General features: G+C 38.3%; 29 protein-coding genes, 1 pseudogene and 1 riboswitch (2 of these 31 cut by a window edge). Of the genes and pseudogenes, 23 read left to right on the top strand and 7 right to left on the bottom strand.

Going from position 1 to position 57671, the window contains the following annotated elements:
* Positions 1–198, top strand: the end of a protein-coding gene (locus tag K322_RS0114675; protein WP_051290834.1) for an alpha/beta hydrolase. 672 nt of this gene lie to the left of the window's left edge; only the last 198 of its 870 coding nucleotides appear in the window; its start codon lies off the left edge, out of view; its stop codon occupies positions 196–198.
* A gap of 69 nt (positions 199–267) precedes the next feature.
* On the opposite strand, the gene K322_RS0114670 is transcribed toward K322_RS0114675, so the two are convergent.
* Together K322_RS0114670 and K322_RS0114665 are read right to left on the bottom strand one after the other, a co-directional pair.
* Positions 268–2091 carry a RagB/SusD family nutrient uptake outer membrane protein gene (locus K322_RS0114670; RefSeq protein WP_026627554.1) on the bottom strand — a complete coding sequence of 608 codons (1824 nt, stop codon included), beginning with the start codon at positions 2089–2091 and terminating at the stop codon, positions 268–270.
* Positions 2092–2135: 44 nt separating this feature from the next.
* Positions 2136–5258, bottom strand: a complete 3123-nt coding sequence (locus K322_RS0114665; protein ID WP_026627553.1) for a SusC/RagA family TonB-linked outer membrane protein — start codon at positions 5256–5258, stop codon at positions 2136–2138.
* 832 nt (positions 5259–6090) lie between these two features.
* On the opposite strand from K322_RS0114665, the gene K322_RS0114660 reads away from it, so the two are divergent.
* The 10 genes and pseudogenes from K322_RS0114660 to K322_RS0114615 all read left to right on the top strand — a co-directional run bounded on the left by K322_RS0114660 (position 6091) and on the right by K322_RS0114615 (position 27627).
* On the top strand, positions 6091–10152 hold the full coding sequence (locus tag K322_RS0114660) for a hybrid sensor histidine kinase/response regulator transcription factor (RefSeq protein ID WP_026627552.1): 4062 nt from the start codon (positions 6091–6093) through the stop codon (positions 10150–10152).
* A 643-nt stretch (positions 10153–10795) separates the two neighbouring features.
* Positions 10796–13924 carry a SusC/RagA family TonB-linked outer membrane protein gene (locus tag K322_RS0114655; protein WP_035332207.1) on the top strand — a complete coding sequence of 1043 codons (3129 nt, stop codon included), beginning with the start codon at positions 10796–10798 and terminating at the stop codon, positions 13922–13924.
* 99 nt (positions 13925–14023) lie between these two features.
* A complete protein-coding gene (locus K322_RS0114650; RefSeq protein WP_026627550.1) occupies positions 14024–15919 on the top strand; it encodes a RagB/SusD family nutrient uptake outer membrane protein in 1896 nt (631 codons plus the stop codon).
* Between the two features lie 126 nt (positions 15920–16045).
* Entirely contained in the window at positions 16046–18889 is a 2844-nt protein-coding gene (locus K322_RS0114645) for a SusC/RagA family TonB-linked outer membrane protein (protein WP_026627549.1), read from the top strand.
* Between the two features lie 141 nt (positions 18890–19030).
* A complete protein-coding gene (locus K322_RS0114640; protein WP_026627548.1) occupies positions 19031–20800 on the top strand; it encodes a RagB/SusD family nutrient uptake outer membrane protein in 1770 nt (589 codons plus the stop codon).
* A 28-nt stretch (positions 20801–20828) separates the two neighbouring features.
* On the top strand, positions 20829–21878 hold the full coding sequence (locus K322_RS0114635) for a DUF5627 domain-containing protein (protein WP_026627547.1): 1050 nt from the start codon (positions 20829–20831) through the stop codon (positions 21876–21878).
* Positions 21879–21896: 18 nt separating this feature from the next.
* Complete coding sequence (locus tag K322_RS0114630) at positions 21897–24083, top strand: endo-1,4-beta-xylanase (RefSeq protein WP_051290833.1); 2187 nt, start codon at positions 21897–21899, stop codon at positions 24081–24083.
* Between the two features lie 218 nt (positions 24084–24301).
* Positions 24302–24664, top strand: a pseudogene (locus tag K322_RS0114625) (family 43 glycosylhydrolase); the annotation flags it as partial.
* A gap of 123 nt (positions 24665–24787) precedes the next feature.
* Positions 24788–26125 carry a glycoside hydrolase family 43 protein gene (locus tag K322_RS0114620; RefSeq protein WP_035332204.1) on the top strand — a complete coding sequence of 446 codons (1338 nt, stop codon included), beginning with the start codon at positions 24788–24790 and terminating at the stop codon, positions 26123–26125.
* Between the two features lie 140 nt (positions 26126–26265).
* The gene (locus tag K322_RS0114615; RefSeq protein WP_026627543.1) at positions 26266–27627 is read left to right on the top strand and encodes a glycoside hydrolase family 43 protein; all 1362 of its coding nucleotides are present in this window, start codon (positions 26266–26268) and stop codon (positions 27625–27627) included.
* Between the two features lie 174 nt (positions 27628–27801).
* On the opposite strand, the gene K322_RS0114610 is transcribed toward K322_RS0114615, so the two are convergent.
* Positions 27802–28281 carry a GNAT family N-acetyltransferase gene (locus K322_RS0114610; protein WP_026627542.1) on the bottom strand — a complete coding sequence of 160 codons (480 nt, stop codon included), beginning with the start codon at positions 28279–28281 and terminating at the stop codon, positions 27802–27804.
* A gap of 269 nt (positions 28282–28550) precedes the next feature.
* A riboswitch (cobalamin riboswitch) is annotated at positions 28551–28756 on the top strand.
* Positions 28757–28876: 120 nt separating this feature from the next.
* Between K322_RS0114610 and K322_RS0114600 the strand changes: the two genes are divergently transcribed.
* The 6 genes from K322_RS0114600 (at position 28877) to K322_RS19600 (ending at position 36980) form a co-directional block, all read left to right on the top strand.
* Positions 28877–30937, top strand: a complete 2061-nt coding sequence (locus tag K322_RS0114600; RefSeq protein ID WP_035332202.1) for a TonB-dependent receptor — start codon at positions 28877–28879, stop codon at positions 30935–30937.
* Positions 30934–32073 (top strand): YncE family protein, encoded by a 1140-nt coding sequence (locus K322_RS0114595; protein WP_026627540.1) that lies wholly within the window; start codon positions 30934–30936, stop codon positions 32071–32073. Before K322_RS0114600 ends, K322_RS0114595 begins: the two co-directional genes overlap by 4 nt.
* A 178-nt stretch (positions 32074–32251) precedes the next feature.
* Complete coding sequence (locus K322_RS19605; RefSeq protein WP_035332386.1) at positions 32252–33538, top strand: hypothetical protein; 1287 nt, start codon at positions 32252–32254, stop codon at positions 33536–33538.
* 21 nt (positions 33539–33559) lie between these two features.
* Positions 33560–34795 carry a hypothetical protein gene (locus tag K322_RS0114585; RefSeq protein WP_026627539.1) on the top strand — a complete coding sequence of 412 codons (1236 nt, stop codon included), beginning with the start codon at positions 33560–33562 and terminating at the stop codon, positions 34793–34795.
* On the top strand, positions 34792–36009 hold the full coding sequence (locus K322_RS0114580; RefSeq protein ID WP_026627538.1) for a hypothetical protein: 1218 nt from the start codon (positions 34792–34794) through the stop codon (positions 36007–36009). Before K322_RS0114585 ends, K322_RS0114580 begins: the two co-directional genes overlap by 4 nt.
* 41 nt (positions 36010–36050) lie before the next feature.
* Positions 36051–36980 carry a DUF4465 domain-containing protein gene (locus K322_RS19600; protein WP_051290831.1) on the top strand — a complete coding sequence of 310 codons (930 nt, stop codon included), beginning with the start codon at positions 36051–36053 and terminating at the stop codon, positions 36978–36980.
* Between the two features lie 76 nt (positions 36981–37056).
* Here K322_RS19600 and K322_RS0114570 read toward each other — a convergent pair whose 3' ends face one another.
* A complete protein-coding gene (locus K322_RS0114570; protein WP_169714149.1) occupies positions 37057–41046 on the bottom strand; it encodes a hybrid sensor histidine kinase/response regulator transcription factor in 3990 nt (1329 codons plus the stop codon).
* A gap of 589 nt (positions 41047–41635) precedes the next feature.
* Here K322_RS0114570 and K322_RS0114565 point away from each other — a divergent pair.
* The 6 genes from K322_RS0114565 (at position 41636) to K322_RS0114535 (ending at position 54483) form a co-directional block, all read left to right on the top strand.
* Complete coding sequence (locus K322_RS0114565) at positions 41636–43807, top strand: alpha-glucuronidase family glycosyl hydrolase (protein WP_026627536.1); 2172 nt, start codon at positions 41636–41638, stop codon at positions 43805–43807.
* Positions 43808–43812: 5 nt separating this feature from the next.
* Positions 43813–45150 carry a GDSL-type esterase/lipase family protein gene (locus K322_RS20755; RefSeq protein ID WP_166786282.1) on the top strand — a complete coding sequence of 446 codons (1338 nt, stop codon included), beginning with the start codon at positions 43813–43815 and terminating at the stop codon, positions 45148–45150.
* A 14-nt stretch (positions 45151–45164) separates the two neighbouring features.
* Positions 45165–48323: a SusC/RagA family TonB-linked outer membrane protein gene (locus tag K322_RS0114550; RefSeq protein WP_051290828.1), complete on the top strand. Its 3159-nt coding sequence runs from the start codon at positions 45165–45167 to the stop codon at positions 48321–48323.
* A gap of 16 nt (positions 48324–48339) precedes the next feature.
* Positions 48340–50133 (top strand): RagB/SusD family nutrient uptake outer membrane protein, encoded by a 1794-nt coding sequence (locus K322_RS0114545; RefSeq protein ID WP_026627534.1) that lies wholly within the window; start codon positions 48340–48342, stop codon positions 50131–50133.
* A gap of 95 nt (positions 50134–50228) precedes the next feature.
* Positions 50229–52523 (top strand): GH92 family glycosyl hydrolase, encoded by a 2295-nt coding sequence (locus K322_RS0114540; protein WP_035332198.1) that lies wholly within the window; start codon positions 50229–50231, stop codon positions 52521–52523.
* Between the two features lie 13 nt (positions 52524–52536).
* Positions 52537–54483, top strand: a complete 1947-nt coding sequence (locus tag K322_RS0114535; RefSeq protein WP_026627532.1) for a glycoside hydrolase family 97 protein — start codon at positions 52537–52539, stop codon at positions 54481–54483.
* Positions 54484–54567: 84 nt separating this feature from the next.
* On the opposite strand, the gene K322_RS19590 is transcribed toward K322_RS0114535, so the two are convergent.
* From K322_RS19590 to K322_RS0114520, 3 genes are all read right to left on the bottom strand, one after another.
* The gene (locus tag K322_RS19590; protein WP_260204111.1) at positions 54568–55782 is read right to left on the bottom strand and encodes a cysteine desulfurase; all 1215 of its coding nucleotides are present in this window, start codon (positions 55780–55782) and stop codon (positions 54568–54570) included.
* Positions 55783–56162: 380 nt separating this feature from the next.
* The gene (locus K322_RS0114525) at positions 56163–57602 is read right to left on the bottom strand and encodes a family 2B encapsulin nanocompartment shell protein (protein WP_026627531.1); all 1440 of its coding nucleotides are present in this window, start codon (positions 57600–57602) and stop codon (positions 56163–56165) included.
* 8 nt (positions 57603–57610) lie between these two features.
* Positions 57611–57671 carry the final stretch of a sulfurtransferase TusA family protein gene (locus tag K322_RS0114520; RefSeq protein WP_026627530.1) on the bottom strand. Its footprint extends 164 nt past the window's final position, so only the last 61 of its 225 coding nucleotides appear in the window; its start codon lies beyond the right edge, outside the window — the gene reads right to left on this strand; it ends in the stop codon at positions 57611–57613.

Raw genomic sequence — 57671 nt, 5'->3', positions numbered from 1 at the left:
GAGGTATATCGGAAAACAACATTATTGATGATAACCAAAGGTTCGAGAGATGATGTTGTAGGTGATAACCCTGAGAATTACAGTAGTGCATTAAGTAAGAATGGAGTTGATCACATCTACTTCGTTTTGCAGGGAGGTCATTGGTGGGATGTATGGAATCCCTCACTTTATAACTTTGCTAGAAGAATATTTCAGTAGTTTATTAAAATGTAAAAGGGGCTGTAAACCAGCCCCTTTTTTATTTTTGTGAATTGTTATGATTTTTATTTAATTCGCATCATTTCCTTTCATATTAGTATTCGTTGAAAGCTCGGATGATGGAATCGGCACACGTAAATGCTTTTTGTAAGAGAACTGTATTGTTCCTGTCAATCCGGTTTGTTCTACTTGCAGGGCATTCTTGTTAATCAGATTATTCAATATGGATGCAGCATCCGGATCGTTAGGGTTATTATACCATCTCATTATGTTGAAGAAACGCCATCCTTCCCAGTATAATTCTACAGAATACTCGTGTTTGAGCAGGCGGCGCAAAGTATTTATCTTGGTTCCTTCGCTGATAACGGTTCCAGAGCCCGATACTACTCGTCCTAGTATAGGACTTGCCGTCAACAATGCTTCGGCAGTAGGCAGTTTACCTGTTCCAGTAGCATAAAACATGTCTTTGTCTGCATCAGTGGGATTGCTCATTTGTTTATTGGCTCTTTCTCTTACTTTGTTTATATATGTCAGAGCAGTCGCTTCATCTCCTGTTTCGATACAGCATTCGGCGTACATTAGCAGTACATCAGCATATCGAATCAATCTGTCATTGATACCGCTTTTTCCGGCATCGCTTACATACTGATCTTCGCCATACTTTCTCACTCCGAACCATTTACCTTTCCATTCGTCAAAAGTTCCTCCGCTGAATAGAGCATCATAACCGATCCACGAACCTGATTTTCCTTTGTATTTGGCTCCGCTAGGTATCCATAATCCTTGATATGCCCGGGGATCGATAATCTTGCCATCTGTGTCCCGTTCAAATTCGTAATATAAGGCAAGAGAGGGTTGTCCGTTCCACCAACGTCCGGATTCTGATGAATTAGGTGCTGTTAGTTCAATCTGTCTCCAAGTGTTTTGTCCTGATATAGTCCAACTGCCGATATCACCGTTGGCGACAGGGTTATATCCGTCTGTATCTAAGCTTTTTGAAAATTGAACTTCGAAGAGAGACTCTCCGTTGTTCTCATTGTCTTCCGATCCGTTGTCCCTGTAGTTGTTTACAAGGCTGTATTCGCCGGATTGTATAATTTGATAAAGGACATCTTTTGCCAGAGTCCATTCTGCATCACCGGCCTTAGCATTACCGTCAAGTATAGGGCGAGCCATGTAGGCTTTAGCCAGATAGGCAAGTGCCGAGCCTTTTGTTGCCCTTCCCTGATTATCGGAGTTCGCATACACAACAGAACGAACGGGTAGGAGTTGTGCTGCATCCTTAAAGTCGGCTATCATATTCTGATAGATAACTCCCGGATCAGAGGGACCTTTCTTATAGTCGGAACCTCCCGTAGCAGTATAGTCTCTATCGGGAATTTCATCACCCCAGAAGTATACAAGATAAAAACGGCTTAGTCCCCGTAAGAATATAGTTTCACCCATTAGTCTGTCATATAGTGATTTATCTTCCTCTTTAGATAGATCGAAAGCTCCGTCCTGATTTATCTTTAATCTTTCAATGGCAAGATTTGCCGCATATTGAAGAACATACAGATCCTGATAAGTTAGCGACATAAATTCATTATCGGATTGTACTACATACTGAGACATATTAGCTGATGCTGTTTCTCCAGCAGCAGCTCCACTTGTGTATGTATATTCGTCGCTTCGGGCATTAAGCATAAAGGGCATACAGCGTGTCCATCCGCCGCCTCTTTGCAGAATATTATATGCCCCGTTGACAGCATATGTAAGATGTTCTTTGGTATTATAGTAGTTGACATCGCTTTCTGCCATTGGATTGGCATAATCCATATTGGGCTCGCAGCCCGAAAATGCCAGCATGGTTGCACCCAAAAGAGTACCTATATATAATTTCACTTTTTTCATCGTGTATTGATTTTACTGTTTTAAGGTCTCAGACCTATTTGATTTTAGAATGTTAATTGTAATCCCGCGAAAAATTCACGTTGGCTCCAGTAGGTATCCGAAGAGTAATAGACTGTTCCGTCTACACCACGGTTAAGAGTAGACCCGCCATTTGGAACTTGAGGATCAAACATACTGTAATCAGTAATGGTAAACGGATTTTTAACCCCTGTATAGACACGAAGTTTATCAACCGACAATTTCTTTAATAAATTTTTCTGGAATGTGTATCCCAGCGTTATGCGGTTGCATCGGAAGTAAGAACCGTTTTCGATAAAGTAATCCGAGGCATTCTGGTGATTGTTGTTCGGGTCATTCAATACTGCACGTGGAACGGATGTATTGGTATTGGCCGGTAATGTAATTTTTTCTCCCCCTGCGGTTGTAAATGTCACATCGTTAGCACGGAAACGGTTTTTCATGTCTGTCATTTGATTTTTAGCGGCAAAACCTCCTAACAGCGTAGATTTCCAGTTATTATAAATATCATAACCGAAATCTCCCTGAAAGAGCATCGAGAAGTCAAAGCCTTTGTAATCGAAAGAGAGGTTTAAGCCTAATGAATAGTCGGGTGTTGAAGAGCCTATAAATGTTTTATCGGCATCAGATATGGATCCATCTCCGTTAATATCCACGTATTTGAGATCCCCTGCTTTGGCAGCTGCCTGTAGGCGTTCTCCTTTGTCGTTTACATAATTGGCTGCTTCTTCATCCGTTTTGAACAATCCATCTGTTTTATATCCCCAAAATTGAGCGACTGATCTGCCTGTTACTGTTCGGGTAACGTTTGCCCCCGTATTGATATTACCTCCTGCTAACGATTCGTTATCGCCTAAGCTGGTTACTTTGTTGCGGTATAAGGAAAATATAGGAGTGACGCTGAAGTTAAAATCATCACCAATCTTATCACGATAAGTGGTCGTTAGTTCTATCCCCCAGTTTGTCATACTGCCGACATTCATCCATACCGAATTGGGTGTTCCCGCTGATTTTGGAAGCTGTACATTCAAAAGCATATCGGTAACCTTACGGTTATAATAGTCGAAGGTCACAGTTAATTTGTTGCTCAAAGCATCAAGGTCAAAACCAAAACCTGCATCACGGGTTGTTTCCCATGTAAGAGATTTGTCTGCAAATGTTTCCGGTAGAGGAGCTGCTGCATTAGAGTCTGCCGCATTACCTGAGCTTTGATTTGGTCCGAATGTATAATAACGGTTATTGGTTTCGACTACCGATTGATAGTCATAATATCCTACTGCTCCGGCACTACCGATCCAGCCGAGTGTTGCACGTAGTTTTAGATTATCAAGCCATTTAGACGTTGGTTCTTTAAACCAAGGCTCTTCACTGATTCTCCATCCTGCGGAGAATGAAGGGAAATATCCCCATCTTTTGCCTTTTGCAAACTTAGAGGATTCATCTGCACGGAAATTGGCTGTCAGCATATATTTACTGTTATATGAATACATAATTCTGGCTAAATAAGAATAGTATGCCAGATTAGACCAAGAACTGCTAACAGTTACAGCATTGGGAAAATTACTTTCAGGTCCGAAATCCGAATGTTCATTGCTTTGTCCGGTATTTGTTGTCGACCATGCTTCAAAGGTTTCCGAGACAATACCCGCAACCCCGCCCAGAGAATGATTTCCAAATGTTTTATCGAAGGTGAGCAAATGTTCTAATACTTTATGATTGTTTCCTCCTTTGCTGGTTGACTGGTAATTGTAATTCTGACGGGACGCTCCTAAATCATATTGAGGTATCAGTTCTGCATCGTTATTGCGATATGTCGAATAAGTATAAGTAAGTCTGTATTTCAACCAATCAAAAAGCTTTATTTCTCCGAAAATACTACCCAGGGCTTTGGTGTTTGAGTTATGTTGTCTTTGGTTGTGTAAAAACCACGCCTGATTTGACAGGTCATTGCCATCTAACTCGTTTACCCCCGTTTTATAAAAACTGCCATCTTCGTTATACACAGGAAGATTAGACGGAAGCATCAACATATTCATCAAAGATGCACCTCTATATATTTTCGACTTGTAAATGCTTGCCTGAACACGTCCTCCGTATGTTAACCTGCCTTTTGTGCCTTCTACATTGGCATAAATATTCTTTTCATTGTTATTATTTGTTTTAATGTCGTTTTCATCTTTTTTGTATGTCGCTCCAAGCCGGTAGTTTGCGAATTTGCTGGCTCCGCTGATTGATAAATCGTACTTTTGATAAACAGAACTGCTGAAATATTGATTCCTCCACTCTGTATCGGCAAGCGGATTGCTGGGGTTAGAATTGTTGGTCGGAACAATTTTGTTCCATGTTCCGTTTGCAATTGATGCTGCATCAGATGAATTGTAATACAATTCGTTAACATAAATACCATAATCATAGGCATTCATCATATTTATCTTTTTGGCAACGCTTCCTGTACCAACATATGTGTTGAAGTTGATTTGAGGTGTGCCTTCTTTCCCTTTTTTGGTCGTTACTACGATAACCCCATTAGCACCCCGTACACCATAGATGGCACATGATGCTGCGTCTTTCAATACCTGAATGGTTTCGATTTCATCTTCATTAGGAATAGTTCCGTCAATTAAGCCATCGACAACCCATAAAGGATCGGTATTACCAGTGATGGAGCTTGTTCCTCTGATGCGGATTTTGCCTCCTGATACATTTACACCGGCGGTGCTGCCTTGCAGTGCTTCGGTTATACCTCCCGGTGCTTTCAGTACTTCTTCGGGGTTTAAGGTTGCAATTGAAGATGTGAGATCGGCTTTCTTTTGTTTTCCATATCCAACCACCACAACATTATCAAGAACATGTTCAGCATCGGTCATTTGTATCGAAATTTCCGTCTGATTTCTAACAGGAACCTCAAGCGAAGAGTATCCCAGATAAGACACAACTAATATCGCGTCCGGCTTTGCTGTAATTGAGAATTTTCCGTCCAGATCTGAAACTGTTCCGACAGTAGTACCTTTTATGACAATCGATGCTCCGATAATAGGTTCGTTATCAGCTGCCGAAGTCACTTTTCCATAGACACTTCTGTCTTGCCCCCATGCATTGGACAAAGCATAGAGAAAAAGCATTAATAGGGTAAATAATTTAGTCTTCATACAATTGAGATTTAGTGTTTTTGGGGTTCATATTTTAAAATTGCAATTGGTTTGTTGTTCATCATATTATTAGAGGAATGCAGCTTTTTTAGATATTTGTATATGTTGACTCTAAATGTTTTAGTTAAAAGAGATCTACTCTAATTAAAGATAAGTTCTGCATGCGATTGTTTTATATAATCTGGTGGCGTTTAGATTTACTCACATGGTTTTAGGAATCAGAGCTGGTTATGGCAAATGTATTGAAGATAGAGCCTGTATATATCAAAAAATGTTACATTTATTTTGCATTATGTAACATTGTTGATGCAAAGCGTTGCATCATCTATCGAAGATATACCACCTCTGAATTGTGGCTGTTTAAGAGCCTTTATTGAATGGGCTTTATTCGTTTTTTGTCGAAATTAATATAAGTAACCTAAAGTATTTAATAATATATTTTAGGCTTGTAATATATTTTGGTTGTTTTGTCTATCAAACCAATAAATAGGTCATAGACCTTAATTTATCTATATTCAGGTAAGGTTATTTTATTTATAATATTTAATCCCATTGATATCTTGATTATCGAAATTGTAACAAAATAAGAGGAGGTTGTTATATTAGCAATAGATATTGTAACATTATTTCTTGTAATATTTATAGAGCAGTAGTAGCTTTGTTTTAGATGTAATATACTTGATATTCTTAGTTATTAAAAGACATGGCTGTCACTCTGATTTTCTTTTAGACTATGCATTTATTACCTATTTTTGATAAATAAAGATCTATTGAATGATTGTTAATCCTTGGAATCAGGCTATGTATTTAAACCATTATACTATTACACTCAATGTTACCTAAATCTATTCTTTTCTCTCTGTTCTTTTTATTATCTGTATTGTCCCAAGGGCAGTCGGGGAAATTATTTACGACAGACATGGAGCTATCCAGCAGTCTGATAAATGAAGTATATCAGGATCGAAATGGTATTATATGGATTGCGACAGAAGATGGATTGAACAGATACGATGGATCTAAATTTATTACATATAAGCATAATAAAACTGAAAAGAATTCATTACTAAGTAACTATGTTCGTTTGCTTTTCGAAGATAAGCAGGGGCATTTTTTTGTTGGTTCACTAAATGGATTACAAATCTATGATTATGCGAAGGATACTTTTATCGAAGTTCCGTTGCTGCTCGAAGGTGATGTGAAATATTCAGCACATGTATTTTATATGTTGGAGCGAAAAAACGGGGATATTTTGGTTGCAACTTCGGGACAAGGGCTTTTTGTAATAAAAAAAAATGCAAGTGGATTTTACGCCAAGCAGGTAAAAGCAATGGTGCCTAGTTTTATGCTGACTTATCTCTTTGAGGATGATAAGCAAGATTTATGGATATCAACACAAGATAAAGGACTATTGCGAATAACTAATGAGAATAAAGTAAATATATATCCCAACTTCAAAGAATTTGGAGGGAATAATGTTTTCTGTATTTGCCAGGATCGAAATGGCAATTTGTATGTGGGAAGTCTGGGAAAGGGTTTATACATATTTGATCGGGCGAAAAATTCGTTCTCTGCAATTTCATATACCGAGAACCCTAATCTGCCGATAAAGACCCTTGTACCAAGCAATGACGGTAAAATTTACATAGGAACTGATGGGAACGGACTTAAGGTCTTTGACCCTATAACCCGAAAAATCACTGATAAAAAGTTCTCGATAAATTCTTTCGATTCGTCCAGATCAAAAGTACATTCTATAATAGAAGATAAAGCCGGAAACATTTGGATTGGAATTTTTCAGAAAGGAGTCATGTTACTTCCCGGACAGACTAATGACTTTAAGTATTTGGGATATAAATCATCTGTTGGTAATATTATAGGGAATGCTTGTATAATGTCTATTTGTCAGGATCATGAGGGCACATTATGGGTTGGAACGGATAATGACGGCATATATGGTATTACACCTGAAGGAAAGCTCAAAGCTCATTTCCAGCATACTCTCGATCCGAGGTCTGTACCTTCTACTATTATGTGTATATACGAAGATTCGGAACGTAATCTGTGGATAGGTTCATATTTGAATGGTGCCGCTACTTTGAACAGGGAGACCGGAAAATGTGAATATTTATCGGACCTTATCGATGTTAATTCAAATGTTGCTCAGCGGATATATAGCTTTGCCGAAGATAAGGACCATCATCTTTGGATCGGTTCAATGGGATCAGGTATATTCTGCCTAAACTTAAAGACCCATAAAGTGACGAACTACGATATTCTGAAAGATGTTGATAACAGGGGGGATATTAACATGCTGCATAATAGTTGGATAACGAACCTGCTTACCACCAGAAATGACAAATTATATATTGGTACTTATGATGGGTTAAGCTGTTTTGATTTGAAAACCAAAAGCTTTTTATCTACTTATGGTTTCAATAGGTTAATGGCTGGCATTATTATATACACCATATTTGAAGATAGCAGCGGAGTCATTTGGGTTGGAACATCAGAAGGGTTGAAATATATAGATGATAAGACTCACGAAATATCGACTTTAACTATGGACGATGGACTTCCTAGTAATACTATCTGTAGTATAGAGGAAGATCGAAACCGGAATTTATGGATCAGCACAAATTTTGGTATATCGAAAATGAATCTCGATACTCATGATTTTATCAATTATTATGCCGATGACGGTTTGTATGGGAATGAGTTTAGTAAAGGAGCTTCTCTTGTCGATAGAAAAGGACAAATAGTGTTCGGAGGTATAAGTGGTATTACTTCCTTTGTTCCAGAACGGATTATTTCGGAGAAAAGGAGACTGGATATAGTAATAACCGATTTTTATATTCATGACAAGGCCGTAAAAGAAGGAATGAAGTCCGGTGCTTTTGATATAATAAATACTTCGGTAATGAAAGCTACTGAATTTCATTTATCGAATTTAGATAACTCTTTTTCTATAGAGTTTTCCGCCATGGAATTTAATAATCCCGAGCGCATAGTTTATTCTTATTCGATAAATGATGATATCTGGATAAATCTCGCTCCCGGAGCTAACCGGGTTGCATTTGATAATCTGTCTCCCGGAAAGTATCATTTCAAGGTGAAAGCAAAGGATTATAATACTTATTCGCCGGTCAAAGAGATTCTTATCGTTATTTATCCTGCTTGGTATTGGTCATTATGGGCTAAGTTAGTTTATTGTTTGTTAGCTATACTTATTATCCTTATTCTGATAAAACAATTCAGACATCGTTATTATACTCGATTGGAATTGCAAAAACATGAACAGGAGAAACAGATTGATGAGGCTAAGCTACAGTTTTTTATGAATGTATCGCATGAGATAAGAACTCCTATTTCTTTAATAATAAATCCATTGAAAAAGCTGATGACAGCCGATAAAGATCACATACGGCAGAAGTCTTATCTTACTATGTTCCGTAATTCGGAACGTATTTTATCTCTTATAAATCAACTGATGGATATACGTAAGATAGATAAAGGACAGATGACTCTCAAATTTCAGTCAGTAGAGATGGTTGGATTTATCGACGACTTGTGTAGTATTTTTGAAGAGGAGTTTCAATCTAAAAATATCAGTTTTAGTTTTCATCATGACATGAATGATTTATATGCTTGGATTGCTCCAAAGAATTTTGATAAAGTAATACTGAACACCCTATCCAATGCCTTGAAGTTTACACCAGATGATGGCAAAATAGATATATACCTCAACACAGCTATAGATGAGAATCGCAGTGATCAGTTGAGCCAATATATCGAAATTATAGTTTCTGATAATGGTTTTGGTATCAATGAAAGTGAAGTTGAGTCTATCTTTAAACGATTTTATCAGTCGCAGAATAATCCGGATATAATTGGGGAAGGTACAGGTATTGGTCTGCATTTAGCCCGATCAATAGTGCAACTTCATCATGGGGAGATCACTGCCGAAAATAATAAAGAAGAGAGAGGTTGTCGGTTTATTATCCGTATACCACAAGGCAAAGAACATTTGCTACCTGAAGAAATAGACAATACGATATCGGAAAAGCAGTCGTATACCGATAAAGCTCAGGTAATATCTATTATACCGGATGGCGAAGAAGATCCAAAAGTGAGGGCGAAGACCAAATACCGCATATTAATAGTTGATGATGATAAAGATATCCGAAAATATATATCCGAAGAGTTATCCGGAGAATACCATGTGTTAGAAAGTGTTAACGGAAAAGAAGCATTGTCTGTGATATTAGACAAGACTCCGGATATTGTAATCAGCGATGTACTAATGCCCGAAATGGATGGTATAACCCTGTGTCGCAAAATCAGGCAGAATGTAAATATCAATCATTTGCCTGTTATATTATTGACAGCTAAATCGAAGGATGAAGATAATCTGAAGGGGCTTGAAACAGGAGCGGATGCCTATATCGTCAAACCATTTAGTATTGAAATATTAAAAGAATCAGTCAGGAATATACTCAGAAATAGAGAGATATTAAAGAATAACTTTAGTGGAAACCAGCAGCAGAGAGATAAAGTACGCAAAATAACCATGAAGTCTGCAGATGAAAAGCTCTTGGAAAAAGTGATGGACATCATAAATAAGAATATAAGCAATCAGGATTTGAATGTTGAAATGATAGCTACTAAAATAGGTATTAGCCGGGTACATTTACATCGAAAACTCAAAGAATTGACGAACCAATCGACTCGCGATTTTATTCGGAATATTCGTTTACAGCAAGCGGCAGAACTGTTATCAAGTAAAAAACTGACCATAATGGAAGTGGCCCAAGCTGTTGGGTTTTCGAATGCATCGTATTTTTCGAATGCCTTTAAAGAGTTTTATGGAATATCCCCAACAAGCTATGGGGGATAAGAGTTGAGTTGGTTTTATGTTTGTTTCGTAGAGTAATTTGAGTTAGTATCATAGCCGATGATTGTTGTAGGCTATGATATTTTTTTGTTGCATGCTCTGATTAGATAATATTAAGTCTGAAAAGTCGCTTTGGGTTTATGTATTTTATACTTTTCTCGTGATAATACTACATATAGTCTGAATTATTTTCAATAATTTAAATAGGTGGTTAATATTTTGGTATATAGTGTATTATGTTCTGTTTGTGTATTGCTGTCAATAGATAATGTAACATCGTTCAAAAAGATGTTACATAACCGTAAAAAGCTGTAACATCAATCTGTTTTATTTAGTATTTCTCCGAATATTTTTGTCAGGAAAGGAGTAAAGGGCTTGCCCTACTCATCATTAATCTAAAACCTATTTTTTACTATGAAAGATGAAAGTTGACCTCTTAAGAAATTTCCCAATTCAGAGAAAATGTATCCTGTTATATATCGTATTGTACAAATTAACAAAACACTTCTTGACAGCTAGAGCTGGCGAATTATATGTAACAAGGAAATGATTGTAAAAACTAATTTAAATAACACATTAAATACGTTATTCTAATGAGAAAGAGAGAAATAGACCAAAGTATTATTCATACCTTAAATTAATAGCGATGGAAAACAAAAAAATGAGGATTCTAAAGATTCCTTACTTTATTTTATTTCTGCTTTGCAGCTGCTTTACAGTTCATGCACAGGATAAAGTGACAGTAAATGGAATTATTGTTGATGAGACAGGAGAGCCTGTCATAGGTGTCAGTGTCATCTTAAAGGAAGACCGAAAAATAGGGACAGTTACGGATATGGATGGTAACTTTTCACTTACAGTTCCAAACATAAAGGGAACTCTGGTCATTTCATATATCGGTATGAAACCTTTAGAAGTTAAGATTGATGGGCGTAGAACTTCTCCTTTGAGAATTGTACTTGAAGAAAATACCGGACAATTAGATGAAGTCATTATTGTCGGTTATGGCCAACAACGAAAAGCTAGTGTAGTAGGAGCTATAACACAAACTTCAGGTAAGGTGCTGGAACGGACAGGTGGCGTATCCGATATCGGATCGGCTTTAACCGGTAATCTTCCCGGTGTGACAACTACAGCAAGTACCGGTATGCCCGGAGAAGAAGATCCCCAGATCGTAATTCGTGGAGTGAGTTCATGGAACAGCAGTTCGCCATTAGTATTGGTAGATGGTATAGAACGTCCGATGAGCAGCGTGGATATTCATTCGGTAGAATCCATTTCGGTACTGAAAGATGCTTCTGCTACAGCCGTATATGGAGTGAAAGGTGCTAATGGCGTAATTCTCATTACAACCAAACGCGGAGCAGAAGGTAAACCTATTATAACCGGAGGTGCGAGTGTAGCTGTAAAAGTGCCTTCAAAACTACCGGGTAAACTAGATTCTTACGATGCTCTTATGCTGCGTAATAGGGTTATTGAAAGTGAATTAGGTTTAAGTCCTGATTCATGGTACAGTATGACTCCGCAGAGTATTATAAATAAATATCGGTATCCTGCTAATTTAGAAGAAAGCGAACGCTATCCGAATGTCGATTGGGCAGATTGGATGTTTAAAGATTATGCCGTATCTGAAAATGTGAATGTAAATATCAGTGGCGGAACCAAATTCGTTAAATATTTTGCTGCTGTAGATTATCAACATGAAGGAGACTTGTTCAAATCTTACGATAATGGTCGTGGGTATAAAACAACTTATGGATATGACCGTATCAATATGAGGAGTAATCTGGATTTTCAATTAACAAATACAACCACGCTGAAGGCCAATATTGCGGGATCGAGCGGTGTGAAACAAGGACCTCGTACCGACTATGAATTCTATATGTGGGGAAGTGCCTATAGCACACCTCCTAACTCTTTCTTACCCCGATATTCAGACGGAACTTGGGGGTATGATCCTGATGGGAATGCAAGTAACTCTGTTGCAACAATGGCTCTTTCCGGAACGAATACCAGAACTACAACACGTCTTACTACGGATTTTACTCTAGAGCAGGATTTGAAATTTTTGCTGAAAGGGTTAAAGGTTAAAGGCTTAATATCCTGGGATAATACATTTCTGGAAGAAAAGAGAGGTATTGATAATGGTTTTAACGACTCGCAATACAAATACATTGATCCGAATACAGGACAAGTCACTTATAAAAACTCTTACGATGGAAGTATGTTCGATTTTCGGGAGATAATAGGATGGCTTCCTTCTGGTGGAGAAGTGAATAACAATGAAACGCAGCGTAACTTATACTATCAGGGTCAAATAAATTATAATAACACATTTGGAAAGCATACGGTCGGGGGAATGGGAATCTTCAGCCGACAAGAAACCGCTAAAGGAAGTGAAGTGCCCCATTATAGAGAAGACTGGGCATTTAGGGCAACTTATGATTATGCAGGCAGGTACTTTTTTGAATATAACGGAGCATACAACGGTTCTGAAAAATTCAGTCCCAAAAACCGCTTTGCATTTTTCAATTCAGGAGCTATCGGCTGGATGATCAGCGAAGAACGATTTATGAAACCTCTTAAGTTTATAGATATGCTCAAATTGAGAGCATCTTATGGCGAAATCGGAGATGATAATGTTAGTACCCGTTGGCTGTATATGACACAGTGGGAATATGGCGGCGATCCATCTGGTATTATGACAGGACTGTATAATTCGAACAGCCCGTACACTTGGTATCGGGAATCGACTGTTGGTAATGAGGATATTCATTGGGAAACAGTAAGGAAGTTCAATTTCGGTATAGATTATTCGGTGGTAAACGGTTTATTCTCCGGAAGTCTTGAGTTTTTCAGGGATAAACGTAATGATATATTGATCTCGGGGAGCGATCGTTCTACTCCTTCTTACTTCGGAGGTACGACTAAAGCTCCATATGCAAATCTTGGGCGTGTGCGCACTACCGGATATGAGTTGGAATTACGTTTCAACAAAATAATCAATAACGACATCCGTTTATGGGCCAATCTAAATATGACACATTCGAAAGATGTAATTCTGGAAAGAGACGATCCCGCTTTATTGCCCGAATATCAGAAAAAAGCAGGAAAGGCTATCGGACAAACCTATTCTTATGTAGATGCAGGATATTATAATACTATAGATGAACTGTATGGTAGTACTGAGTTTTCAACGAATAATAATCAAAAACTACCCGGAGGATACAATATTCTGGATTATAATGGTGATGGAGTTATCGACACATATGATAATATCCCTTATGGATATTCTTCTAATCCTCAGAATACTTATAGTGCTTCATTTGGGGTCGATTGGAAAGGATGGAACTTCTTTATGCAGTTTTATGGGGTAAATAATGTGACTCGTCAGGTTGTATTCACTACGTTTTCGAAACAACAGCTGATTGCCTACGACGAGGGTTCTTACTGGAGTAGTGATAATACCAATGCTGATGTTCCTCTCCCTCGCTGGGGATCTACTACCAGTGAGTATTACACCGGAACAAGGTATTTCTATGATGGGTCTTATATTCGATTGAAAAACATAGAGTTGGGTTATACATTCCGCAATAATTGGGTTAAAAAGATAGGGCTTGCCGATCTCAAATTTTATATAAACGGCAACAACCTTTGGCTATGGACCCGTATGCCCGATGACCGTGAATCTAATTTTGCAGGAACGGGGTGGGCTTCTCAAGGGGCATATCCAACAGTAAAGCGTATCAATCTGGGAATCAAATTTACTTTATAAGTAAAGGACGTATTTAAGATATACTTTTAGTTTATAACAGGCTTTGGTTATTTTACTTACCAAAGTAATAAATGGGTCAGAGACCTTAATAGAACTAATATGAAAAAATATATAAGAATATTATTTTACTGCAGTATACTTTCGGCTATTGCCACATTTATGGCATGTGAAGATTATTTAGATAAATCGACCGATAGTACAGTTTCGGATGAAGATGCTTTCAAGGATTTTACCAATTTTCAGGGTTTTACAGAAGAATTGTATTATTGTATCCCCGATTTTGCGCATGGATACTGGAATAACTCATTCAATTGGGGTGAAGATGAGATTATTTCTTTTGGAGTCGATTATCATTTCGGATATAAAATTGATCAGGGCGACTTTTGGGGATGGCAATCCGGTAAAGATGGATGGCAGTGCGGATGGATGGACAGAAGTAATACAAAAGCCAATAGTAAAGATCGTTTTCAAAAGTCGTTATGGCCTTTGGCATGGTATGGCATCCGTAAAGCAAATCTCGGGCTAGCCAATCTAGACAAGATGACGACTGCTACCACCGAAGAAAAGAATCTGATAGCAGGTCAACTCTATTTCTTCAGAGCTTGGTTTCATTTCGAACTGATGCAATATTTCGGAGGATTACCTTATCTTACCGAAGTACCATCCTCGTCTGAAAAGTTGACTTACCCAAGGCTCAGTTATCAGGAATGCGCAGATCTGGCCGGTGCGGATTTTCGTAAGGCAGCGGACTTACTCCCGATCGACTGGGATAATACTACTGCCGGAAAAGCAACATATGGAAATAATCAGCAACGGATTAATAAAATCATGGCTCTGGGGTACTTAGGTAAAAACTATCTGTGGGCAGGGAGTCCGTTAATGAACTCTGAATCGACAGGAGATAAGAATTATAATGTCGAGTATTGTAAAAAAGCATCTGCCGCTTTTGCCGAGTTATTGACTAAGGTCGAAAATGGTGAAACTCAATATGCACTGGTTGATTTTAACCATTATACGGATATATTCTATACTTATCAGCAAAGTTTTAAAAATCCTGGATCAACAGAGGCTATCTTCCAGTCTCCTGCTTATGACCCTTGGATGGGTTCGGGGTATTGCTTGGGTGCCCAGTATTTTCCTTCTATAATAACGGGTTCTACCTTATTGTTTTCTCCGACAGCGAATTATGTAAATTACTACGGAATGAAAAATGGATTACCGTTGGATGATTCGGGATCAGGTTTTAATAAAGAATATCCATGGCGTGATCGTGATCCTCGTTTTTATCATGATATCGTATATGATGGAGTAAAAATGGTGAAAAACGGAAGTGCCTTAGAGGGCAAAGACGGAGTTTCTCCTGCCGATCAATATGCGAATATGTATACAAATGGCAGTTACCGCAATATCAGTACAGGTAGCCGTACAGGTTATTCGTTGTGTAAGTTTCTTCCCAAAAGTGTCAATTTATATGATGACGGAGTTCGTAATTATGGTTTTGGATTGCATATTCAGGTAAGTTGGATGCGTTTGGCTGATATTTATCTGATGTATGCCGAAGCTGCGGCAAATGCTTATCAATCGGCGAATAGCAAAGAGTCAGGATATTCAAAAACGGCTGCTGAGGCGGTTAATGTAATACGTCAACGGGCAAATGTAGATCCGGTATCAAGTAAATATTTATCGTCTGTTTCCGAATTTATGAAAGAGGTAAGGCGCGAACGTGCTGTAGAATTGGCTTTCGAAGCCCATCGGTTCAACGATTTACGGCGTTGGCTGCTCCTTACAGAATACCCTTATACTCTAAAAACATCTCAGGAATTTACACGAACAGGTACATTTAATGAAGAAGATCCAACTCAAAACAGAGTCTCAGGATTTAAAGAAGTACAGATATTGAAACGTAATTTCTCCAGTAAGCATTATTGGTTACCCTTGAAGACTGCGGATACAAGTATCTATTTGGAATTTATTCAAAATTCGGGTTGGGATTAATTAAATCTTTACTATACCTATAATAATATAGAGTCTTTAATGAAATATTTCAATGGGTATAACCTCTTCTCATCATTATACTTGGTTAGTCAATAAATAGGTCTGAGACCTTAAATAGAATAGAAAATGAAATATATACGAACAAAAATATTTGTATCAGCAGCTTTTCTTGTTTCGTTCTTGTCTGTAAATGCTCAAGAGCAGGAAGACATGCTGTTTGCAATGAGCACAGATTCGCTTCGGAATTCTGATAATACCAAGATACAGGTTGCTTATCAGAAAGTGAATAAGTCTGATTTATTGGGTGGTGTTTCTTATGTAGATGTGGCAAACCTGATGAATAAAAACTACTTTTCCTATTCATTGGAGAATATGCAGGGGTATGTAGGCGGCTGGAATGGAAGCAGCTTATGGGGAATGGATGGTTATGAGGTTATTATAGACGGAATTCCCCGTGATGCAAACAATGTAATGCCATCGGAGATTGAGCAGATCACTTTTCTGAAAAGTGCTTCTGCTATAGCTCTGTATGGTAGTCGTGGAGCTAAGGGTGTTATATATATAACAACGAAACGAGGAAAAGTAGAGGATCGAAAAATCAGAGTACAAGCCAATACCGGATGGTATGTGCCGAAAAGCTATCCCAAATATATGGGATCGGCTGAGTATATGACCTTGTATAACGAGGCTCGTGTAAATGATGGTTTGGAAGCAACTTACAGTGCCGATGATATATATAACCATGCATCGGGGACAAATCCGTATCGGTATCCCAATGTAAACATGTATTCTTCAGACTATCTCAAAAAGGCATATAATTATACCGAAGGGGTAGTTGAGGTTACGGGCGGTTCTGAAAAAGCTCAGTTCTATACCAATATCAATTTATACAACGAAGGGTCTTTATTGAAATATGGCGATGCAAAAAACGATAATACTACACGCTTTAGTATTAGAGGTAATATCGATGTTGCCCTGAATAATTTTATTAAAAGCTTTGTAAATGCTAATGCCACATTTTATGATAAACATATGGCTATTGGTGATTTTTGGTCAGCGGCAGGCTCGTTGAGACCGAACCGTATTGCGCCATTAATTCCTATAAGTTATATTGATCAGAGTAATGAGAATGTTTGGGCATTGGTAAATAACAGCAATCATTTGATCGATGGTAAATATTTGCTGGGAGGGACACAACTTAACCAGACCAATGCTTTAGCAGACTTGTATGCCGCCGGCGACAGTACATTTACGAGCCGTCAGTATCAGTTTGATGCCGGTATAGATGTTAATCTAGGAAGAGTATTGGAGGGCTTGTCTTTTAAAACCCAATTTGGTATAGATTATTCTACTTCATATAGTAAATCTTACAATAACTCTTATGCGACATATGAGGCTGATTGGGGAAATTTTAATGGTGAAGATGTAATTCTCGGCTTAACCAAATATGGAACGGATAAAAAGAGCGGAGTACAGAATATTGGAGGGAGTTGGAACAGGCAGACAATCTCATTTTCGGGACAATTCGACTATAAAAAAGTCATAGATAATACTCATAATATCTCAGCTATGCTGATAGCCTCAGGTTATCAACGATCGACAAGTGGAGATTATCACAAAACCAGTAACGCCAATTTAGGTTTGCAGGTCGATTATAACTACTTAAGCAAGTATTATTTGAGTCTGAGTAATGCTCTTGTTTATTCTGCCCGTTTACCGGAGGGCAACCGTATGGCTTTTTCTCCCTCGGTATCTTTAGGTTGGAGATTGACCGGCGAAGAGTTTCTTAAAGATCACCCGGTCATAGATGATTTGGTATTGAGTACCTCGGCTTCGGTTCTTCATTCTGATTTGGATATTTCCGATTATTATTTGTATCAGGCCAATTATAATCAGACCGATGGTGCTTGGTGGGGATGGGCTGATGGTAATCAGAACCGAGCGACACAATCGCTTCGGGGACAGAATAACGATTTGTCTTTTATTAAGCGTAAGGAAATAAGTATAGGACTTCGCTCTTCTTTGTGGAAAAGAATGTTAACTGTTGATTTTTCGCTGTTCTCGAACCGTATGGAAGGATTGCTTACACAAGCTTCTTCGCTTTACCCCGGATATTTTGTTTCGGGATGGCCAACCAGCTCATTTTTGCCTTATCTCAACTATAATAACTATGATCGCAAAGGATTTGATTTTGCCGTAAATGTGAATAAGCGTGTAGATGAAGTCGATCTGGGTTTCGGAGTATCAGGAACTTATTATAAATCGAAGAATGCCCGTTTGGATGAAACGTATCAATATTCATATCAAAACAGAACAGGACATCCGACCGATGGAGTATGGGGCTTGGTGAGTGACGGATTCTTTTCTGATGATACTGATATAGCAAATTCTCCGAGCCAGTCATTCGGTGAAGTAAAACCGGGAGATATAAAATATGTAGATCAGAATGGAGATAACGTTATCGACGAAAAGGATGTTGTGTATCTAGGTAAACGCTATGGCTGGCAAGGTGCACCTTTTACGTTGGGTGTTAATTTTACTGCAAAATGGAATAATATTACCTTTTTCGTATTAGGAACCGGAAGTTTTGGTGCATCAGCAATGAAAAACAGTCAATACTATTGGGTGTTTGGAGACCGGAAATATTCAGAAGTTGTACGTGGGCGTTGGACAGAAGAAACCAAAGAAACGGCAACCTATCCCCGCCTGACAACAAAAAGCGGAGATAATAACTTTAGAGATTCAGATTTCTGGTTATACAGCACAGACCAATTTAATATTGCGAGGGTGCAGGTAACATACGATTTTCCGAAATCGGTATTCAATGGAACTTTTGTTAATGACTTATCTATGTATGTGAGTGGATCTAATTTACTGAAGATCGCTAAAGAACGTAAAATACTGGAATTGAATACAGGAGGTTCTCCTCAAACACGATTCTTCAACATAGGTCTTAAAGCGGTTTTTTGATACAATAAAGTAACAGTAAGTATCTAATGAAGCATTTTAAAGTTGCAATTATCTCTTGCAGTTATACTTGGATGTACAAATAACATTCGATGATACGGATGCGAGTCAATAAATAGGTCTGAGACCTTAATAAAAGATTTTATGAAAAAGACAATAATAATACTAACAGCCGTTCTGATGTTGACAGGGTGTGACGACCTTTTTTCTCCGGCTATCGAAAATAATAAACAAATCGATTCTGCGGCCGACGAGCCTTCTTTCAGTCAGGGTATTTTAGCGAATGCATATACCCGTAATCCTTATAGTTCGCAGTCGTTTAATGATGTTGCCACAGATGATGCGGTTACTAATCAGGTAACCAATAATTACTTAAAAATGGCAACAGGTACATGGACGGCCAGTAATAACCCTATGGATCAATGGTCTACCTGCAAATCAGCTATTCAGTATATCAATCTTTTTCTGCAACAGGTTGATAAAACATCATGGGCAGACGATAAAACAGTAAACCAGCTGTTCTGCGATAGGCTCAAAGGTGAAGCTTACGGCTTGAGAGCCATGTTTATGTTTTATATGCTGCAAGCTCATGGCGGATGGACTGCAGATGGGCAACTGTTGGGGGTACCTATCGTGAATGAACCGGAAGATACCGGAACGGATTTTAATCGTCCTCGGGATACATTCGATGACTGTGTTGCTCAAATTTATGCAGATGTGAAACTGGCGGAAGAGTTACTTCCTCTTGATTACGAAGATATTACTCAAGCATCACAATTGCCTGAGAAATATCGTACTACGGGAGTGTCTGTAAGTCAATATGTGAGAGTATTCGGTCAACGCTTCAGAACTAGAATGACCGGGCGTATAGCAAAGGCATTTCGTGCGAAAGCTGCTTTGTTAGCAGCAAGTCCGGCTTTTGCGGAAGGTACATCTGTTACTTGGGTAGATGCTGCCAATTATAATGGAGAATTGCTGGATCTGATCGGAGGGGTTAGTGGCATAGCATCCAATGGTTTTACATGGTATAAAAATGCCAATGAAATATCAGCATTGGGAGCAGGGGAGAATCCTAAAGAAATTCTTTGGCGGGAAGGTCTCGAAAGTAACGCATATAGCTTAGAAAAATCTCATTTTCCATCCAGTTTATATGGTGGCGGACAACTTAATCCTACACAGAATCTTGTAGATGCTTTTCCTATGGCGAACGGATATCCTATAACCGAAAGCGGCAGTGGATACAATAACCAGAATCCGTATGTGAACAGAGATCCCCGCCTAAGCACATATATTATCGTTAATGGAAGTAAGGCTGGCCTTAATAACGAGGTAATCACGACAAGTGTGGATGGTACAAATAATGATGCTTTGAATAAAGAGGACGGAGTATCCACCCGTACCGGATATTATCTCCGCAAGCACCTTCGTGAAGATGTGTATCTAAGCTCAACTAGTAATAACGGACAACTTCATTATAAACCCCGTATCAGATACACTGAGATATTCTTAAACTATGCCGAAGCTGCCAATGAAGCTTGGGGGCCAAGTACAAGCGGAGGCGGGCACTCTTATTCTGCGTATGATGTGATAAAAGCCATCCGTAAAAGGGCAGGAGTAGGAACATCTAATGGAGATGCTTATCTCGAAAGTATTAAGAATGATAAAGAAAAGATGCGAGAGTTGATTCGTAATGAACGCCGGTTGGAACTTTGTTTCGAGAGTTTCCGTTTTTGGGACTTACGTAGGTGGAAATCAACGTTAACCGAATCTGCCAAAGGTATGAGTATCAAAGGTGAGACTTATACAGTGATAACTGTAGAGAACCGAAAATATTCGGATTTTATGAATTATGGTCCGATACCATACAGCGAAATTCTGAAGTTTGATGCGTTAGTTCAGAATAAGGGTTGGTAAGGAGTCTTTAAATCTAAAAATAAAAAAAATGAAAAAAATAATTTCAATATATGCTCTTCTCTTGGTCGTGTTTTTTTCCGGATGTAAGAATGATGACTGGGAATATGAAGATTATGAAGGAGGTACAACGGTTTATTTTGCAACTCAATATCCCGTGAGGAAGATAGTTTTGGGGAATGACGAAACATATGATATATCTATTGATAATGAGCATAAATTCATCATTTATGCAACTATGGGAGGAGTTTATTCTAATAAAACAAATCGTACGGTAGATATTGCGGTGGTAAACTCGCTGTGTGATAACCTTCAGTTTGAAGATGGAGGTGATATTATTCCGATGCCTTCTAATTATTACACGTTAGCATCTAATCAGATTGTTATACCCAAAGGTAAAGTAATGGGTGGTGTAGAAGTGCAACTTACCGATGCCTTCTTTGCAGATCCGTTGGCCTTAAAAAATACATATGTAATTCCTTTGGTCATGTCTAATGTTCAGAATGCTGATTCTATACTTTCAGGAAAGCCCAAAGTTGACAATCCGAGTAGGGTGTCAGCATCAGACTGGGAGGTTACACCTAAGGATTATGTGCTGTATGCTGTAAAATATATTAACCCTTGGGATGCCGTTTATTTACGCAGAGGAGTAGATATTGTTACAGAGGGCGGACAGGTTTCTACTATTGTTCGTCATGAACAATATACAGAAAAAGATGAAGTATATACAATCTCAACACTGGCTCTGAAAAAGAATAAATGCACAGTATCTACACAAGTGGAAGTCTGGAATGAAGCGGAGCAAAAAAATAATACAAGTACTTTAACTTGTGATCTGACACTGACATTTAATGATAAAAATGAATGTACTGTAACTTCTGCAACCAACGGATATACAGCAACGGGAACCGGCAAATTTGTGGAAGACGGAGAAAAGAATTCCTTTAACAATAAAGACAGGGATGTTCTTTACTTAGACTATACGATCGATTATGGTGCTAAAAAATATGTAACGAAAGATACATTGGTCGTGCGGGACAGGCAGATCAAAGGCGAATGGTTTAATGTAATAAATAAATAACCGAATAATCTGTATGATATGAAACAATATATAAAAGTAATTCCGATCATAACTCTGTCTCTATTATCGTCTTGTGCAGATAATGAGCTGTTGGAATTTAGTGTTGAGAAACCAGCAAGTATTGCTGAATATGAATATTTAAATACTTATCATGTTCTGAAGGATTATGTAGACCGTACTGCTAATCCCGATTTTAAACTGGGAATAGGAGTATCAGTGGGGGACTATAATGCAAAAGGCGGCATATACCAGCTTATAAACAGTAACTTTAATGAAATGACCGCAGGCTGGGAAATGAAACATGGAGCCTGTGTGAGCGATGAGGGGGCTATGGATTTTTCTACAGTCGAGAAGTTTATTGCCACGGCTAAATCTGCCGGAACCACTATTTACGGACATACCCTTTGCTGGCATGCAAATCAGAATGCTAAATGGCTGAATAGTACAATTGCCCCTTCCGAAGCGGGTGGTGATCCCTATTGGGAGGATAATGTATTCATCAACTCCGATTTTGAAGGTGATGATGAATCTTCCTATACAACCGGAACTTCTTTAGCATCATTGTCTTATACTGCCAACGGAGGAGGTGCAGATGGAACAGGCAGAGCGATTGCTGTAACAAACAGTGCGGTAAGGACAAATGATTATGAGTCTCAGTTTTTCTTTACTTTTCCTTCTATGCATTTGGTTGAGGGGGAAACTTACGAATTCAGCATGAAATACAGAGCGGATCAGGCTTGTTCTTTTGCAACTCAGGCACATTATGGTCCTCAGGAATATAAACATTGGGATATGTTTGGTTCGCTGAGTGCAACTACCTCATGGAAGATTTATAAAAAAGAGTTTACCGCAACAGCTGACGTTGCAGATGCTTATACCTTTGCTTTTAATCTCGGAGCAACAGCTACAACGTATTATTTCGATGATATTTCGTTGAGACATTATAATAAAGGAAGTTCGGGAACTAGTTGGGTCGAGCAGCTTTCCGGAGGTGATTTCGAAGAAGATAATTTCGATAATAGTTTTCAGGTCAATGGAGTAGGTGTGAAAGGGTATGCTACCGGATCAAATGGATCGGGACGTGCTCTTACTGTTAAAACTCCGAGTGCACAGGTCAATGATTATGAATCTCAGTTTATTTTCAAATTTTCACCAACGATGAAGCTCGGAGATGTATATAAGGTGAGTATGGATGTAAAAGCAGATAAAGCGATGACCTTTAGTACACAAACGCAGACAACTCCCGGCAGTTACTTGCATTGGACAGCTTTTGGTGATATTTCTGCATCTACCGAGTGGAAAACGTTTACTTATACGCTCACCGTAACCGACTCGTTTGTCGGAGGAGGGGCTATTGCTTTCAATCTGGGAAAGAATGCCGGAACGGTATATATAGATAACTTATCCTTTCAGAAAGAAACGGCTACCAGCGGAGAGAAAACTGATGAAGAAAAGAAAGAGATCATTACCAATGAGATGGAACGTTGGATAAAGGGCATGATGGAGGTAACGAAAGACTATGTTAAGGTGTGGGATGTGGTAAACGAGCCTATGGATGACGGTAATCCTTCGCAATTAAAAACAGGAGTCGGTAAGTCTGATATCGGCGCAGATGAATTTTATTGGCAGGATTATATGGGTAAAGATTATGCCCGTAAGGCTGTAGAGCTTGCCCGCAAGTATGGAGGTGATGGTCAAAAATTGTTCATAAACGATTATAACCTAGAATATAGCCTTGATAAATGTAATGGGTTGATCAATATGATAAAGTATTGGGAATCTGATGGAGTTACTAAGATTGATGGTATCGGAACTCAGATGCACGTATCGGTTAGCTTAGATGCGGCAGAGCAAGCACGAAGGGAAGCCCGTGTTGATAAAATGTTTGAAGCATTGGCTGCCACAGGTAAGCTTATCAAGATATCGGAACTGGATATGGGTATCGACGATGAGTCTGGAAATAGTGTAAGGACGAAGGATGCCACTTTTGAACAACTCAAAAAGCAAAGTGATTATTACACTTATATTATAAAATCTTACTTTAAGTACATCCCTGCACCTCAGCGATATGGTATTACTCAATGGGCTTCGACTGATAGTCCCGACAATTCTTCATGGAGACCCGCGGCACCCATAGGTCTTTGGAATTCTGAATATTACCGAAAACCTGCTTATGGAGGATTTGCTGATGGCTTAAGCAAATAAAATTAAAATGTAAGGATAAAATTGATAATCTAAATAAGCTGTGTAGGTATATTCCCGAAAGGTATACCTGCATAGTTTGTTTTATCACGATTGCAATTAAGTTTTCATACCTGTTTATTGCTTTCGTAAGCATAAAAGCAACAGATCGTTATTGCCATAAAACAGGTGATTAAATAAGTTCTGTTACTTATTTTGTATGTATTCTAAAAACAACTACGATGAAGAAATTTTTATTGATTCTTTCTCTATGTGCCTTATTTATAGGTAAGGCCAACTCACAGTCGTGGACTGCTGATAATGGAAACGGAACATTTACCAACCCTTTGTTTTATGATGAATTTACAGATCCTGATTTGATTCGGGGAGATACTGTTTTTTATATGGTCGCCAGTTCTATGCATGCAATGCCGGGGCTTCCGTTGCTCCGATCAAAAGACTTGGTTAACTGGGAATTTGTGACTTACATTTTTGATAAGTTAGATCTTGGGCCCGAATTCCATCTCGAAGGCGATAAAGGTATTTACGGCAATGGAATATGGGCTCCGGCTATTCGTTACCATAAGGGTACTTTTTATGTTTTCAGTCCATATCCCCAAGCAATTGTTTCGGCTTCAACCCGACGGTACGGATTAAATGATTCTATCTGTTCGAGTACAGTCCTGTTGCTCTGAAATAAATATTGTTAAACTTTAATTACATAAACAATGAAGTACACAAATTATCTGATAAAATCAGGAATCTTATTATTAGCTGTATTTGCAGTTACACAAGTTATTGCCCAAAATGCTTTAGTCCAAACTAAATATACTGCGGATCCTGCACCCTTGGTATATAACGATACTGTATATTTATATACTACGCATGATGAGGATGATTCTCAGGGTTTTAAAATGCTTGACTGGCTGTTGTATACATCTACCGATATGGTAAACTGGGCAGATCATGGAGCTGTAGCCTCCCTGAAAAGCTTCGAATGGGTTACAAAAGATAATGGAGCATGGGCTCAACAGGTTGTTGAGCGGAATGGTAAATTTTATATGTATTGTCCTATACATGGACAGGGTATTGGTGTGTTAGTATCCGATTCGCCTTATGGTCCATTCAAAGATCCGATAAACAAGCCTTTGGTGTGGCAGAAAGAACACTGGTATGATATTGATCCTACGATTCTTATTGATGACGATGGACAAGCCTATATGTATTGGGGTAATCCGAATGTATACTATGTGAAACTCAACGAGGATATGATTTCTTATTCGGGAGATATCGTACAGCTTGACAAGAAACCGGAACATTATCAGGAAGGTCCCTGGGTATATAAACGAAACAACCATTACTATATGGCCTTTGCTTCGACCTGTTGTCCCGAAGGACTTGGCTATGCAATGAGCGATAGTGCTGTCGGCCCATGGACAACAAAAGGATATATTATGAAACCAACCCCCCGCTCAAGAGGGAATCATCCGGGCATTATTGATTATAAAGGAAAATCGTATGTTTTTGGATTAAGTTATGATTTGATGCACAAAGAGACATTTAAGCATCATGAGAGACGATCATCCATGGCTGCACCTATGTATTACAATGCAGATGGCACTATTCAGGAAGTTCCTTATTGGACAGAGACTGTACTGGAACAGATAGAATCATTTAACCCGTACCGTCGGGTTGAAGCCGAAACAATTGCTTGGGGATATGGACTGAAAACAGAAAAAATGCCCGATGGAAGGATCTGTGTTACCAATATCGATAACAATGAATCTTTGTGTGTGAAAGGTGTAGACTTCGGAAAAGAAGCAAAATCACTTCAGATTACCGCTGCATGCAGTGCAGAAGGGAGTTATATCGAAATCCGTCTCGACGGTACTACCGGAATTCTTATAGGCACTCTTCCGCTAAAATGTACCGGAGCAATGGATAAGTTTGGAGAAATGTCGTGTCTGATCAATGATGCAAAAGGAGTTCACGATCTCTATTTTTGCTTTAAAAGTACCGCTCAAAAGGATAATCTATTCTTCTTTGATTCATGGGAATTTAAATAAGTAACTATAAGTATTTACTCTTGTATAGTAAACGAGTTTACAAGTAGACCAGTAGACGAGTTAATACACATTTTATACTTGTTAACCTGTCTACTCGTCTACTGACAGATAAATAGGTCTGAGACCTTAAATAATAACATATGAAACATTTAAAAAAGAATCTTATGCTAACTTGCATTAGTGCATCTATGATTTGCCAGGCGCAAAATCCTATTGTACAGACTATGTATACAGCCGATCCGGCTCCGATGGTCTATAATGGCAAGGTTTATCTTTACACCAGTCATGACGAAGATAATGCAACATGGTTTGTCATGAACAATTGGAAGTTATATACAACCGAAGATATGGTTAATTGGACAGACCACGGAGTTGTTCTTTCTTATAATGAATTTGCGTGGGCTGCGCGCGATGCATGGGCTGCACAATGTATAGAAAGAGATGGAAAGTTCTATATATATGTACCTACCATAGATAAAACCACTAATAGCCCGGCTATCGGGGTTGCGGTTTCTGACAGCCCTTATGGTCCGTTTGTTGATCCATTGGGAAAACCTTTGGCTCAAAAAGGAAAAGGAGATATTGATCCTACGGTTTTTATAGATGATGATGGACAGGCATATCTCTATTGGGGAAATCCCGATTTGTATTATGTGAAATTGAATGATGATATGATATCTTATAAAGGAGATATTGTTAGTGTGCCAATGACGGAAGCATCCTTTGGTAAGCGTGAAGGCAATATTGCAGAGCGTCCGACTTTATATGAAGAAGCGCCCTGGCTGTATAAGAGAAATAACCTTTATTATTTACTATGGGCAGGGGGACCTATACCTGAGCATTTAGGATATTCTACAAGTAAGAGTCCAACGGGCCCATGGGAAAACAAAGGAACATTAATGGCCACGGAAGGTAGCAGTTTTACTAATCACCCTGGAATAATAGACTATAAGGGTAATACATATCTGTTCTATCATAATGGAGCATTGCCCGGAGGGGGCGGATTCACCCGTTCGGTATGTGTTGAACGAATGGAATTTGCAAAAGATGGTACAATTAAACCACTGAAAATGACCGCAGGTATTTCAACAGGGCTTGAAAGGTTGGATCCGTATAGAAAAACGGAAGCCGAGACAATTGCTTTTTCCGAAGGTGTAAAAGCTTCACAGAACAAAGAGGTCGGAGTGTTTATCAATGCGATGAAAGACGGTGCTTATACTAAGATTAACGGTGTAGACTTTGGTTTAAACGGAGCATCTAAGCTAACAGCCAGAGTAGGTACGACTCACAATGGGGGAGTGACAATGGAAGTAAGGATAGATAATAAAGATGGAAAACTTTTAGCAACAATCAATGTTCCTATTACGGGCGGAGATAATAGGTGGTCATTAGTGACTGCTGATATCGCAACTGTAACAGGTGTGCATGACCTGTATTTTGTATTTAAAGGAAATAAACCGGGGGCACTTATGTATTTCGATTATTGGATGTTTTCTAAATAACAAATAGTATGAATAACTAGTTTATATAACCTATAATAGCTGAGACTTAATCTGATAATCATAAACGACCTAGAACTGTCAGATTAAGTTTAGCTATTTCATATAATCTGATTAATGTGTTTTGAACCTGAATGTATTAGCCACGAATATGCTGGCTCAATAATACATTGTTATTCATTTTAAGTTTTTCCTCCAATACAGCATTGCAGGATCTGTTTCGGTAAATCCGAGGCTTTTATATAATTGTTGTGCTCTTGAATTATCAATCCTTACTTCAAGAGTAATCCTGCTGCATCCTTTTTCTATTGCCTTGTTTTTCAGTGATTCCAATAAAGCACGTCCGATACCTATATGCCGATGTTCGGGTAATACAATTAAGTCATGTATATTAATCATTGGACTAACCGTAAAGGTTGAAAAATTTTCGAATGCTACTAATAATCCGCTGAATGTATCTTTGTATTTAGCTAATAGCACTATGGATGTAGGATGCTGGTTGAGGCTGTCTACCAACCTTAATTGTTGCAATTTACTCAGTGGCTGACCACCTCCCATTTCATCCAGAATGTATGAATTCATTAAAGAGCAAACAGCTTTTAAATCATCGCTGCTTGTGTAGTCGCAGTCTGCAATGGTTATATCAGTAGGATTCATTTGTCAGGTTTTTATAGTTTTGTACAGGAATATTGATGCTAAATTACATAAATCTCTCGGTTGTACTCAATTTGTTGCTGTTTTTCTTTATTTTGGTGTGTATTTTATGGTGTTTGGTTCGTCTGAGAATAATATGATCTAAAAAATAGTGTATTAAAATCAAAATATTATTATTTGATGTAAAAAGAGCATTGTTTGTTTCTATATTGTGTTCTGTTTTTGATCACAAAAATTATATCAGTTTCCTCGAGTAATTTAATAAAATTTAATATCTTTGCTTTGATTTTGGTGTCATAAAAACCGCTTCTTCGGTAATATGATGAAAAGGGAATCAGGTGAAAATCCTGAACAGACCCGCTGCTGTAAGCTCTATCAAAGTCTTTGAGCAAAACTCAAAACCACTGTTTCTTCGGAAATGGGAAGGACGCTCAAAGATGGAGTAAGTCAGAAGACCTGCCAAGATTAATAAACTGAAAGCTTTCGTGGAATAGAGCTGTAAGAAACAAGTATAAACCAATTAAAAGGTTTATACCCTATACTTTCAGGTATATATACTATTCTATCGTTAGCTAAATAGGAAACTAATTAGCCGGAAATGTATTGCTCAAACTTTAAACAAAGAAAAATACTACTAACTCTAACTTTGATCTTTATCTCTTCTGTTATTTCAGCTCAGAGTAAGCTCGATAGTGTGCAGGTTTTGCAAGAGGTAAAAGTTACAGCTAAACCTTTTGAAGAAGTTATCCCCGTACAATCTTTATCCGGTAAGCAGCTGGATAATTTATCGAGCCATTCTGTTGCTGATGCTTTACGGTATTTTGCAGGAACACAGATTAAAGATTATGGAGGTGTAGGAGGATTAAAGACTGTAGATGTCAGAAATATGGGAACTCATCATGTCGGAGTTTTTTATGATGGGATCGAATTAGGTAATGCACAAAATGGTGTGACCGATTTGGGTAAATATTCATTGGATGACATGGAATCCCTAACAATGTATAATGGTCAGAAGAGTGAAATATTTCAGTCTGCTAAAGATTTTGCCGCAGCATCTACAATTTATATGAGGACAAAGAAACCTCAATTTAAGGATTCCCGAAAGACAAATCTACTCGTCCGCTATAAGACAATGTCGATTAACTACCACAACCCGTCATTCCGATGGGAACAAAAAATAAACTCAAATATCAGTTATAGTCTTAGTTCCGAGTACATAAAATCCAATGGTGAATACAAATTCAGATATAAAAGGCTCAATCAGGATAAGACAGTCGCTTACGATACTACAGCTACCAGATGGAACAGCGACATAGAGGCCGTAAGAATTGAAAGCGGATTGTATGGAAAGGTAAATAATGGGTTCTGGGATGCTAAAATCTATTATTATCAGTCAGACAGAGGTGCGCCCGGTGCGATAGTCGAAAATAAATTTAAAGACGGATACAGACAGAACGATAAAAACTTCTTTGTTCAGGGATTCTTTACAAAAGAATTTACTGATAAGTATAAGTTTCAGGCCAGAGGAAAATATGCTTTCGATTATATGCATTATGTTGCCCGTGATACAACCTCTATTCTGGGGGAAGTTGTGACCGAAGGAGCACAATCCGATGATAGCTATTATCAACAGGAGTATTATTTGTCTGCTGTGAATATGTACAGTATATCACCATATTGGGATGTATCGTTATCTACCGATTTTCAGTATAATAGACTGAATGCAACACGAAAAGGAATTCAAACTAAATTCTCATATCCACAGAGATATACGGGCTTGTTTTCGTTTGCGACCTCTTTTCGTACAGCAAAGTTTAAGGTTTTGGCAAGTGTGTTAGGTACTTATGTTCATGACGAAGTCAGATATAATGCGAAAGCTGGAGATAAAACGGAATTTACACCGGCTTTATTCATCAGCTACAAACCTTTCGAAGAACATGATTTTAACATTCGTGCTTTCTCAAAGCGGATATTTAGGATGCCTACCTTCAACGACCTTTACTATACTATGGTCGGGTCGAGTTCTTTACGTCCTGAATATATGAACCAGTATGACATCGGGTTTACTTATGGATTACCTGTTTCCGGCGGATTTTTGAATTTTTTGCGGATACAGGCCGATGCATATTATACCAGTACGAAAGACAAAATAGTAGCTGCTCCTACAGGAAATCTGTTTAGATGGATGATGACTAATATGGGAAAGGTTCGAGGCAAAGGAATTGAAACAGTAATTAATGCTCATATGAGTGTTAAAAAAGTAGATATTACAGCCAATCTCAATTATACATATTCAATCAGTGAAGATTATACCAAATTTTCAGGATTGGAGATGTCGTCTTATGGAGATCAGATACCTTATACCCCATGGCATAGCGGATCGGCAATCATAAATGCTCAATACAGCAAATGGAATCTTAACTATAGCTTTATATATGTAGGTAAAAGGTATAACGGGAATGTTAATAATATACCAGTCAACGAAATACAACCCTGGTATACACATGACCTGTCGCTTCAGAAAGAATTTACATTTGACCGACATAAAATAAAAGGAACGGTGGAAGTCAATAATCTTCTGAATCAGCAATATGAAGTAATATATAATTATCCGATGCCCGGAAGAACATTTCGTTTTATACTCAGTATGGAATTATGAAAAAATACCTGATCACAATATTATCAATCAGCCTGTTGATTCTTTTCTCAGGATGCCGCGAAGATGAGACGATATTCTTATCGTCCGATACTCTCGTTACAGAACCTCATCTGGGCGGTAATATAGAAGGTTTTTATCTGCTCAACGAAGGGAATATGGGAATGAATAGAGCAAGCCTCGATATGTTTAATTACAGGACGGGAGTATATACTCAGGATATTTATTCGGAACGGAATCCTGATGTTGTAAAGGAAATGGGGGATGTAGGAAACGATCTGAAGATATATGGAAATAAGTTGTATGCAGTTATCAATTGTTCGAATAAAGTGGAAGTGATGGATAAATGGACTGCAAAGCGAATCAAAAAAATAGATATTCCAAACTGCCGTTATCTGGCTTTCTATAAAGATAAAGCTTATGTAAGTTCGTATGCCGGTCCGGTGGCTATTGATCCGAATGCCGAAATTGGATTTGTTGCCGAAATAGATACTGCCACATTAGAAATAACCCGAAAAGTAACAGTCGGTTATCAGCCGGAAGAAATGGTCGTTCATGACGGAAAACTGTATGTCGCGAATTCGGGTGGATATAGAGTACCCAATTATGATCATACGGTATCTGTGGTTGATCTGGAATCTTTTACAGAGATTAAAAAGATTGATGTCGGGATCAACCTTTTGCGCATGGCTATTGACAGACAGGGTGATATTTATGTAAGCTCGAGAGGTGATTATTACGATACTCCACCTAATTTATTTGTGATTGACAGTAAGACTGATAAGGTGACTCATCAACTTGATATACCTGTTATGGAGATGAAAATGGTGGGAGATTCTCTCTATTATTACAGCGTAGCATGGAGTTATATAACCAACAGTAATACTATTACTTATGGAATCTTTAATTCTAAAACAAAACAGGTTGTCAGTGATAAAATTATAACTGACGGAACCGATAAGCGTATAATGATTCCTTATGGATTAGAAGTAAATCCGCAGACGAAAGAAATCTATATCTGTGATGCTCAAAATTATGTTGTTACAGGATATATTTATTGCTTTTCTCCTGAAGGAAAAATGAGATGGAAAACCCCGGCGGGGAATATTCCGGGACACTTTGCATTTGTATATAAATAACGGTAGAAGCTTCATTTATAATCATCTTCTTTTATCTATAATATAACGATGCAATAAAGGGGAAAAGGATACACCCGAGAAAATACATATTCTGTGTAACCTTTGTAACCTTTTTATAACTGACAGTATTTACGTAGAAATACAAACTGGTCTATGACCTTAATTAAATATGAATAAAATGACTGACAAAGTTTTTCGGACTTTATTATCAGCTTTTTCTTTGCTGGTATTAGCCGCATGTAGTAGTTCGGATGACACTCCCGATCCTGATCCTACTCCCGGAGGAGAGGAAAGTGTTTCGTATTCTGTGACAAAATCAAAAATTCTGGAAATTGATCCTAAAGTTTCGGTTTCGGATAATGCTACTTATGATTGGAGTGTATCCGGTGCTCCTAGCGAATTATATTCTTTACAAAACAGAACCTCTCAGAAACCTCTCTTTGTGGCTGCTGTAAGCGGTGACTATAAATTGAAATTACTTATTTCCGATAAAGGAGAAGTTTCTGAAAAAGACGTTGTAGTGACTGTAAACAACGAATCTAAAGCTTATAAATATTACATAAATAAAGTATATGACTTTAAGCCTGCTCCGGGGCAGTTTGTAAACGATCTGCCACCTGCAAACTCCGGAGATTCTTATGAAACCATACTTCGCCGTACGAATGACTATCTGGCAAAAGAGCAGGGTACTCTTATATCATTGGGCGGTTTTGGCGGATATGTAGTATTTGGATTTGACCATACCATTGCGAATGTTAAAGGCAAAAGAGATTTCAGGGTTTTAGGTAATGCTTTCTGGGCAGAAAATAATCCTAATCCGGAAGCTCCGACCAGAGGTGGAAGCAGTGAGGCCGGGGTTATTATGGTGTCTTATGATAAGAATGGAAATGGATTGCCGGATGATGAATGGTATGAGATAAAAGGAGCGGCTCATGATATGGAAGGCACAGTATTTAATTATGAGTTGACTTACCATAAACCAGATCCAAATAAAGTCCCGGTTCCGGGAGGGGGTACGGGTACTGTGATGTTCACAGATGTAGAGTATATAAAGTGGGAAGATAATCAGGGTAGAACCGACTATATGTGGCAGAACAACGCTTACAACCATTCTCTGGATTATTGGCCTAAATGGCTTGCTAGCGAACAAACAATGACTTTCAAAGGAACACGTTTGCCGGATAATGCTATTGATGAAAGTGGTACAGGCAGTTACTATGTACAATATGCCTTCGCATATGGCTATGCTGATAATGCACCGAACACCGATGATGAATCTGCTATAGATATCGATTGGGCTATTGATTCCAAGGGAAATAAAGTCAATCTGCCCGGTATTGATTTTGTGAAAGTTTATAATGGACTGAATCAACAGTGCGGCTGGTTGGGCGAGACCTCTACAGAAATAATGGGAGCTACCGATCTTCACCTAAAGGGGGAGAGTATTGCAACAAGAGTAAATTAAAAAAACTATTAATAACTTATTATGAAAAAAGGACTTCTGTACTTACTGCTTCCGGCTCTGTGTTATGGAATTGCAGGATGTAGTGATGATGATAAAAATGATTCGGAAATAAGCATAACACTCAATGAATCATATAGTGTGGTGGCGAGTAAAATTCTGACTATTACACCTCAGGTTGCAACAGCAGATGTATCTTATCAATGGATACTTACTAAAAATCCCGTTAATGCTGTTAAAGATTCTCTGTTATCTACTGATGCCAGTTTAGCATTTATAGCTCTACAAGATGGAGTGTATGATATTACTTTGAAAGTAATAAAAGGAAACGAAAGCGGCAGTAAAGATTTTATCGTAAATGTAACCGGCGAAACGTCTCAATATTCGCCATACATTACAGCAATGTATGATTTTGCTCCTGCACCGGGTACACTGGCTAACGATTGCTATAAACAGGATGGATATACCAAAGAAGATGTAATGAAGATAGCATTGGGTCGTATAGATAATACCAGTGTCGGATATTTACTTGATTTAGGTAGTTTTGGAGGTTCTGTTGTTGTTGGTTTCGATCATACAGTTATAAATATTCCCGGAGAAAGAGATTTTAGAGTTTATGGCGTGAATGAGTCCGTACCGAACTTTGTTACGGCTCCCGGATTATTGTTTGTAGCCTATGATAAAAACGGTAATGGTAAACCTGATGATGATGAGTGGTATGAAATTAAAGGTAGTGCTCATAAAGACAATATCGTAGATAGTAATTTCTCGGTAACATATCATCGCCCGGCTAAAGATAAAGCTCCGGTACAGGTCGGTCCTTTTGATCCGTTTCAGGATCGAGAAAGCGTTTTGACCGAAAATAGTTTAGGTGAGTCTTTTTACCTCTCTCTCCTTCGTAACCGGAAAGATTTGTGTCCATCTTGGATTGATCAGGATAAGTTTACATTTACAGGCAAGAGGTTCAATATTAATATCAAACCCCAAGTCGCAGGACAATATACTTTGTGGCAGTACGATATTTTGGATTGGGGATATGCTAATGCTAAAGATCCTGATATAGATATAGATTGGGCTATTGATAAAGACGGAAATAAAGTTCATCTGCCGGGTATTGATTATATAAAGGTCGTGAATTGTGTCAGCTCGGATGACATTGTCAGATACTCGTCTTTGCAGACAACTGCAAGTACTAAATTCGCAGGAGCTGCCGACCTTCATATTTTAGAAAAGTATAACCTTAGAAAATCAGAAAAATGAAAAAATATATTCGATATACACTTTTGTTAGTACCTTTTGTATTTGTATATGCTTGTAGTAGTGACGATGATGATCCTGTTGTTCCGCCGATTGCTGTTCCAAGTATTGATATAAATCTTACCGCATCTTTTGAAACCGGAAGGTATAGTGTCGTAGAAATTAATCCTGATATAGATATTAAGAACGCAGATAATCTCGAAGTATCATATACCTGGTCTATTACCTCGAATGACAAAGATTCTGTTATTAGCGATCAAAAGGTGTTGAAGTTTATTTCTCCTCGATCAGGAAAATATGATGTAAGCTTAACTGTTGCCTGTGGTGAGACCTCCAAAAAAGCATCGACATCAGTTTCTGTATCAACAGATGATAATAACTACTCAAACATTGCAGGGACTGTGATTGAGTATTCTCCGGCTCCTGATTTTTCTTTATCGTGGGGTGGAATATTTGCTGTTGATGAAGCCGATGTTCTGGCTCAAGCTCAAGACGCAATGACAAATGATATGGGTATTTATTTAGGAAACTTCGGTGGATATGTTATTACAAAATTCGATCATACTGTTATTAACACGTATAACCAACGTGATTTACTTATAGAAATGGATGGATCTCTCGCGGATGTAAAAAAATTCAATACTCCGGTTGTTGTGATGGTTGCCTATGATGCAAATAAAAATGGAATAGCAGATGCTGATGAATGGTATGAAATAGCAGGAAGCGAACACCATAAATCTACAACTATTAGAAACTATGAAATAACTTATTTCAGACCGGATGCAGGAAAAGAACCTGTTGCAGGAATCCACGATTGGGAGTACGATACTCAGTACTTGAAATGGTCGTCTAATAAGAATGAAACAGGATATATAACACAGACTTCATTTGGTGTAGGTACAGATTATTATCCGGCATGGAAGCCTGATAGTTATACTTTAAAAGGTACTAAATTGGCTATTCCCATCAAAGATATCAGCGATGGAGACCAGTCTTCATGGAATGTAGGAACTTTTGAATGGGGATACGGAGGTATAAAGGATTCCCGCATTGATATAAGCTGGGCTGTAGACAAGGATGGTAATAAAGTTTATTTACCGGGAGTTGATTTTATAAAAGTATATGTACCCACATTTAGTGCCATTGGAGATTGGGGATATCTGACTTCGATATTTAAATCTGCAAAAGATATAAACCTCATATCTGAAGACCAATAAGGTTTCAGACCTATTTATTACACAAACAAAATTATTAAAACATGAAAAAAGCATTTTATTTTTTCGCAACGAGTTTGCTATTGGGGCTGGTCTCTTCTTGTAGCAGCGATTTTGAGAGTACCGATGATGGTTCTATTTCTTTAAGAACATCATTGACCAGTGTTTCGGATCCGGCAGTCGGCTCTACTACGACACTAAATCTATTGGATGATCAGTTGACAGGAGGTATTACTACTACCGGAGGTAAATATTGGGCGAATACTTATACTCCTAATACCAACGTGGTTAGTGATATTTTTACATTTTCCCATAGTTCTATGTTTGATCAATATAGTTATTGGGATGGATTTACTGTTTCTAATGTAAATGATATTACCAATTATGGAGCTCCAGGTAGTTCTGACGGTTGGGTTGCTCATCAATGGGGTTGTATGCCCGGTAGTGGGGTAAATACTGCGGGTTCTGTTGTTCCCGGAAAACCTGGAACTTCGGGTGCACCGTTTATTGTAGCATACTGGTCGAGTTATAAAGATCCGAAGAATCCCGGAGGACAGGCTTTTACCGAATCCACTTATTCTAACTGGATAAAGATAGGAAATACAGGAACTTATCAGATTAAAGGCTTAAGAATAGCTAATCATCCATGGCCTTATTATGGTAACCTGTCAGGAGACGGATTTGCTCGTCCTTTGAATATCTCCGGAGATTATTTTGATCTGTATATTTATGGTGTGAAGGCTGATAATACGGTAACAACTAATAAAGTAACAGTGAGTTTAGCTAAAAATATCGGTGGAACTCTAACTCAGTCAAATCTCTGGATTACAGTGAATACAGCTCAGTTGGCGGCTTTAGGTAATGTGAAGTATTTACTGTTTCAGATGGCATCATCTGATTCAGATCCTACTTGGGGTATGAATACTGCTGCTTATTTCTGCTTGGATAAACTTTCCGCGCAAAGAATTAATTGATGTAAAAGGATAAAATGAGGATATACGTTTTGTGTATATCCTCATTTTTTGACAAGATATGAGGTTTATACAGATTTTATTTCTTTTTTCGATATTCACGGGGTGTTGTATTGTTTCTTTTCGAGAATTCGCGATAGAAATATGATTTATTGGAAATACCGACCTTGTACATTATTTCCTGAATAGTAAGATTCGTTGTGATCAATAATCGTTCAGCTTTAATAAAACGGTAATCTTTGATAAAATCCATCGGGGCCAATGTGGTGATATTCTTTATTTTACGATATAATGATCGGCTGTTCATATGTAATGAATCCGCAATGAAATCAGGGCTTAGCAACTCGCTCTCAATGTTCTGGTCTATAATAGAAATAATAGAATCAATGAAGCTTTTTTCATCCTGATGAAGCAGGTTACCATCGGTGTACTGATATGCACTTTCCGGCGAATGATAATATGTTTTAATATCTTCTTTTTGAGTCAGTAGTCTATTTATGTGAGATTTCAGTAAGGATATGGAGAACGGTTTTGTCAGGTATACATCAGCTCCGGCCACTATACCTTCTTCTTGTTGGCTATCGGTTATTTTGGCTGAGATTACTATCAGAGGTATATATCTTAAAAACTTATTTTGTTTTATCTCTTTGATCAGTTCTATCCCGTCTTTTCCCGGCATCATTATGTCTGTAATAATCAGAGATATATTTTGTTTTTCGAGTATTCTTAATGCGTCTTCTGCATTATATGCGTTCATCACCTGATATGAGTCCGATATATAATTGGATATCATGCTTACAATATCCTTATTGTCATCAACTATCAGTATATAGTGAGATGAATCTTCTACTATTCTGAGGTGAGTTTCGCTATTTTCAGTGTTATTTTTGCTATCTTTAGATATATTGATTGTCGGGGTTATGAGTGGAAGGCTCACTCTAAATACTGTATACTCTCCGATAGAACTTTCGACCTCGATATTACCTTCAAGCAGTTTAGTCATATTATGACAGATCGATAAACCAAGACCAGTACGTGTCGTTAGTTGAGAGTATCCATTACTGTCTACATCTTCCAAAATATTATACCGGGTAAATATCGTTTCTAATTTCGAAGGCTCAATACCTTTTCCCGTATTATATACTTCTAGAGTGAGAGTGTGGTCGTCCGCTTTTACCGATATTCTGACTGTTCCTCCCGATGGTGTATATTTGAAGGCGTTGGATACCAAATTGCTCACTATCTTCTGAAAGCACGAGATATCGGTGTTCCATATAATATTGCTGTTTATGTTTTCTTCCATATTAACATCCGCTCTCTGGGCAATTAGTCGGTATGATTGAAGAAGACGAATAACAACTTCCGATATATTTATATCTTTAAGTATACACACTGATGTTTCATCTTTTTCGAGATTCCTTATAGTAAGCATTTCTTTGATTAACTTTTCCAGATCCGAAGCGTTATTGTAAAGAGTCTCGATATGAGAGCTATATCCTGAAGTGGTAAACTGCTTATCATTTCGTAATGTTTCGCAAATCCCTTTAATCAAGGTCAGAGGGGTAAAGAATTCGTGGGTTATATTGGTAAAGAAGTTTATTTTCGATTCCAAGAGTTCTTTTTTCTTCTTCTTTTCAATATCATTTATTAATTGTATATGTTTTTTTCTCAGTTGTTTTTTTACTATGGATAGAATATATCCACAGATTGAAATAATTAATACTGTATATATCAGATAAGCCGTATTGGATAAATACCAAGGCGGTAGTTTGATTATATCTATTGTTTTGAACTGTTCGTTTCCTTCCGCCACATCATTTTTATATTTGACTTTCAGCGTATATTTTCCGTAAGGCAGATTGATGAAACTGACCTCGTTGACCTTCTGAAGGTCTATCCAGTTATCATTGTAGTTTTCCAGTTTGTAAGAATACTCGTAGCTGTTATCACTCAGGAAATTAATGGCTATAAATGATATCGCAAAGAATGAGATATTTGATGGTATTTCTATTGCTTTTGTTTTCGGATTTATAAATTTACTAAGCGGAAAGCTTTCTCCCGAAACTTTAATGTCGAAAAAGTGAAACTTAGTATTCTTTTGAGGTTCCGTGCGGATGCCTCTTTCTGGGTTGATACATACCAAGCCATTAACTCCCCCAAAAAACAGATTATTTGTATATGGACATTTCCAGAATGCGTCGTCCGAAAATTCGACAATAGATAATGCCGGAGAACTGAAATTGAAGAAAGAATCGTTTCGGGGATTATATTTTATCAGTCCCCTGTTTGAACTGAGCCATATGTATCCGTCGCTGTCTTCGAGTATACCATGAATCATATCGTTAATCATCCCGTTTTTTTTATCGAATTGTTTTACCTGTAACTTATCTCCGGATAGATGTCTAACCTGTGTCAGACCAGAGCTGGATCCGATATATAGAGACGAATCATGACTTTCGTAAACACAAAGAACATCACCCATTGCCGATTTTTCGCCATGTTGATTTATAGGCATAAAGTGATACTTATTATTCAGAATATTAAACTGAGCCACGCCATAACCACCTCTGCTGCCTATCGTGAGATTTTGATGTCCATCATAACTCATTGAGTGAATCTCATTACAGATAAAGTTACCGGCTTTTAATAAATGAGTTTCTGCCGATTTAATATACAGGTTAGATGCTTTTTGTGTTAAGGTCAATTTTATTAATCCAAATTCGGTCGTTGAGACCCAAAGCGTAGAGTCGTTAATCTCCTTGATGGAATGTATTCTTTCTACTCTTTTTCTTGTATTATTTATTACTTTACGGATTTTGTTATCCGAATAAGAATAGTAAGAAAGTCCACGTTCTGTTCCGATCCAGAAAATAGGTTTGCTCTTGCTGCGTTCCAATCCGAAAACCTGATTGTCCGTTAGACCTTCATTACTGGTAAACCGGTGAAGTTTATCAGTCTCGAAAATATTAGTGTTACTTCCATAGTCTTTTATTTTTAGTAAGCCGTCTCCGTTTGTTCCGATCCATAGATTATGCAGAGAATCGGTGAGAATAGCTCTGATTGGCTTGTTTATCAATTTCAGATCGTCTAATGATGTCTGGGTAAATTGTTGCAAAGTTTCTCTATATTGTAAAACACCCAGACCATCGCTCCCTATCCATAACAGATTCTGATAACGGTCGGGCCACATACAGAATATAGGTATTCCCTTACCTCCTTTATTTGTGGAGTCAATAGAGCCGTCTTCATTAATTTTAATAAAACCTGAATTCTTAAAAGTCATGTAAATACAACTGTTGAATATTTTTATCTGGGTAATAAAACCCGAATCACCTTCAATAAAAGAAGACAGGTCTGTGATGAATGTTTTTTTTGATGTAACAAGATTATATTTGTACAGTTTATTTTGTATATCGACAAAGTACAAAGCATCGGAGTGAACCACAGCCTTATCTATTCTTCGATCATGGATATTATGCTCTTTTCCTCTGAATTTATTTGTGGCTTTTATATCGGAACGTTCCTTGACCATCAGTCGCCCGTCATTGGTTAGGATACATACATTACCCGAGTATAAAAACATTTTATTGATGTCTCCCAGCGTAATATTAGGATTAGAGATTGGTATATTGTAAAAGGCGGAACGTTCATTCTTTCCTTGCTTGTTTATACAATGCGTTATTGTATTGTCTTTAGTAATCATCCATGTATTTCCATCTTCGTCAGTTTCTATATTGGTCAGTTTCGGATATTGTGTATAGGATTCTGTGATAACCCTGTCTCTGAGTGAAAATTTATTTAACCCCAAGGTTGTTGATATCCATATATAGTCTTTCCCTCCCGATGTTATCTTATAGATTATATTGCTGCATAGCGACAATGGATTATTCTGTTCGTGCCTGTATGTGATAACTTCCCGTCCGTTATATAAATTTAATCCGTCATAAGTGCCTATCCACATATATCCGTCTGTATCTTGATAGATATATAATACAGCATTGTTCGATAAAGGTATATCGGCTTTCTGTATATGAAATGAAGCTTCAACCGGTTGTATGTGTACCAGCATATATATACAGAATAGGAGTAAGTCATATGCTTTATTTATAAGATATTTGGTTTGCTGCATCTTTATAATCGGTTCTTTATTGATATCTAAGTAAATCAGTTTTTGAGAGTATTGTCTTTTATGAATATCCTAGTTTATTCAAAAAGTCACAAAATCAGTAATTAGCCAACAGTAATCAGTTCTCAATGTTTTATTCGGAAAAAGGTAACAAAGGTTATACCTAAAATGTATTTTTCACTTGCTTTCTTTTCATAAATGCTTCATCCTTTGATTTGTCTTTTAGGTATAGATAAATTATCTGAGGTTAATTCTGATAATTTGATTGTATCCAACAGAGACATTTCTCTACACCATAAAGGTATAATTATAAAATTTCGGAGGCAAGCTGTGTTTATGGATATTGGTACTTTAAATTACCAAAAAGGTATCTTCTTTTACCGCATGTAAATAAAGATACCTTTTTATATAATACAGGAAAACGATACTAATAAGGAATGTCTTAACATTGTATCCGGATAAGCAATGCAACTCGGATGCTATCGTCTTTTATCCGCTTATTGAATTTGTTAACATTATAATTTAATTCCTTATGAATCGACCTTCACGATTTTATATCGTTTTGTTCCTTATGTTGTTACTTTGGCATCATGGTACATCAGCCGAAAACGGTTATAATCTTTGGCTGCGTTATGTGAAAATCGCAGACCCTGCATTAATAGATAACTATAAAGACAAAAATAGGCATATTGTATTTCCTGCCGTATCAGATAGGCTTAAAGCAGCTAAAGCTGAGTTGGAATTAGGTTTGAAGGGGATGTTGGCTCTTGAACTGAATGAAACAGATAAAGCAGTAAACGGGACTTTAATCGTTGGCACTCCCACATCATCAAAAGTAATAGCGGAACTGCCATTTGTTTCAGAGATAAATAATCTTGATAACGAAGGTTATATTATACGAAGCTGCACTGTAAACGGAAAAGGGATAACCGTTATAGCTGCCCGCGAAGATATTGGTATTCTGTATGGTATATATCATTACTTACGGTTGATGCAGACCAACTTATCATTAAATAAGCTCGATATTAAAGAAGAACCTAAATTACAGTACCGGGTTTTGGATCATTGGGACAATCTCGATGGTACAATAGAACGTGGATATGCCGGTTATACATTGTGGGATTGGGCTCGTCTTCCGAGATACAAAGATCCGCGTTATATAGATTATGCCAGAACCAATGCTTCTATCGGTATCAATGGTGCTGTTTTGAATAATGTAAATGCCAATGCAAAAAGTCTCAACACCGAATGGCTTGTCAAGGCGTCAGGTTTGGCGGACGTTTTTCGTCCTTATGGAATACGTATATACCTTACTGCCCGTTTCAGTGCCCCGAAGGAGATCGGAGGATTGCCTACAGCAGACCCTTCCGACCCTAGAGTTCGTCAGTGGTGGAAAGAAAAGGTAAAAGAGATATACCAATTGATTCCTGATTTTGGAGGTTTTTTGGTGAAAGCCAATTCCGAAGGGCAGCCCGGACCTCAGGATTATGGGCGTACACATGCCGATGGAGCTAATATGATGGCTGAAGCTCTCGAACCTTATGGCGGTATTGTTTTCTGGCGTGCCTTTGTTTATCAGAACGAGCGGGATATAGACAGAGTGATCAATGGATATAATGAATTCAAACCTCTTGATGGGAAATTTAATAAAAATGTATTTGTACAGCCCAAAAACGGAGCAATTGACTTTCAACCGAGAGAGCCGTTTCATCCTTTATTCGGATCGATGCCCGAAACTCCTTTAGCTATTGAATTTCAGATCACCCAGGAAAATCTCGGTCATGCAGGGCATCTGGTTTATTTGGGGGCTCTGTTCGAAGAAACTTTACAATCCGACACTTATGAAAAGGGAAAAGGTTCTACTGTCTCAAAAGTATTACAGAATTATAAAAAAACGCATGGCATATCAGCAATGGCAGGAGTTCCTAATATCGGAACAGATATTAATTGGACAGGACATTTATTTGGTCAAGCCAACTGGCATGCTTTCGGGCGTTTGGCATGGAATCCTGATCTCTCAAGCATAGAACTTTCGGAAGAGTGGATAAGAATGACATTTTCGAATGATAAAAGTATTTTGAAACCTATTCAGAAAATAATGCTTATGTCACGGGAGACTGCCGTAGATTATATGACTCCTTTAGGACTCAATCACATAATGAATTACAATACACACAACGGTCCTGAGCCCTGGCACGATGACCCTTTATGGACAGCATTTGATTATCATAAAGTTACCACTGACAGTATTGGGGTAGATCGTACAAGAACAGGCAGCAATGCTGTCGGACAATATCACGAACCTTTAGCAAGCACATTTAATGATCCTAAAACATGTCCGGTTAACCTTCTGCTCTGGTTCCATCGTATTCCGTGGACTTATAAGATGCCTTCGGGGCAGTATCTTTGGTATGAGATGGTCGATTATTATTACAAAGGTGTTGATGGTGTTCGGCAAATGGAAAACATTTGGAATACACTTGATGGCAAGATCGATAAAGAACGTTTCGAACACGTGAAGTCTTTACTGAAACTGCAGGAAGATGAAGCTGTATGGTGGAGAGACGGTTGTTTGTTGTTCTTCGGACAATACTCTAAAATGCCTATACCTGCCAAATACGAGCAGCCAAAGCATTCTCTAGAATATTACAAAAAGATTCCATTCCCATACAATTGGGATAGTACTCTTTTCCTTAAAAAATAAAAAAAATGAACCTGAAATATCGATTTATAAGCATGCTGTTTGCCTGCTTACTTATCTGTACGACCTATTCCCAAATAAAAGTTGCTTGTGTAGGCAACAGTATCACCGAAAATTGGGCATTGGATCAGAATGAAAAATATCCCTCTATACTTCAACGATTGTTAGGAGACGGGTATACTGTGCGTAATTATGGAATAGGAGGACGTACTATGTTGAAGTCGGGAGATCATCCTTATTGGGTAGAGGACAGATACAAAGAAGTATTGGCATGGAACCCCGATATTGTCGTTATTAAGATGGGAACTAATGATGCGAAACCTCATAACTGGATTTACAAAAATCAGTTTGAAGGAGATTATATCCAGTTTGTCAATTCTTTCAGAAAACTAGCTGCGAAGCCCCGGATATATCTCTGCTATCCGATACCGGCTTTTGAAGGCAACTCTCTGAATGTGGATGATCGTACGATTACAAATGAGATAATTCCCATTGTTAACAGGGTTGCGGAGAAAACCCGGTCGTCGGTGATAGACCTTTATTCTCCTCTGGCAGGAAAAAGCGATTATGTGTATGATAAGATACATCCGAATGTAAAAGGTACGACTGTCATGGCACGGGTGATTGCAAAGGAGATCTGTCCTCGCCGTCATTTTCCTAAACCTGCAGAATCTAAACTGGATGTTATTTTTATCGGTAACAGCATAACGGAGGGTACTTATCTGAAAAATCCACCTCCTACCGTTGCGGCATTGCTCCTCGACAGTCTGGGATATGATGTTGTTTATCGTAACTGCGGAATAAGCGGATATACTACATACGACTTTTTGCCCGGAGGTAAAGCTTTTCATAAAGTTATTGTTGCTGCTGACTCTATTCATAGGAGTGATGCCCGACTGGTATTTTCCATCAAACTCGGAACAAATGACAGTGCGTCGCATGGTACAAACGGAGCTCCTGTATCAGCGCAGCAATTCGAGACAAATATGCAATCTATAATAGATAGTCTGCATTATAGGTATTCTTCCGCAAAAATAATATTGCACAATGCCCTTTGGTATAGTCCCAATACACACAATAGTGCCGTTTACTTGCAAGAAGGACTGAACAGACTGCAGACATATCGGCCTGTTATCAGCCGGCTAGCCGAAACAAATCAGCCATTTGTAGAGATGGGAGACCGTAAAGGGTTTGATTTATTCAGGAAATATTACAAGATATACCATAAACCACAGGAGGGTAAATCGGGTATTTTTTACCTCCATCCCAATGTTGAGGGTAGTAAAGTACTCGGTCGACTGTGGGCTTTAAGTATAGATCAGGTTTTACAAAAAACGAAACATTAATTTAAATCAAAACTATGTTAACTAAGAAAAAGAAAGGAATTGTTCCTTATAAAAGGAACTTCTTGTGGCTGTTGTTTGCCTTTGGGGTGACAATGCCTTCTCAATCTACTACGAAAGACACCGGGGTTTTGGAAGCATCCTCAGTACAACAAGCTAAAAAAATAATATCGGGAACTATCGAGGACTCTTCAGGACCTCTTATTGGAGTTACCGTCCTTCTTAAAGGAAAAAAGCAAGCTACAATGACAGATCTCGAAGGGAAATTTTCGCTGGAAGCCTCTGTCGGAGATATTATCGAGATTTCTTACATTGGATATCGTAAGCAGGAGGTCAGTGTTAAGAATAATCAGGATTCTTATACAATCAAGTTGGAAGAAGACTCACATCTATTGCAAGATGTAATGGTTGTTGGATATGGTGTGCAGAAAAAATCAGATGTTACAGGAGCTATGGTCAATGTCAGCGAAAAGACATTGCGGGAAACCCCAGTGGCTAATGTGGCCTCGGCTTTGCAGGGAATTGCTGCAGGAGTTGATGTCCAGATGGATGGGGGAAGCACTCATCCTGGAGCAGTACCTACAATACGAATACGTGGCGAACGTTCGATCGGAGGACGGAATGATGCTCTTATAGTGTTGGATGGAATTCCTTTCAGCGGAAATCTGAATGATATCAATAACGATGATATTCAGAGTATCAGTATTCTGAAGGATGCATCTTCTACAGCTATTTACGGATCGCGTGGAGCAAACGGTGTAATCCTTATAACTACTAAAAAAGGAGCCAAAAGTACCTTGAAAATCAGTTATAGCGGTTATTATGGCATCACAACTGCCATAAAAGACTATAAACTGATGAATTCTGAGCAGTTTATACGACTCAAGCAGTGGGCTTTTTATAATGCCAACAGCGATAAATACACAGGACCGGACGATCCCGAAATAATGAAGCTAAACAGGGTATTTACCGATCAGTCCGAAATGGATGGCTATTATTCAGGTAACAATACTGACTGGCAAGATCTTATTTATCAGAATGGTATGACTACCAACCATCAGATTTCGATCAATGGGGGAGGAGACCGTACCACTTACAACGGGTCTGTGGGGTATTATAAAGGCGAAAATAATTTCAAGGCTCATACTTTTGAGCGTATGACGGCTAAGCTTTCTCTGGATAGTCAGGTGAGTAAAGCCATGAAGATAGGTCTATCTTCTTTGACAGGCTATATTCTGAACAACGGCGCGAACAATAATCCGATGGATCAGGCTTTGAGAGCATCTCCGTTTGCCACGCCTTATGATGCCGAAGGTATTTTGACTAAAGAACTCGCCGGAAGCGGTGGACAGGTATGGAATCCTGTATTAGACCTGCAACCCGGAGCTATAGTTGATAAACGCCGTTCATTATCGACATTCAATGTAGGATATGTAGATATTGCCCTGCCATATGGATTGAGTTACAAATTTAATGCCGGATTACAATTGAAATATGAAACGCTCGGACAGTTTGAAGGCAGCTTAACTACTAAAAGGAAAGCAAGCCAAAATAGATCCTATTCCGATCACTATTTAGGGTTGGAGTATACAATAGAAAATATATTGAACTGGAATAAGACGATAGCTAAAGACCATAATTTTTTTCTTACCGGATTGTATAGCCTACAGGAAAGACAACGTGACGGAAACTCTATAGAAGCATATAATTACTTCAATGATAATGTTGAATTTTATAATCCTTCTCCCGAGTTGGCCTTAGGGAAAACCGTTGGAGGCGGTGGTTTCGAAAAGTGGCGTATCATGTCGTTTATGGGGCGTTTAAACTATAATTTTAAAGAAAAGTACCTATTGACAGCTACTATCCGTACCGATGGATCTTCACGTTTGGCTGAAGGAAACAAATGGCACTCATTCCCTTCTGTGGCTCTTGGCTGGAATATAATGAGAGAAGATTTCATGACAAACCAAAAGGTATTATCGAATCTCAAATTAAGATTAAGCTGGGGTAATGTCGGAAGTACAGCAGTAGATCCCTATCAGACCATGTCGAAGTTGAGTACTAATAGGTATATGCTCGGAAGTGAGGGAGTTGTGGGTGTTAAACCAAGTTCGGTTCCCGATAAATCTTTAGGGTGGGAATATACAGAAACCACGAATATGGGTATAGACTTTGGATTCTTATCGAACAGAATTACCGGTACTTTGGAACTATATCAACAAAAAACAAAAGATCTGTTGTTGAAAGTAAGTCTACCGAGAACTTCTGGATATTCGAATGAATATCTAACCAATTTAGGAAATACTACAAACAAAGGTATAGAATTAAATATCAGTACAGTGAATCTGGACGGAGACGGAAAAGATAAACTTTCGTGGACAACTGATTTTAATATTTTTGCAAATCGCAATAAAGTGACGAATCTGGGTGAAGGTGTCCTGAAAGACGAGAGTAACAACCTGTATTTAGGGAAAGACCGTTGGGTAATATATTCGCTCGAAGCGGATGGATTATGGCAGGATACCCCCGAAGACATTACTTTGGCTCAATCATACGGGTACTCTACATCTGGGCCATCATCTGTAATCGGTACTGTAAAGATAAAGAATCATCATATTGATTACGAGGAAGATGGTGTAACCCCCAAAGCCAAACAGGTAATTAATGACGATGATCGGGTATATCTAGGCAGACGTTCTCCGGATTTTGAAGGTGGTATTAGCAATCGTTTCGGCTACAAAGGATTCGATCTTTCATTCCTATTCTCTTTTAAATCAGGCGGTATACTTACTTCGAGTATGCATGACAATTGGATGAATACATTAGGAGGTCGGTTTAATAATCTGAATATCGATTATTGGACACCTGAAAATACAACCGCACGTTGGCCTAAACCATCTACGGCAGGTGTTAATTACAGAAATCTTTTAGCGAGGTACGATGCTTCTTACATAAAACTGAGAAATATATCGGTTGGATATACGATTCCTAAAGATATATCATCGAAATGGAATATAGATAATGCAAGGGTATATGTAACAGCATACAATTTGTATACATGGTTCGATTCGCAGTACAAAAAAGACGGAGGAATTGATCCAGAGACTACCAGTACTGTAAACCTGAATACACCTCCGACCAGATCCTTTATTTTCGGAGTAAACTTATCATTCTAATTAAAAATAATTAAACATGAAAAAGCAATTATATTTTCTATCTATAATATGCCTGCTTGTAGGTTTCTCTTCATGTAAAGATTGGCTTGATGAAGAAAACCATTCGAGTACAACACAAGATTTTCTGAAAACACCTCAGGGTTTTAAAATGGGTGTTAATTCCGCTTATGCTGTATTGGGCAGTATGTATGGTGACGAAGGGGGGATTCATGGATTGATGAATCCGGGAACCGATGAGTTCAAGAGTGGGACAACCGAAAACCGTACGACGGCAATGTCTATATACGATCTTACCAGATATACAGCCAATAATGAGTTTCCCGGAAATATGTGGTCGTATGCATATGATAATATAAATACCCTGAACTACCTGATAGAGCATGCCGAGGAAATTCAGATCGGAAATGAATTGACATTAGTTCAAAGGACTCAGTATCTGGGAGAAGCCAAGTTTTTGAGGGCATTTCTTTATTTTAATCTAGTGCAGCAGTTCGGAGATGTAACCGTTACAACTACATTTAATGATCAGCCTTCGAGAGCTGCCGTTCGGGACGATCTGTTGAAAGCATATGATGTGATTATTTCCGATCTCGAAGGAGCCATTAAAGATTGTTCTGCCAGTCCTCAAAAGAACGGTTTGGAATCAGGACGTGCATCCGGAGCCACAGCTCAGCATCTATTGGCTAGAGTGTATCTGACTCTGGGATGGATATATGATAAAGATGCCGCAACTTATCCTAATAACAGTCATAACAAGTATTATGATCCTACCAAGGCAAAAGAATACTATCAGAAAGCTTACGATACAGCCGCTAAACTCATTACCGATGCTCCGTCATTGGGGATATATCTAATGGCGAAGTTTGCAGATGTGTTTGATGAGGCTAATGATGCCCCGTCTAATAGAAATACCGAGGCATTATTTGTGGCTCGCATGGACTGGGACTTGAATAATACATACGGACGTACATCAACTTTAAATCACTATTTTGTAAATGGATATGATTCGTATTTGGGCGAACGGAATATTAATGACGGAAGAACTTATGCATGGTTCAATCCCAATAACTATACTTATCAGGCATTCAACCTGAGAGATAAGGATACCAGATATGATGCTACATTTCAGAAAGTATGGTATGCTACCAAAAAACAAAAAGGCGGCGATATTTCATACACCATCAATGGAACAAAGGAATCTTTCAGTTGGGAATATACTGTAGTAGGTGATACAGCCCTTTATTTCCCCGGATATAAGATGTCTGCTGAAGAAATCAGGAAAAAGACTCAAAGCCGTACCGGATTGAATAAGTATATCATATTTACACCGGATGCATACGAAGGAAATAAAATATTTCCGACAATGAAAAAGTTTTTGGATAAAACCCGTGCCCAATACAATGATAATTCGGACCGCTCATATGTTATCTTTCGTTTGGCGGAAACATATTTGCTGGCTGCCGAAGCTGCTTATAAACTAAGCGATAAAGGAAATGCGGCCCGCTATATAAATGAGGTAAGAGAACGTGCTCGAAATAAGGAAACTTCTTCCGTTGGAGCATTGGATGTAACTGCGTCTGATATCACTCTCGATTTTATACTCGAAGAGCGTACTCGTGAACTTCTAGGTGAACATTGCAGGTGGGCAGATCTAGCTCGTACAGGTACTCTGTTGAAACGTGTAAGACTTTATGACGATGGGCAAGCTAAAACCAATATTGCAGATAAGCATCAGCTCAGACCGATTCCTCAGAGTCAGATAAACAGAGTAACAGTGGGTGAACCGTATCCGCAGAATTCAGGATGGTAACCCGAGATATTAATATATAGTTTGTAACAAGCTGGGATACCGGCTTGTTATTATTACATATATAAACATTCCTCTTATATAATAAAGATATAGAAATGAATAAATTACGAAAGCAATTATTTGCTGTGTTCTGTCTGATATCCATACCTTGGGTGTCGGCAGCAGAGAAAGTAGAGCCCGTTGATTATGTAAACCCGTTGACCGGAACATTATCGAAGTTCGAATTATCTACCGGAAATAATTATCCGGTAATAGCTCGTCCGTGGGGTATGAATTTTTGGTCACCTCAGACGGGAAAAATGGGCGATGGATGGCTGTATACTTATACTGCCGATAAAATCAGAGGTTTCAAGCAGACTCATCAGCCTAGTCCGTGGATGAATGATTACGGTCAATTTTCGATTATGCCTATTACCGGTAAAATAACTTTTGACGAAGATAAACGAGCTAGTTGGTTTTCTCATAAAGCAGAAGTTGCAAAACCATATTATTATAAAGTGTATCTGGCAGATCACGATATTACGACCGAGATTACACCGACCTCTCGAGCTGCAATGTTCAGAATCACTTTTCCCGAGAGCACAAACTCTTATATAATTGTCGATGCTTTCGATAAGGGATCCTTCGTCAAAATAATACCGGATGAAAATAAAATAATAGGATATACTACCAGAAATAGTGGAGGTGTACCCGAAAATTTTAAGAATTATTTTGTTATTAAGTTTGATAAAGCATTTACTTACAAAGCAGTTGTTGATGATAACGAGATATTGAAGGGTGAGACCGAAGTTTCAACAAACCATGCAGGAGCTGTAATTGGATTCCAAACCCGAAGAGGAGAAAAGATCCATGCGAAGGTAGCATCTTCCTTTATTAGCTACGAACAGGCTGAGCAGAATCTGAAAGAACTGGGAAGTGATACATTTGATGAATTAACAGACAAAGGACGTGACGAGTGGAATCAGGTTTTGAGTAAGATCGAAGTAGAAGACGATAATCTAGATCATTTGAGAACATTTTATTCCTGTCTTTATCGATCGGTACAGTTTCCTCGTACTTTTTATGAAATAAATGCTCAGGGAGAGGTTGTACATTATAGCCCTTTTACAGGAGAAGTATTACCCGGATATATGTTTACCGATACAGGTTTCTGGGATACTTTCCGTTGTCTTTTTCCGTTCTTAAATCTTGTTTATCCTTCGATAAACGAAAAGATACAGGCGGGATTGGTCAATGCTTACAACGAAAGCGGTTTCTTACCGGAATGGGGAAGTCCGGGACACCGTAATATTATGATCGGGCAAAATTCGGCATCGGTTGTTGCTGATGCTTTCGTCAAAGGGCTCAAAGGATATGATATAGAACAATTATGGAAAGCGGTAACTCGTGGAGCTAATGACCACCTGAAAGAAACGGCTTCGGGCAGGGTAGGATATGAGTATTACAATAAATTGGGGTATGTGCCCAATAATGTAAGTGTTGGGCAAAATGTTGCCCGCACTCTCGAATATGCTTATAATGATTGGTCTATATATCAGTTAGGGAAAGTATTAGGTAAGTCTGCAAATGAATTGGAGCAATATAAGAAGGGAGCATTGAATTATAAGAATGTCTATAATCCTAAGTATAAAATGATGTGCGGTAAGGATGACAAAGGTGTATTCAATCCACAGTTTAAACCTGAAGACTGGAGTAATGAGTTTTGCGAGGGGAACAGTTGGCATTGGAGTTTTTGTGTGTTTCATGATCCGCAAGGACTTATTGATTTAATGGGAGGTAAGGACACTTTTAATCAGATGATGGATTCTGTATTTATCATCCCCAGTTATCTGGGGATCAACAGCCGTAATATAATACATGAAATGAGGGAGATGCAGGTAATGGATATGGGGCAATATGCTCATGGAAATCAACCGATACAACATATGCCCTATTTATACAACTATTCGGGCGAACCATGGAAAACACAGTTCTGGGTACGTGAAATTATGGAAAAACTGTACAATTCTAATCCTGATGCATATTGTGGTGATGAAGATAATGGACAAACGTCGGCTTGGTATGTATTCTCTGCAATGGGATTTTATCCTGTTTCGCCCGCTACAGACGAGTATGTATTGGGTGCTCCTCTTTTTAAAAGTGTGAAAGTCAATCTTGAAAATGGCAAAAGTATTTTAATAAAATCGATGAATAATTCGAAAGATAACCGCTATGTGAAATCTGTAAGATTAGGAAAGAAAGTCTATTCGAAAAACTATTTTACACACAAGGACTTGACCGGAGGTGCCGAGATTATTTTTGAGATGTCTTCGGTCCCCAATAAAAATAGAGGTACGAACGATGTGGATTATCCGTATTCTTTTTCGAAAGAATTGGAAGGTTCAAAATAAATAAAACTAAAATATGAGAAAGGTTTTACTACTAGCAGTTATTTGTTTAGGATTTAGTGGTATGTACGGGCAGAGAAAGATCGAGCTGTTGTCTCCCGATAAGGCTATTAAGTTAGAATTGAATATCTCCGAAAAGATTTATTATTCTATATCATATGACAAGGATATTCTGCTTCAAGACAATAGTTTGTGCTTAAACTTGAAAGATGAGAATTTGGGATTAAATCCAAAACTGTCAAAAGAGCGGAGAGCTTCTGTTAATGAAATTTTATCCCCGATTGTTCCTTTAAAATTTTCAAGTGTAAAGAACGAATATAATGAGCTTAGCCTTGATTTTAAAGGTGGATATATTGTTGAATTCAGAGCCTTTAATGATGGTATTGCTTATCGATTTGTAACGAAGAAAAAGGGTGATATAGAGATTTTGGGAGAGGATTGTTCTATAAATTTTCCGAAAGACTATTTGCTGCATCTGCAACAACCCGGAGGATTCAAAACGGCATATGAGGAAGTATATACACATATAAATAGCAATGTGTGGAAATCGTCTGATAAAATGTCGGTATTGCCGGTATTGATAGATACTAAAGACGGATATAAAATACTGATGTCTGAATCTGATCTGTATGATTATCCTTGTATGTTTGTGAAAAGTAACGGCAGCAATAGCATGTCGTCTACATTTCCGAAAGTTCCAGTTAAGTTTGGTGAGGATGGTGATCGAAGCGTGAAAATATTGGAAGAAGCCGGTTATATTGCCAAAACAAGAGGTGACAGATCATTTCCCTGGCGTTATTTTGTAATAACTAAAGAGGATAAAACAATATTGGAGAATACCATGACTTATAAGCTTGCCTCTAAGAATATAATTGATGATACTTCATGGATCAAACCCGGTCAGGTAAGCTGGGAATGGTGGAATGATGCGTCTCCTTATGGAGATGATGTTGATTTTGTTTCGGGATATAATCTGGATACCTATAAATATTATATCGACTTTGCTTCGAAATTCGGAATACCGTATATTATTATGGACGAAGGATGGGCACTAAGTACGCTTGACCCCTATACTCCAAATCCCAAGGTAGATGTACATGAGCTTATCCGTTATGGAAAAGAAAAGAATGTAGGTATTGTCCTTTGGTTGACATGGCTTACAGTAGAAAATAATATGGCTCTTTTCAAAACCTTTGCCGATTGGGGGGTAAAAGGAGTTAAAATTGATTTTATGGATCGCAGCGACCAATGGATGGTTAATTTTTATGAGAGAGTTGCTGTAGAGGCGGCTAAGTATCAGTTATTTGTTGATTTTCACGGGTCATTTAAACCTGCAGGACTCGAATATAAATATCCGAATGTATTATCTTATGAAGGAGTCAGAGGCATGGAGCAAATGGGTGGATGCACTCCTGATAATAGTATCTATCTCCCGTTTATGCGAAATGCGGTAGGTCCGATGGATTATACCCCCGGTGCAATGATCAGCATGCAGCCTGATGTTTACAGTGCGCAGAGACCCAACTCGGCTAGTATCGGAACAAGGGCTTATCAACTTGCTTTATTCGTTATTTTTGAGAGTGGGCTTCAAATGCTGGCCGATAATCCTACTTTGTATTATCGAAATCTCGATTGTACAGAGTTCATAACCCAGGTTCCAACGACTTGGGATGAAACTAAGGTTCTCGAAGCCAAGGTTGGTGAATATGCTGTTGTTGCCAAACGGAAGGGTAGTATCTGGTATATTGGAGGAATGGCAAATGGAAGTAAAGAGAGAACCTTTGAGTTGAATATGGATTTTCTCAATACCGGACAGGTGTATAAGATGACTTCTTTCGAAGATGGGATAAATGCAGGACGTCAGGCTATGGATTACAGACGAAAAGAATCAAACGTAGTATCTGTTGATAAAATTACTATTAAGATGGTAAGAAATGGCGGTTGGGCTGCTGTATTGAAATAAAACACATCTTATTCTGAAATTTAAAATGAACCTCAACGTTTGGATAAAAAACGTTGGGGTTCATATATATGGCTATAAGAATTTTTAAATTCCAGCTCTCTGGTAATTAGCCTGGATCTTAATAATCGCTTTCACTAGCTGATCTATTTCCTGCTTTGTATTATAAAATGAAAAAGAGGGGCGCACGGTTGCTTCCAGTCCGAACCGACGGAGTGACGGTTGAGCGCAATGGTGTCCCGAGCGTACGGCAATACCTTCTTTATCCAATAGTTGGCCTACTTCTATGGTAGGGATTCCTTCTAAAATAAAAGATACTACACTTATTCGTTCTTTGGGATTACCGATAAGATTCAATCCTGGGATTTCACTGAGGCGTTTGCGTGCATACTCAGTCAATTCGTGTTCGTATTTTTCAATCTTTTCTAACCCTATTTTTTTTACATAGTCCAAGGCAATACCAAGTCCGACAGCATCGGCAACATTGGGTGTTCCCGCCTCAAATCTGGCAGGAGGGGCATTGAATTGAGTTTCTTCCAATGTCACATCCTTTATCATGTTCCCGCCGCCTTGCCATGGTGGTAAAATAGAGAGCAGTTCTTTCTTTCCATAGACTATACCTATTCCGTTGGGACCATATACTTTATGTCCTGAGAATACAAAGAAATCGCAATCAAGATTCTGAACATCTACTTTTGTATGAGCTATTGATTGTGCCCCATCTATTACTACGCGGGCATTGTATCGTTTGGCTATCTCTATTACTGTTTTTACCGGGGATATAGTTCCGAAGGTATTATTTACCTGTCCGATAGATACTATCTTGGTACGGGGACTAATCATCCGCTCGTATTCTTCCAATATAATGTCGCCCTTGTCATCTACCGGAATAGCCAGCAACTTCGCTTTTTTCTCTTTAGCAAGTTGTTGCCATGGAACTATATTAGCATGATGATCGAGAGTCGAAACTATTATTTCGTCTCCTTCCTGAATGTATTTCCAGCCGAATGTCTGGGTTATCAGATTTATGCCTTCTGTAGTGCCTCTCACAAAGATTATTTCCTCGGATGAGGAGGCATTGATGAATTTCTGAACCTTTTCTCTTGCATTCTCATAGGCATCCGTAGACCGCCCGGCTAATGTATGCGCAGCTCTATGAATATTTGAATTGTCGGTTGCATAAAAACGTGCTATCTCATCAATTACAACCTGTGGCTTTTGAGTTGTAGCGGCATTGTCAAACCAGATCAAAGGCTTTCCATTTACTCTCTGATGCAGGATCGGAAAGTCTTGGCGGATTATCTCAGGGTCGAATACTTCCTGTGTGGCAGTCTTAGATAGCGAAGTTTCATCAAAAAATGAATTAACTCCATATTCGTTAGCCCCAAATTCTTCTGATGCTGATCTATTTAGACTATAATCTCGAACTTTCTCGGGATTAGAAGCCAATTGATCATCAAAATAGAAGTTGCTCAGTTCATTGACAAGTGGTACACCTTTTTGCAAGGAAGTAAATGAAGCAAAAACACTCTCGAGGTTAATATCATCCGGAATCAATTCGGATACATTATTCTCTTGACTTTCGGCTGTTAATATCTTTTCGGCAATTTCCCGCAGTTTGCTTACATCATTAAAATCAGTAGGGTAGGACTGTGGATGATAATCTTCAATCATAGATTCGGCTATTTTTCTACCGCATTGCGATGTTGGTAATTATGGTAAAATCCGACTTCTACATTTTCGAGAACGGCAATTGCATCATCAGTTAATGATGCTAAAGAAAAATACTTGGTAAGCAGATAAGATGCTACACCGAACTTATCTAGTCCCATCAAACGAGCGGATAAGCTGGGGGCAATCTCTCCCGGTATTCCAGCCTGATGAAGTCCGACTACACCTTGCTCCTTTTCTCCGATTCGCACAAGAATAATTTCGGTTGAACCAACTCCTCGATTAGTCAGGTATTGTCCTTTTATTTCCAGTTTATCACTGGGGATAATAGGAACTCCCCGCCAGAGTATAACAGGTACACCGAATAAGTGTGTTGTTACCGGAGGAACTCCCCGCCATGTGCATTCCCGTTCGAAAGCTGCGATAGCACGAGGATGAGCAATAAAGAACGATGGATTTTTCCATACTAAAGACAATAGCTCATCTAAATCATCGGGTGTCGGCGAACCATAGCGTGTACTGATTCTGTATCCGGGTTCTACACTGTTCAAAAGTCCGAAGTATCGGTTATTAATCAATTCCCATTCTTGACGTTCACGGACACTTTCTATGCTTAAGCGCATTTGCTGTTCGAGCTGATTATATGGATTGTTATATAAATCCGAAACACGGGTATGAACTCTTACTACTGTTTGAAGAGTGTTGAGTGAATATTCTCTCGGATTTTCTTCGTAATCAATATATGTTTCGGGTATAATATTATCTTCTTCATGTCCGGATACCAGGTCGATATGTTTTTCGCCATGTGTATTTACGGTTGCACGTAAGCGTAAATGTTCGTCTACCGCTTTCTGAAATTCATCTCTAAAGTTGGGTACGTCATGAATAATACCTTCAAGCTCTGAACTACTCAATGTGAAATATACCCCATTAGTAACACTCTTTACTGTAACGGATGATGCTTTGTCGGAAAGTAAATCTGCTTCCCCAAAATACTCGCCTTCAGATAATAATGCTATGCGGAGATTCTCGCCATGAGGTCCTTTGCTGTATATTTCAGCCTGTCCTTGAGCAACAATGAAAAATTTCTGGCTATCCTTTCCTTCTTTTATAAGGTATTCACCGAGAGATACTTCCTTTATTTCAAATTTTTCGGCAAGACGGTTTACAATACTTTCTTCGATGTGTGAAAATAAAGGTATTCGACGAAAAGAACTGGCACTGAAAGCAGGTACTCCATCGTAAAATTCGATATCTATCCTTTCTGCTTTTTTCAATTCGACTTTTGTCCGGTTTACCCTATAAGTTCCGGAGTCGACCTGTACCCATGGCAAAAGTTTTAGTAACAAACGAGGGGTGATAGACCCCATCTGAGGAGGTGTTTTGGTAGTCGTTGCCAACTTGCGTGCTGTAGCTGTAGTAACACTACGCTGTAAATCATTTTTTGCCATAGTTATTATTATTTTTGTATAGTTACTTTGTGTATATTTTCTTTTACATGTTCGATCCCTATTACGGTA

The organism is Indolivaga capnocytophagoides DSM 22835, assembly GCF_000426485.1.
Taxonomy (GTDB): domain Bacteria; phylum Bacteroidota; class Bacteroidia; order Bacteroidales; family Dysgonomonadaceae; genus Dysgonomonas_A; species Dysgonomonas_A capnocytophagoides.
This window is presented reverse-complemented; position numbering and strand designations above follow the sequence as displayed.

Excerpts from the sequence above, each read along its gene's own strand:
- K322_RS0114670 (WP_026627554.1), bottom strand. The coding sequence starts at position 2,091 with ATGAAAAAAGTGAAATTATATATAGGTACTCTTTTGGGTGCAACCATG.
- K322_RS0114665 (WP_026627553.1), bottom strand. The coding sequence starts at position 5,258 with ATGAAGACTAAATTATTTACCCTATTAATGCTTTTTCTCTATGCTTTG.
- K322_RS0114660 (WP_026627552.1), top strand. The coding sequence starts at position 6,091 with ATGTTACCTAAATCTATTCTTTTCTCTCTGTTCTTTTTATTATCTGTA.
- K322_RS0114655 (WP_035332207.1), top strand. The coding sequence starts at position 10,796 with ATGGAAAACAAAAAAATGAGGATTCTAAAGATTCCTTACTTTATTTTA.
- K322_RS0114650 (WP_026627550.1), top strand. The coding sequence starts at position 14,024 with ATGAAAAAATATATAAGAATATTATTTTACTGCAGTATACTTTCGGCT.
- K322_RS0114645 (WP_026627549.1), top strand. The coding sequence starts at position 16,046 with ATGAAATATATACGAACAAAAATATTTGTATCAGCAGCTTTTCTTGTT.
- K322_RS0114640 (WP_026627548.1), top strand. The coding sequence starts at position 19,031 with ATGAAAAAGACAATAATAATACTAACAGCCGTTCTGATGTTGACAGGG.
- K322_RS0114635 (WP_026627547.1), top strand. The coding sequence starts at position 20,829 with ATGAAAAAAATAATTTCAATATATGCTCTTCTCTTGGTCGTGTTTTTT.
- K322_RS0114630 (WP_051290833.1), top strand. The coding sequence starts at position 21,897 with ATGAAACAATATATAAAAGTAATTCCGATCATAACTCTGTCTCTATTA.
- K322_RS0114620 (WP_035332204.1), top strand. The coding sequence starts at position 24,788 with ATGAAGTACACAAATTATCTGATAAAATCAGGAATCTTATTATTAGCT.
- K322_RS0114615 (WP_026627543.1), top strand. The coding sequence starts at position 26,266 with ATGAAACATTTAAAAAAGAATCTTATGCTAACTTGCATTAGTGCATCT.
- K322_RS0114610 (WP_026627542.1), bottom strand. The coding sequence starts at position 28,281 with ATGAATCCTACTGATATAACCATTGCAGACTGCGACTACACAAGCAGC.
- K322_RS0114600 (WP_035332202.1), top strand. The coding sequence starts at position 28,877 with ATGTATTGCTCAAACTTTAAACAAAGAAAAATACTACTAACTCTAACT.
- K322_RS0114595 (WP_026627540.1), top strand. The coding sequence starts at position 30,934 with ATGAAAAAATACCTGATCACAATATTATCAATCAGCCTGTTGATTCTT.
- K322_RS19605 (WP_035332386.1), top strand. The coding sequence starts at position 32,252 with ATGACTGACAAAGTTTTTCGGACTTTATTATCAGCTTTTTCTTTGCTG.
- K322_RS0114585 (WP_026627539.1), top strand. The coding sequence starts at position 33,560 with ATGAAAAAAGGACTTCTGTACTTACTGCTTCCGGCTCTGTGTTATGGA.
- K322_RS0114580 (WP_026627538.1), top strand. The coding sequence starts at position 34,792 with ATGAAAAAATATATTCGATATACACTTTTGTTAGTACCTTTTGTATTT.
- K322_RS19600 (WP_051290831.1), top strand. The coding sequence starts at position 36,051 with ATGAAAAAAGCATTTTATTTTTTCGCAACGAGTTTGCTATTGGGGCTG.
- K322_RS0114570 (WP_169714149.1), bottom strand. The coding sequence starts at position 41,046 with ATGCTGGTACACATACAACCGGTTGAAGCTTCATTTCATATACAGAAA.
- K322_RS0114565 (WP_026627536.1), top strand. The coding sequence starts at position 41,636 with ATGAATCGACCTTCACGATTTTATATCGTTTTGTTCCTTATGTTGTTA.
- K322_RS20755 (WP_166786282.1), top strand. The coding sequence starts at position 43,813 with ATGAACCTGAAATATCGATTTATAAGCATGCTGTTTGCCTGCTTACTT.
- K322_RS0114550 (WP_051290828.1), top strand. The coding sequence starts at position 45,165 with ATGTTAACTAAGAAAAAGAAAGGAATTGTTCCTTATAAAAGGAACTTC.
- K322_RS0114545 (WP_026627534.1), top strand. The coding sequence starts at position 48,340 with ATGAAAAAGCAATTATATTTTCTATCTATAATATGCCTGCTTGTAGGT.
- K322_RS0114540 (WP_035332198.1), top strand. The coding sequence starts at position 50,229 with ATGAATAAATTACGAAAGCAATTATTTGCTGTGTTCTGTCTGATATCC.
- K322_RS0114535 (WP_026627532.1), top strand. The coding sequence starts at position 52,537 with ATGAGAAAGGTTTTACTACTAGCAGTTATTTGTTTAGGATTTAGTGGT.
- K322_RS0114525 (WP_026627531.1), bottom strand. The coding sequence starts at position 57,602 with ATGGCAAAAAATGATTTACAGCGTAGTGTTACTACAGCTACAGCACGC.